Raw genomic sequence first — 42,816 nt, forward strand, 5'->3', positions numbered from 1 at the left:
AATGATCTTGTCCATGATCGGACGCGAGTACCGACTGCGGTTCTTGATCATCACGGTGTAGCGGCTCACGCGTTCGACAAGCGACGTCACATTGTAATGGCCGAGTTTGCGATCGAAGACCAGCAGATCGCCTTTCCAATACCCGAGCTGCGACCGATCATCAATAAAATCAGACCGTTGAGAGATTCGGTGTTCAAACGGGATCAAGCCGTCACGGGGCTTGCGGATCCGCGCGGCCGGCGTCTACGTCGCCGTTCGGGCAGGTGTTGTCGGTCTCCATGATTTGGAGATCATGATGACGGGTGCATCAATCGAGACGACGCTGGAACTGTGCTGCGTGACGTGAAGGCCCGCATGCGCAGATTGTTTACGCAGGAGCAATCGGTCCGTCGCATCCCATCCGCGCCCTATGCCGTCATGCAGCGTTAGCCATAATAATGCCAGGATAGCGTCGTCGATCTTGTCCTCATCGGTCTCCGCAATGATACATGCCAGCGACCCAATATCTTGCGGCCTTCGCGTATGTATACCGCTCGCAGCGTGAAGGTGCGACTGCTTGTGTCACTTTTGGCTTGACTGGAAAGGCCCCGTTGCCGAAGTCCTGACCCTAGTCAAGTCGCCCGCCAATTCAGTATTTCCCGCACCGGATAGGCAGTCTTATATTTTACCTGCTTAAGAGCAAAGCTCGAGCGGATGTTGGCAACACCGTCGATTTTCGATAGCCGCTGGACGATAAACTCCTGCAGCGCTCCCAGATCGGGCACTATGATCCGGAGGAGATAATCAGCTTCGCCGGTCATGAGGTAGCACTCCATTACCTCTGCAAAGCCAATCATCGCTTCTTCAAAGGCACCGAGTTCGCGGATGGCTTGACGCTCGAGACGAACCTGGATGAACACGCTCATCAGGCCTCCGAGCGACTCCGGATCGAGCAACGCGACGTAATGGGATATGAGCCCAATATCCTCGAGCGCACGAACGCGCGCGAGGCAGGGAGACGGCGAGAGCCCCACAAGCCTGGAAAGCTCAACGTTTGTCAGCTTTCCGTCGGCCTGTAGTGTTTCCAAAATCCGCACATCCAGTGCGTCGAGCTTTGGCATGAGAATCTACCTTCTCGACACTTATCGCGTCGCCACCGTTATCTGATGGGCCAATCGCTGACCGGCAGGCATTCAGGATAGTGCGCCTCCTCTTTGTATCCATGTGAGGTGGCGATCAGTACAACGCGTGCATCCGCCCCGATTTTCTTTTCTCTCATCAAATGATGCAAACCTGTCAGCGTAGCTACGCTTGAAAGTTCGAGGTAAAGACCCTCGCTACCAAGAATTGCCTGATCCGCCGCAACTTCGGTATCCTGGACCGCGACCGCGTAGCCTTCGGACATCTTGAGCGCCCGCAAGGTCTGCTGTGTAACGGTAGTGCCGCTTATTGAGCCCATGTTGGTCTCGGCAGAGAAATCACCGACCATACCGTGCCCAGACACCGCTGCGCCAATACGGGGATACGGCTCGACTGCATGGACCCTCGGTTTTGACTTGATGAGACCTGCCTCCCGAAGGTCCTCGTACCCTTTTGCGATACCCCACAGCAGGTCGCCCCGCGCGGTCGGAACAACGATATCAGTCGGTGCCGCTTCGCCAAAGTGTAAGTGGAGTTCGAAAGCGATGGCACGATAACCGTCGACTCCAAAGGAATTGCTCCCAACAGGAGGAATTGTATAGTTAGTGGCTGGGTACCAGTTGCCCTTTTTCACTTGGCTCGCGATCAGTAACCAGCGGTCATCATCGGTTTCGGTGGCGATAATGCGAGCGCCGTGCATTTCGATCGCGCGGCGCCAGTTGGCATTTATATGCGGCGTTGTTACAACGATGCATTCGAGCCCGTTACGCGCAGAATAGGCCGCCATTGACGCGCCCGCGTTTCCGCTTGAAGCGATTGCGACCGTCCTTATTCCAACATCAGCGGCTCTTTGAGCAATGAGAGACCCCATTCTGTCTTTGTGGGAGCCCGTTGGATTAGTGAACTCGTTTTTCGTATGTAAGCTGGTCAAGCCGAGAGACGCGGCCAAGCGTGGCAGACTTGACAACGACGTCTTGCCTTCGGCGAGGTCGGACACCGGATAGGAGAGCCAATCGCTTACCGTGTTACCGTCCAGTCTCGATGGCCATTCAGCGTAATGAGGCGCCACGCTAGCAGGTGTCCCGGCACTTAAACATGAGCGGCAGCCTTCAAAGTAGTCTTCGACCGGATAAATAGTCCCACACTGGACGCACTTCATACCAGCAATTCTTGGATTGATCCGACTTGGCACAGGATTATCCTTGCAGATGCGGAGGCGTCAAATCCTCCATGAGTTCGAACAAGCAATCCCCACGCGTCACCAAGATCGGAGAGCGCCTGCAGGCAACAAACCCGCTCCTGGCAAAGCGGATTTCTTCAGGCTCATCGTAAGGCCGGTCGATCGAGTGAAGCAGTGCAGCAACTTCCCCCTCCTTTACCTCATCTCCGAGGTTAACCAATGGTTCGTAGAGGCCGTCGGCGTCGGCATAGATAAACAGATCCGTGCCAGAGCCATTCATCAGGCGGACGGGGCCGGGAGCGGCGACGTCGTACGATGGCAAAATCCCGATATGTTTGAGGAGCCTTACTACGCCCTGTTCTGCGAGCTCCAAACCCTGACGGTTTAGGGCTGCGGCCCCACCCAATTCCGCAGTGATGACAAGTGCGTCGCTATTTTCGGCTGCTGCTGGAAGGGTAGTGTTTCCGCCGCCTCCGCTGCCGTCTGAGATAAAGCCAATCGGCGCTCCAAAGACGTCCAACAACTCAAGCAACTTTTCATGTTGCGTTGCTGTTCTTCCAGGCCGGATCAGCGCAGAGGGGAGATAGTCAAGTGAACGGCCACCCGCATGCAGGTCAACCACCAAATCGGTCATAGGAAGGAAAACTTCCGTCACGTAATGCGCAATCATTTCCGTTGCGGTCCCGTGCGCCCGACCCGGGTAGAGACGGTTAAGATTGCCCTCATCGATAGGCGAAACACGTCGTCCGGCTTTCACCGCTGGGAAATTGAGGGCTGGCAGTATTATGACGCGCCCTTTGATATCGCTTAGCTTCAACTTCCGGGAAAGTCGCATCAACGCGATTTGGCCCTCGTATTCATCGCCATGTGTGCCGGCAATCAATAGCGCAGTAGGTCCGTCTCCGTTCTTAAGGCAAACCGCCGGGATGGGTATCCAGCCATACGCGGATAAATCGGTTGAGATAGGAAGGCGCAGGCAATCGGTCTGTTTGCCGTCCTTATCGAAATCGATGGAAGACCAGATGCGTGTAGAATTTGACATTGTAGGCTCTTTTTGGAGAGTTGACTATCGGATTACCGGCACAGTCTCGGGCGAGAGTTCGCTGAGGAATTCAACCCCGCTGTCGGTGACGAAGACGACCTCCTCAAATTGGAAGACCGCACCGTCGCGCTCTAGCTTAGGTTCGAGATGAAAGATCATCCCCGGTTGGATGACAGTGAAATCGGTTTTGGAAATGGATGGCGGCTCTGTCAGATCCAGTCCGCCGCCGTGGCCAATCCGAGAGACGTGGCTGTACAGTTTCCCTAAGGCTGCTTCACTCCACATCATTTCAAAGATAGCGTAGACGTGCGCGCAAGTCATTCCCGCGCGGATCTGCTGCGCAAGCTCGATCGTGAGTGATCGCACCGCGGTGTACGTCTTAACCTCCCATTCGCATGGATCGCCGACTCGGGCGATGCGATTGCGGTCCGCCGGATAGCCGCCGTACGTTGCTCGGAAATCGGTCCAGACGTAGTGACCTTCTTCGAGCTCGCGTTCCTTTGCCGTTCGACCATAAGAAAAGTCGCCTTTTGAAAAGAGCATGGCAATCTGGTCTGTGCTCTCGGCGCCATTGAGATAGGTTTGCGCCTGCATCAGGCAGAAGAGTTCGTACTCCGTCATGCCGATGCGCGCGCGGGCGATGGTTTGATCAAAGGCCGTGTTGACAATCTCAAATGCTGTTCGTTTGAGGTCAGCCTCAAATCTGGATTTGATCAGACGAACCCTCCAAATTGCATCGGTAGCGGTCTGTACCTTTCCGCATGATGAGAACGAGTTCAGAGCGTCAAGCAGAGCCAATGAGCCACGGCCAAACATGTCCTGTCCGTAGTCTACCGCCGTGTGACGGACGCCGGTTGTATTTTCGCGGATCCAGTTGGAAATTGCGCCGACAGCCTCAGCCAGGTAGCCGTCGTAATAAAGGGGCTCGAAAATTCGAGGCGTCATGTCGATCGTCGGCGCCTCGCCGAGGCTTCCCACCACCATGAAATCCTGCGCAGTCACGATCGCAAACAGAGGGCGGGTTTTGCTGTCCCAGGATAGTTCTTGATAATCGGTGAAATAATCGACGTTCTTCTTGTCTGTCAGGACGATAACATCGATCTCGCAATTAGCCATTTCCCGTCGAATATTCTCCAGACGGTGGCGTAGCTCGTTTTCAGGGACAGCCGGGGCCGGCAGGCGGAAGATAGATGGGATTTGTAGAACAGATGAGTTCACTTTGGAGGCTCCCTAATAGTGCGCTTGAGATTTCCGGAAAGACTTACTGAGCAAGAGAGTCTATCGAACGGAGCTTGAACTACTCCGAAGAGAGTAATCCTCGGATCACTCGTTCGTATTTTATAGAGACGACGCAGCATTGGGTAACCGGTTGGTATCCCAAATATTTCCTCTACATTTCCGGAAGCGGGTGCCGCGTCGATAATCAGATCTGTATTGACGACATGAATATCATGGCGATCAAGGGCATCAGTCACGAATCTCTTGCCAAACTCGTCAATGACCTCGCCATCTACATCCGATGAGAGAAATGTGGCGTCGTAGAGGAAGGGCTCGTCATCGGCGAAGATGATCTTCCGCACACAAAGCATCGCCTCCTCGGGAGGGCTGAAGGTGCGCAGTGTAGGATCGGAGATTTTCTCGCGAGTAATGGAGATCAGCTGAAGGGCAGCCTCGTCTATTGACGACAGCCACACATCGAGTTCGCGTAGGACACGCCGGTGCTTTTTAACATATGTGCCTTTTCCCGCGACCGAAATCAACGCCCCGGCCGAGTGAAGATCTCGCAACGCTCGCTTCACCGTGATCGGACTGACGCCAAACTCCTCCGTCAGCATGGCCGCCGAAGGAATAGGCTCCTTTGGCCTATAGACGCCATTCCGTATGCGAGTGAGGATTTCCTCGCGCACAGTTTCATGCAGAGACAACGTGCTTCGTAAATGCGTTCTAACCACGGATGCGCTCCATTCCTATTGGGTCGAAAATTTTGTGCGGGATCATCCATAACGCTTAGTATTGCACTAGAAAACGAGCCAGACTTTTGATTTCTGTTGACATATCTGGTATACCTAGTATAGATCGACGGTGTCGTCAACCGTTGGGGAACGAAAATGAAAGGAAATCACATGTTGAGACGAGCAGTGTTGATCGGCGGCGCCGCGCTGGCGCTCCTGGGCACCGGCATCTCCGCCGCGAATTCGCAGTCGATCAAGGATCGGGTTTTTGGCGAAGGCAAGATTACGATCGGCATCGAAAATCAGGCGCCGTGGGGGTTCAAGGGAGAGGACGGCAGCGTCACCGGTGTGCATCCAGACATGCTCAAGGCCGTCCTTGAGCCTCTTGGCGTCAAGCAGGTCGACTACGTCGTCATGGAATGGGGCGCCCTTATTCCGAGCCTGATCTCAAGGCGGATCGACGTTGTTGCGGCCGGCATGGCGATTACGCCGATCCGGTGTGAGCAGGTCATTTTCAGCGATCCCGATCTCGCGATTGGCGATGGAGTGATGGTGCTGTCTGGTAACCCCAACAATATCCATAGCTACGAGGATATTGCCAAAAACCCGGATCTAATTATTGGCGGGGGTCGAGGCAGCGTTAACCCAGAAAACGCTATCAAAGCAGGTATTCCAAAAGAGCGCGTCCTACTTTTCGATACCGTGCAGGCTTCCGTTGCAGCACTTCTGGCCGGCCGAATTCAGGCAGATACAGAATCCAGCGCCACGGTCATCAATACCCTTAAGGATCCGGCGTTGAAAGGAAAGCTTGAGCGGGCAACGCCGTTTCAGGGGCTGGTGGAAAATGGCCGAGAGGTCAAGAATTACGCAGCGATTGTATTTCGGCCAGACGACGTCGAACTACGCAATCTCTATAATGAGAGCCTCGCAAAGCGAAAAGCTGAGGGAACCGTTAAAAAAATCTTTGCGAAGTACGGCTTTACCGACGCTGAGATTGCACCTGAGGATGTAACGGCGAAAAGTATCTGCCCCGATAATTTCCGGTGAGACAGGCATAAAAGAGGAGAGCAGAGCGAATGAGTTTTCTCGATATCATGGCGGGTATCTTCCAAGGGTTCGGTGTCACCGCCAAGGTCGCCATCTACGGACTGCTTTACGCGATACCATTCGCTCTGTTTGCCGGGGTTCTGCAGCACTTTTCGTCCGGTGTCGTCCGCTGGTGTGTCACCTCAGTTATTGAGTTCTGGCGAAGTTCACCGGTGATCGTGCTACTATACGCCTTCTATTACTCGTTGCCGGCGTTTGGCATTTATCTGTCAGCGGTTACCGTTGGTGCAATGGCACTCGGACTGAATGCCGGCGGTTATGCAAGTCAATCGGTTCGTGCAGCACTCCAAGCTCTCGATCGCGGGCAGTGTGAAGCTGGCTTAGCGTTGGGTTTAAGCCGCTTCACGGTGCTTAGGCTAATCGAGTTGCCTCAGGCGATCAGGGCCATGATTCCAACATTCATCAATGAGGGTATACAGCTGATCAAGGGCACAGCGCTCGTGTCGCTCATCACGCTCACGGATATGACCTTTCGAGCAAAGGAAATCGCACAGTTGAGCTACAATCCGGTAGGAATATATTCGGGACTTTTGCTGGCATATCTTATCGTGTGCTATCCCGTAACAATCCTTGGACGCTACTTGGAGGCCTCGAACGGAGGGCGTGTCAATGAGCTTTGATTTGGCCTTCGCTCTTGAGATCGTTCCAGCGATATTGGAGGGAGTCGGTAACACAATCTTAGTCGCAATCTTAAGCTTCGCTGGGGCTACGATGCTAGGTTTCTTTTGGGAGATGCTTAGGCGCTCTCACTGGCTGGTGCGTCCGATCGTTCAGTTTATTATCGATTCAATCCGTTCTACACCCTCTCTGGTGCAGATTTACTTCCTCTTTTTCGTGTTGCCCTATTACGGAATCGTGTTGCCCGCTATGTTTGTTGGCGTCTTTGGCATCAGCTTTTACTACTCGGGTTACATATCAGAGGTTTTTAAAGCCGGAATCGACGCTGTTCCGCGGGGGCAAAGCGAAGCTGCGCAAAGTCTCGGGCTCGGCTGGGCTGACACCGTTACCTTTGTCATAGCGCCACAGATGTTGCGCAACATCGCAGCGCCGCTCGGAGCGTATTCGATCGCCATTCTCAAGACCACGCCCTTGCTCGCGGTTATCGCAGTTCCCGAGATGCTGGGCAGCGCATTCGATGTCGCGTCGGAGACCTACCGTTACGCCGAACCGATGTTCGTGGTCGGTATTCTGTTTCTGATCCTGGCGCTGATCGCGGTCGCGCTGGTCACCCGTCTTGAGCGGCGCCTCGGTGTTGTCGCGCCGTCGCATTGAGCGGGCCTAAAAAGGTAGTCGTGGAGGAAGAAATGATATCTGTAATGGCGGAAAAAGGCACCTCAACGCATTCGCTCAGCGTCCTAAAGTCTCCTGCAGTGCAGATCGAGAATGTTTCGAAATGGTTTGGAGCGTTCCAGGTTTTGCATGATGTCAATCTCGACGTGGCAATCGGAGAGCGTGTGGTGGTGTGTGGCCCCTCAGGCTCGGGTAAATCCACCCTAATCCGGTGCATAAATCAGCTGGAAATACATCAGAAGGGGCGAATAATCGTAAATGGTACGGAATTGCTCCCTGGAATGAAGGGGCTCGCGGAGGTGCGACGTGAAGCCGGGATGGTCTTCCAGCAATTTAATCTCTTCCCACATCTCACGGTGCTAGAGAACTGTACCCTGGCTTTGATCCGCGCGAGAAAAATGACTCGAGCAACAGCGGAAGCTCTCGCGACGGAAAACCTCGAACGCGTTCGTATCGCCGAGCAGGCCAGAAAATACCCACGTCAGCTTTCCGGGGGGCAACAGCAGCGGGTGGCTATTGCCCGCGCCCTCTGCATGAAGCCGAAAATCATGTTGTTCGACGAGCCAACGTCAGCACTGGATCCGGAAATGGTCAAAGAGGTGCTTGATGTGATGACCGGTCTCGCAAACGACGGCATGACGATGATTTGCGTCACCCACGAGATGGGATTTGCGCGAGAAGTCGCGGACAGGATCGTGTTTATGGATGGCGGCGAAATTATTGAGCAGGCCAAACCCGCACAATTTTTCAGCCATGCAGAGCATGCTCGCACCAGGAAGTTCCTAAGTCAGATTTTGCATTAACAGAAGGACGGGCGCGCTCGAGCCTGGCTCGCACGCCATGGAGAGACGGAGCCAATGAAGAGTAGTGAACCGAAGAGTGGTGGCGTGCGGAAGAGTGATCTTGCACTCTTGAGTGCCATTGAACGCAAGGTGCTCTGGCTCTCGTGCTGGATGATCGATCAGGCAAACCGTCGGGAAAAGGTCGACGGAGTCAAGGTCGGCGGCCATCAAGCTTCGTCTGCTTCTATGGTGTCGATCATGACGGCGCTCTACTGTTCCGTCCTGCGACCGGAGGATCGCGTTGCGGTTAAGCCGCATGCCTCACCTGTTTTCCATGCTCTTCAATACTTGGCCGGTAATCAAACGCGCGAGAAATTGGAGAACTTTCGCGGATTCGGGGGGGCACAGTCTTATCCGAGCCGCACGAAGGATATCGACGACGTCGATTTTTCTACCGGTTCTGTCGGATTAGGGGTGGGGATAACGACATTTGCCTCAATCGTACAAGACTATGTGCATGCGAAGAGTTGGGCAGCAGCAAGCAGACCGCAAGGACGGATGGTGGCGCTCGTCGGTGATGCGGAGCTCGACGAGGGCAATGTCTACGAGTGCCTGCAAGAGGGATGGAAGCACGATCTGCGTAACACGTGGTGGGTCATCGACTACAACCGACAGAGTCTAGATGGGGTGGTGCGTGAAGGTCTCTACGACCGCATCGAGACTGTCTTCCGCGCTTTCGGCTGGGATGTCGTCACCCTGAAGTATGGTGCTCTCCAGCGTGCGGCCTTCAATGAGCCGGGCGGAGCCGCTCTGAAGAGGTGGATCGACGCATGTCCGAACCAGCTCTATTCAGCGCTGACATTCCAAGGTGGTGCAGCCTGGCGAAAGAAGCTGATGGACGAAATCGGCGATCAGGGCGGCGTGAGCTCGCTGCTGGAAAAGCGCAGCGATGGAGAACTATCCCATTTAATGGCGAATTTGGGCGGTCATTGTATTCGAACCCTCACGGAAACGTTTGCTGCAATCGACCATGACCGCCCCACCGTGTTTATTGCTTATACGGTCAAGGGATGGGGTACGCCGCTCGCTGGGCATAAAGACAACCATGCGGGCCTGATGACCGTGGCGCAGATGGATGCGTTTAAACAACAAATGAACATTCGTCCGGAACACGAATGGGATTTGGCTGAGGGGCTGGATCTAGATGACGAGGAAGTAAAGGGCTTTATCGCAGCAACTCCCTTTTTCGCCGCCGGGCGTCGACGTCACGCCGCCTCGTCTGTTGCAATTGCGTCTGAGGTATCGTTATCCCCCACGACGCCAGGTGACAAAATTTCGACGCAAGCTGCATTCGGCAAGATCATGGACACAATCGCCAAGTCCGACAGTGATCTCGCAAGCCGCATAGTCACGACATCGCCGGATGTTACTGTCTCGACCAATCTCGGGCCATGGGTCAACCGGCGCCAGTTGTTCGCGCGCACCATGTTGGCCGACACCTTCCGCAACGAACGGGTGCCGAGCGCGCAGAGATGGAGTTTCACGCCTGAGGGGCAGCACGTCGAGCTCGGCATCGCGGAGATGAACCTGTTCTTGCTCCTCGGTGCGTTCGGGTTGTCTCATTCATTATTTGCCGAGAGGCTGATCCCGATTGGCACGGTCTATGATCCGTTCATTTCGCGGGGACTCGATGCGCTCAATTATGCATGCTATCAGGATGCACGCTTCATGATCATCGGCACTCCGTCCGGCGTTACCCTTGCGCCGGAAGGCGGAGCGCACCAGTCCATCGCCGCGCCCTTGATCGGCATGAGCCAGGACGGCTTAGCGAGCTTCGAGCCTGCATTTGCAGACGAGTTGGCGATCATCATGGCGTGGGCATTCGACTACATGCAGCGAAACGGCGAGGGGAATCCGGACGAGAGAACATGGCTGCGCGACGAGACCGGCGGGGCGGTGTACCTTCGGCTGTCTACTCGCCAACTCGAACAGCCCTTCAGAGCACCCACCATTGCTTTCGAGCAAGGAGTTATAGACGGTGCGTATTGGCTGCGGGAGCCCGGACCAAGTTGCGAGATTGTCCTCGCCTATCAGGGAACGGTAGCAAGCGAAGCAATCGCTGCTGCAGGCATATTGGCAGATATGCGCCGCGACATCGGTGTACTGTCCATTACGTCGGCCGACCGGCTCAATGCCGGTTGGCAGGCGGCCACACGAGCGCGTGCTCGAGGCCATGCTAACGCCACAGGCCACATTGAGCGCCTGCTGTCGCCAGTTCCGCGCCACGCGTCGATTGTCACCGTTATCGACGGCCACCCCGCCACACTTTCATGGCTCGGTGGCGTCCTGGGTCACCGTACTCACAGCCTCGGCGTGGAGCATTTCGGACAGACCGGCACCATCACGGACATTTATCGGCACTTCGGTTTAGATGCCATGAACATTGCTCAAATTGCAGTGAATCTAACGCCGGGACAAAAATTCCCTCGAGTGGCCTAAAACGTTGTCGCCTCCTCCCAGGGCGAAGCCCGGCCGGTGGATCCTATTGTTTCAAATCCACCGGCCGGTGACGAGAGCCTTCAGATCGACGCAGCTGACGCCGTTCTCGCTCAAGAGCCATCTCATCACTCCCTTTTCTAAATGATGTTCGCGGTAGGTATCGATGGGGCTCATGCAAGATTCTATCCTATTCGAAGCGCTGGTTCTGCACAACGCGGTTAAAATGCACTTGCCTGACCTCACGCTCACTGACTAGACAAGAAGACAGCGCGGCCGACGTCCTTAGAGGACAGCGCCCCGCAGCTTTTCTGCTTCCAGCAATGCTCCCAATCGCCATGGCGAGTTCAAATATTCATCTTGACATACAAGGTATACCAGGTCTACCTTAAGCGTCTGTGAACGTTGCTCTTTCAGACTGCAGAAGGATGCCGTCTGTTGCGCTCGAGATGTAACCACAGAGGATAGGATGATTAGTTTCCGAACACGGTCTGAACATCGGCAGTGGTGCAACGCGGCGTATGACGTTGATGCTGGCGTTGGGAGGTCGAGCGCATCTCGGAATGGTCGTCTTCGACTGTGATCAGACGCTGTCGCACGAAGCCAGGGCGCTGTTGCACGACATTTGCAAGGAGGAATACCGCTAGGTTCGGGCAGCGCTGAGGCGACCCTTCTCCTGAAACAATCGGACTTGAGCGGTTTGTCACGACAGACCGCTCGAGCTCTAAGGCCATTGCGGTCGCAATGCCCAGAACACTATCACTTTCAGCCGGTTAGGAAGAACTAATGCCAAATGGAACGTCGACTCTCGAAGCTGATGGCGCCGCCGCATCTCTCTCCTTCGAGCACATACTTTTTCCCCGTAGTCCGATCCATGGCGATGCGGGTTTGCTCGCGCGTTTCCTCGCGGATCTCAGGTACGAGGATATTCCCACTGATGTGATTGAGACGGCCAAGCTAATCACGCTTGACACGCTTGGTTGCATTGTAGCGGGCACGGTTACTCCGCTCGGCGAGAAGGTTTTGGCGGCATACAGTGGTGGATCAGGTCCGAATGGCTGCTGCGTCCCAGGCGCACCGCTAAAGCTTGCGCCGTCTTTGGCTGCTAAGGTCAATGCATGGTTGGCAGATGTGCTCGATTACGAGGATGATGCATCTGGTCACCCAAGCGCGACAGTTGTACCGGCGACCTTAGCCATGGCAGAGCACGTTGGCGCAACACCGCAGAAGTTTTTAGCCGGCGTGGTGGCTGGCTACGAAGCAGGTTTGCGAGTGCACGACGCCACCCAGGCCAGTCCGGAGGTGTATAGGCGTTTTGCTGTTTATCACGCCTGGCACGGTATCGCGGCAGGTGCAGCTGCAATGACTGTTGCCGGGGGTACTGAAGAGCAGTTTCGTTCTGCGTTGGGGCATGCTGGGGCGAACACGAATGTTCCTCTTTGGTATGTCCAATATGGCCGACCAGCGCATGCACTGAAAGCGAATTATGGTCAGATGGCGTTGGGAGGACTCGATGCCGCAATTTGCGCTCGGCACAACATTGTCGGTCCTTTTGCGATGTTAAGCGATGCCGAGAGGGGCTTCGCGATGATCATCGGATCCGACAAGTTCCAGCCTAAACATCTGTCGGAGAACTTATCTACCGTGTGGCGGACTCGGGAATCGAGCCTCAAGGCATACCCGTGCTGCGCCTTTCTTCATACGACTATTGAAGCGGTTTCGAAGCTCGTCGCGGCTCACAACATCGATTGGGAAAACGTCGCTAAACTGAAAATCTGCACGTTCAAAAGAATTCCAGAATGGTTCTCAGACGCCGCTCCCGCTTCTGATATCGATGCCCAACTCTCAGTGCAGTACGTTTCAGCGATGGCGTTGCTTTCAATTGAGGTGGGAAGGGAGTGGTATTCGCCAGCAATGATGCGGGATCCAGTCGTTGCGGATTTGATGCAGAGAATCGAAATTGAGGTGGATCCGATCGCTGAAAAAGCCTTCTGGGATATTGGTCAGAATATTTCTTCGGCGACTATTGTCACGAAGAGCGACCAGTGCTTCAGTCTGACGGTTGATTGGCCAGACGGTGATTGGAAAAAGCCTCGTAAGCTATCCCAGAGCGAGAATAAGTTTCGGCGAAATGTACGGGGGACCCCGCTTGAGGGGCGGGGTGATGACATCATCGAGCTTGTAACGAATGTCGATAGGAAAGATTCTTTGGGCGCACTTTGGCGTTTATTGACATTCCCGGCGTAGGCCCGTTGACCGCCTTGGCGGTCGAAGCCTTTGCCTCTCCGATGGAGACCTTTCGCTGCGGTCGCGACTTCGCCGCGTGGCTTGGCCTTGTCCCACGCCAGTTCTCCGGCGGTAAAGAAAGGCTCGGCGGCGTTTCCAAGGCTGGGCAGTCTGACATCCGCAGACTGCTTATTATCGGCGCGATGTCGCGCCTGAACTGGCTTGGCAGCAAATCAATTCCGGAGGGTTTGTGGCTCGCGCGGATGGTAGTCCGAAAACCCCGTATGCTGGTCGCAATTGCACTCGCGAACAAGATGGCGCGGACGATTTTAAAAAGGAGATTATCGAATTCCGGCGCAGGTGGCAGCGGCATGATGCATGTGATGCAAAATCTGCCTGACGCCAACGAAGGGTGACAGAAGGCGACGACCCGAATGGGCAAAATGATCGAACAAATCTGGATCAGGAAAACCAGCATTATGACGCGAGCATTAAAGCTCGACAAAGAGATTTGGACCTGGCCCGCAGATCACCACACCGGCCAGCGGCTGCTGGAAAATGCCGCACCCAAAGGCCTTGCCGAAGACCGCACTCGATCACTCGCAATTTTAGATCAGAATCTTCTTGCACTCCGGGCGGCAACTACAGAAGTCATAATCTCTGCGGAACGCTACTAGTTGATGTCCGATTTCGCCTCGCTACGGATCCACGATCGCACCGCTGGCGCATTGAGCTTTCAGATAGGAGTGGCGTCGCCGGCCGAACGTAGTATTACCCCGCCGGCGACGGACGCACATTGAGTGTCGGGAATCGACACTTGCTGTCTGACTTGTCGGATCCTCCACGTGTTCAAATCATTCCGGCAAGCTTCTGATTGGGCAGAGCTTAGTCATTGAATATCATGCGGAATTGGTTTCCGGGTGGGCCTGCTACACAGTTGGCACGGCTCTTGCGGAGCCCTCAAGCACCGGCAGCGGCTTGCCCGCCACCTTGCCGAGCAGGAAGCGCCGATCGTTGTTCAACAGCGATTCCAACCGGCGTAAGCTAGGAGGTTCGCCATGCAGGTAACAGGAGGGCGCGGTGAGGCCATCGGACACCACGGAGAGCTTCTACAGGGTATTTTTGAGGATAAGGGTGCTCGGTTGCGCCGTGGCCTAGTTTCCTTGCCTTGTCCCCACCTCACCTCAAAGGCAGAGTTCCAGCCGACGAGTGAAGAGGGGGTGTCGGTTTTTCCACAATGTTGTGAAAAGGCCAAGCGTGCTGCGGAGCTCGCGCTCCAGAGGTTCGCACATGCTGGAATCGGTGGACATTTGACGGTTGACAGCAACATCCCTGTCGGACGCGGGATGGGATCATCTACCGCTGACGTCTTGGCCAGTATCTTAGCCGTTCTTGACTATCTGGGGAAACAGGCATCGCCTGATTGTATAATGCAACTTGCCGTGGCCGCCGAGACGGCATGTGATTCCACCCTGTTTTTTGGACCGGCAGTGCTCTTTGCACATCGAGAGGCGACGGTAATAGAGTCTTTTAAAAATTCACTTCCGCCCATCGATTTTGTCAGCATAGATACAAGGCCCGGCAAAACTGTCGACACACTCCAATTCGAACCGGCTCAGTATACCCGTGCGGAGATCGAATTATTTCGGCCGCTCCGGGCGCTCCTGCGCCATGCGATTAACGCTAACGATCTTAACTTGCTTGGCCGCGTCGCTACAGCAAGCGCTCGGATCAACGAGAGATTCCTGCAAAAGCCGCGTTTGCGCGATATCGAGGCCATTGGCGTTCGGCATAGTGCGTTGGGCGTGCAGGTTGCTCACAGTGGGACAGTAGTCGGGTTGATGTTCGATCCGGCGAGCGAAAGCGCTGCTGAGAAGTTGGAACTGGCTGCCTTCGACCTAAGAAATAAGGGCTTTGAGGCCTCTGTCGTGACTCAGTAAATTAATTGGAGAGTGGCAAGTGGCTAAGCTAATGCGCAAGCTTGAGGACTTCGAAAATCCTCGGATCGTTGAAATGAGGGATGGTCTATATGGCGCTAGTTTCTTCCTTATGAAGCTCCTACCTGCACGCTTCATGCTGGAACAGGCCGTGGAGCAAGGATTGCTAACTTCGGGTGCTACTATCTGCGAGACCTCATCCGGTACATTTGGCCTCGCATTGGCGATGCTTGCAGTACAGCATGGATACAAACTTGTACTGGTGAGTGACTGGTCGATTGACCGACATCTTCACAGGCGCCTTGTCGAGCTTGGCGCAAAGGTGGAGATTGTCGAGGAGGCCCACCCCAGCGGCGGATTCCAACAAGCGCGGTTAAATAGGCTTGCTGAATATTTAAAAGAGATACCTGACAGCTATTGGCCTTCACAATACTCAAACTCTGACAATCCGCTCGCTTACGCAAAATTTGCGGAACTGCTAATCGATAGAATGGGCCAGATCGACTGCTTGGTTGGTAGCGTTGGATCAGGGGGCTCCATGTGCGGCACCGCTAAATACCTACGGACACTGTTCCCGGATTTATATACGATCGGAGTCGATACACCGAATTCTGTTCTGTTTGGGCAGCCTAGCGGAACCTTGGTCGATCTTAGCGGTCTAGGTGGTGAGATCGTTCCTTCCAACATCGATCACAGACAATTCGATGAGGTTCACTGGCTGACGTCAGCCGAGGTATTTCGTGCAACTCACCAATTGCACCGGAATTATGGTATGTTTATGGGGCTCACGAGTGGCGCTGCTTTCAAAGTGGCGGACTGGTGGTCTCGCAAAAACTCAGGCAGCAAAGTCGTTACGATCTTTCCCGATGAGGGGCACCGCTACGTTGAAACTGTATATGACAAAGATTGGCTCTCATCAGTACCAGGATGGTCTGACCCGGTGCGCGAAGAGCCGTTGGTGGTCAAAGCGCCAACCAAGAAGTTGACAGGCTGGTCCTCATATGTCTGGGGCAGACGAACACTCGATGAAGTCCTTTCTAGCCTCATTGACGAGACGTCAAGCAATGTGACCACGTCTCCGCGGCAATCGTTGAGCTCACATTCAACCGGACCCAATTCGGAGAGGCAGCCCGAAGCCGTGAGTTTTGCTGATGGAACGTGCGGTGCGACCCTGGAGCCTCTGTCGCACATCGATATCGCTGCAGTCAAACATTTGCAAATTCGGCCCGAGCAAGGGCATTTTGTCGATCCGTTGTATGTGGTGTTCTCTGAGCTTCGAAATAGTTCACATCCGGAACATGAGCATCCGTTCGCGGTTGCGGTCGGAAACGAAATCGTCGGCTTTTTAGTCCTTCGAGAAAAAGAAGCGTTGCCAGAATGGGCACCGCCAGATGCTTTTACGCTGCACAATCTTCGTATCGGCGGAGCATATCAAGGTAATGGATACGGTAAGGCTGTGACCGGCCTGGCCGCTCGATGGATATCGACAAACCGAAGGCGTATCAACCGTCTCATGCTAGCCGTAAATGTACGCAATGTGCCAGCTAGACACGTGTATCTGAACTCCGGATTTCGGGAAACGGGTAGTATTTACTGCGGGTCAGCAGGACTACAAGACATACTTGAATATAGAATCGGATCCGGGGAGCACGTTTGACTGGATGATCAGGCGGAGGGTAGGTGGCGCGGTGGCAAATCCTTGCAGTGGCTTCAAGTCTGTAGAGTTCTTCGAGGGGTCGACGAAGTATTTCGAAGCAATTGTGGCAAGGAACATGAATTTAATTTAGCGTGTTTGCATTTAATTGGGCACGCGGAACGCTGGTCTGGTCCTCTCCACCGAGCGCACTCGCCTACGATCGGGATAGCTTTTTGGGAGTTTACTTATGTCCAGGACAGTTCGACGTGCGTTGCATGAAAAAATTCGACAAGAAATCATGCGGCGCGTAGCCGAAAACGAATACACGCCAGGGCAGCTTCTGCCATCCACCGCTGAATTTGCAGACGAGTTCAGCGTAAGCATAATAACTGTACAACGCGTACTTCGGGATCTGCAACCCATAGGAATCCTTCGCACCGTACCTGGCCTGGGAACTTTTGTACGAGAGACACGAAGATTTATTTGTGACCTCGATTTTACGTCTAGTTCCTCTGAAGGTGGCAACCAATCTGCAATTACAGCCCCCGTACAGGTGACTTCAGTGACAAGGGAAAGGATCTCTAACCCCGCCTTTGACGAGCTTGGCGCACCAACTGACACAATGCACTGTGTACGAAGCGTAATAACCGCAGATGGAATGCCAATCTCGCTTGACACCTCATACGTGCCGCTTTGTTTGGGTAGCGACGTTATTGAAGAACTAGAAGACAAGTCGGTAGGTGACTTACTTTGGGAACGAGGAATACGGTTCAACAAGATAAGTCTTCTCGTAGATGCCAGGCCAGCCTCTCAGGAGGTGCAGCATGTATTTGAGATTCCTAATGGCTTCCCAACGCTCCGGCGCGTCTATCAGTTAGCGACCGAAGATCCCTTCTTCTCAGTTTATGGAATTGCCGAGTCTCCATTTGACCGGCTGTCATATAGGGCGGAGTTAGCAATCTCTGATAACGAGCGCTTGGTGAATTCTCACCCAAGGGCTTGAGACGGTCGATCTTGGTGTTGGCGATCGTCATGAAGGCGACAGTGACACCATTCTCGGGGAGAAACTGCGGCTCGGAGACCTTCGCCGCGAAACTATCGGGATAGCATGCAACGGCGGTTTCGAGCCACCGCAAGGGCCACGTGGTTAACCCATATCCGGGATTCATGCATTGCGCAGCCTTCCCTCTGTGAGATCGAGCACCGCGCGGGCCGCATCGACGACATTCGTGCCAGGCCCGAACACAGCGGCGACCCCGTTCTCGTACAGGAACTCGTAGTCCTTGCGGGGGATCACACCGCCGCATACGACGATGATGTTGCCGGCACCCTTGGCCTTCAAGCGACCAACAAGCTCAGGCATGAGCGTCTTGTGGCCCGCGGCGAGCGACGAAACGCCGATGACATCGACCTTTTCACCCATGGCGAGATCCACCGCCTCGTCAGGGGTCTGAAAAAGTGGCCCGGCCACGACATCAAAACCGATGTCACCAAAAGCCGAGGCAATCACTTTAGCTCCTCGGTCATGGCCGTCTTGACCAAGCTTGGCGACGAGGATTTTCGGTGCCCGTCCCGACGTGCGGACCTGTTCTGAGAGTCTCCCTTTCAGGGTCTGATATTCCGGATCGTTCTCGCTTGCCGGACCATATATGTTACCGGCGACTTCAGGCACAGCCGAGTGGTCTCCAAAGGCTTCGCGCAGGGCATCAGAGATCTCGCCCACACTAGCCCGCGCGCGGGCTGCTTCGATGGTCGCTCCCAAAAGGTTGCCCTGACCCGCTCGCGCAACATTCTTCAGGGCTACAATCGCTTCAGCCCATTTCTGGGGATTCCGGAGCTGGCGTATCTTCGCGAGCCGCTTGACTTGGGCGTCACGAACCGCCTTGTTGTCGATGTCCAGAGTCTCGATCTGATCCTCTTCAGCCAACCGGTACTTGTTGACGCCGACAATTACCTCTTTACCCTGGTCGATCGCTGCTTGTCGGCGCGTGGCCGCTTCTTCGATCAAACGTTTCGGCAGACCGGCTTTGATTGCCTTCGTCATGCCGCCGAGTGCCTCGACCTCCTCGATCAGAGCCCATGCCTTGTCTGCGAGTTCACGCGTCAGGCTCTCGACATAATAGGAGCCGGCGAGTGGGTCGACGACCTTGGTGACACCTGTCTCATGGCTCAGGATGAGTTGCGTGTTGCGGGCGATGCGCGCGGAAAATTCCGTCGGCAACGCGATCGCCTCGTCGAAGGAATTGGTGTGCAGCGACTGCGTGCCACCCAGCACCGCCGACATCGCTTCGAAGGCAGTGCGGATGATATTGTTATAGGGATCCTGCTCCTGGAGCGACACGCCCGAGGTCTGGCAATGGGTGCGCAGCATCAATGAGGACGATTTCTTCGGCTCGAACTCCTCCATGATCCGCGCCCAGAGCAGCCGGGCCGCGCGCAGCTTCGCCGCCTCCATGAAGAAGTTCATGCCGATCCCAAAGAAGAAGGAAAGACGTCCGGCAAAGTCGTCCACATTGAGGCCCTTGGCGATCGCCGCCCTGACATATTCGCGACCGTCGGCAAGCGTGAAGGCCAATTCTTGGACCAGTGTCGCACCCGCCTCCTGCATGTGGTAGCCGGAGATCGAGATGGAATTGAACTTCGGCATCTCCTTCGCCGTATACTCAATGATGTCTGCGACGATCCGCATCGAAGGTTCAGGCGGATAAATATAGGTATTGCGGACCATGAACTCCTTGAGGATGTCGTTCTGTATGGTTCCGGAAAGCGCAGCACGCGGGACACCCTGCTCCTCGCCTGCAACGATGAATGAGGCAAGGATCGGGATGACGGCGCCGTTCATGGTCATTGACACCGACATCTCATTCAAAGGGATGCCGTCGAAGAGGATCTTCATGTCTTCGACGCTGTCAATCGCAACGCCCGCCTTGCCCACATCGCCTTCGACGCGTGGATGGTCGCTGTCATAGCCGCGATGAGTGGCGAGATCGAAGGCGACGGAGAGGCCCTTCTGGCCAGCGGCGAGGTTGCGACGGTAAAAGGCGTTGGATTCTTCCGCGGTCGAAAAGCCCGCATATTGTCGGATCGTCCAGGGCCGGCCTGCATACATGGTGGCTCGCGGGCCGCGCACGAATGGCTCGAAGCCGGGCAGGGAGCCTAGATGGTCCACCTTCGCCAGGTCGTTGCCGGTATAGATCGGCTTCACCGCTATTCCTTCTGGCGTTTTCCAGGTGAGTTTGTCGGGTGAGTCCTTCAGCTCCTTCTCGGCAAGGGCTTGCCAGTCCCTGATCGTCTCGTCGTTCATCACTCGAACTCCATGATCACTTCATCCACGGCGAACGACTGGCCCGGTGCGGCGTTCACCGTCTTAACCATGGCCCTGCGTTCGGCCTTCAGCACGTTCTCCATCTTCATCGCCTCCACCGTGGCCAGCGTCTGGCCAGCCTCGACGGCGTCGCCGGCCTTGACCAACACCTGTGTGATCATGCCGGGCATGGGGCAGAGGAGTTGCTTGGAGGTGTCGGCGACCTTCTTCACCGGCATGAACTGTGACAGTTCGAAGACGCGTGGCGTTATCACCTGATGAACGAGGTCGACTCCGCGGAAGCGCAGGCGCCAACCGACCAAGGCCTTGGCGAGTTTGACACCGAGCGATTGGCCGTCGACGAGGAAGCGCCCGTGCTGGTTGCCTGGCGTCCAGTCGGAGGCGACCTCGACCTTGACGTCGTCCTCGAAATCCACGGTAAGCCGGCTGTCCGAAAGCCTCGCTCCGATGGTCCAGGCACGTTTGCCGCCGGTGACGACGTGAGCGGAGCCGAACTTGCGGGCGTGGTTAGCGAGCGCGCCGGAGATTTGCGCCTTTCTTGTCTCGTCGGTGAGATGGGCGAAGGTGGCCACCGCGGCCAACATACGTGCCTGGTCCATGTTGGGTTCCACGCCCTGAAAGCCTCCCGGCCATTCCTCGGAGATGAAGGCGGTGGTGATGTTCCCGGAATAGAAGCGCGGATGCGCCATGACGGCGGAGAGGAAGGGCAGGTTGTGGCCGATGCCCTCGACTTCGAAATCATCGAGCGCCCCCGCCATGGCCTCGATCGCCTCCTTGCGCGTCGGCGCCCAGGTGCAGAGCTTGGCGATCATCGGATCGTAATACATCGAGATCTCGCCGCCCTCATAGACGCCCGTGTCGTTGCGGGTAATCGTGCCGTCGGGCAAGAAGCCCTCCCGCGGCGTTCGGAAGCGGGTCAGCCGCCCGATAGAGGGAAGGAAGCCTCGATAAGGGTCTTCGGCGTAGAGGCGGCTTTCGATCGCCCAGCCGTTAAGCTCGACGTCGCCCTGCGCGAAGCTCAGATGCTCGCCGTTCGCCACGCGGATCATCTCCTCGACAAGGTCGACGCCGGTGATGAGTTCGGTGACCGGATGCTCCACCTGCAGGCGGGTGTTCATTTCGAGGAAATAGAAGTTCCGCTTGCCGTCGACGATAAACTCCACCGTGCCCGCGGAGTGATAGCCCACGGCTTTCGCGAGTGCGACCGCCTGCTCGCCCATGGCCTTCCGCGTCGCTTCGTCGAGAAAAGAGGACGGCGCCTCTTCGACGACCTTCTGATTGCGACGCTGGATCGAGCATTCGCGCTCACCGAGGTAGATGACGTGTCCGTGCTTGTCGCCTAAAACCTGGATTTCGATATGGCGCGGCTGCTCGACGAATTTCTCGATGAAGATGCGGTCGTCGCCGAAGGAGTTCTTCGCTTCGTTCTTAGACGACTGGAAGCCCTCGCGCGTCTCGGCCTCGTTCCAGGCGATGCGCATGCCCTTGCCGCCGCCGCCGGCGGAGGCCTTGATCATCACCGGATAACCGATTTCGTTGGAAATCTTCACCGCCTCGTCGGCGTCAGCGATCAACCCCATATAGCCGGGCACGGTGGAAACGCCGGCTTCGGCGGCGATCTTTTTCGAGGTGATCTTGTCCCCCATCGCCTCAATCGCGCCCACCGGCGGGCCGATGAAGATCACACCCTCCTTCTCCAGCCGCTCGGCAAAGGCGCGGTTTTCGGAGAGGAAACCATAGCCGGGATGCACCGCTTCAGCTCCGGTCTCCTTGATCGCCTCGATGATCCTGTCGATCACCAGATAGGATTGGGCCGATGGCGAGGGACCGATATGCACCGATTCGTCGGCCTGTTTCACATGCATCGCATCGCGGTCGGCGTCTGAATAAACCGCCACGGTCGCGATCCCCAGCTTGCGGGCGGTGCGGATCACGCGGCAGGCGATTTCGCCGCGATTGGCGATCAGAATTTTTGTGATAGTCATCTCAAATCTCGGTTTCAGAGCGGCATCGTGTCGTGCTTGCGCCAATGGCTCTCCTGCTTCTTCGAGCGCAGCATGGCGAAGGCGCGCGCGATGCGCTTACGGGAGGAGTGCGGCATGATCACCTCGTCGATGAAGCCGCGCTCGGCAGCGACGAACGGGTTGGCGAAACGCTTCTCATACGCGCGAGTGCGCGCGGCGATCTTTTCGGGGTCGCCCAATTCTAAGCGGTATAGGATCTCGGTCGCGCCCTTGGCGCCCATGACGGCGATCTCGGCGGTCGGCCAAGCGTAGTTGACGTCGGCGCCGATATGCTTGGAGGCCATGACGTCATAGGCGCCGCCATAAGCCTTGCGGGTGATGAGCGTCACCATTGGCACGGTGGCCTGGGAATAGGCGAAGAGCAGCTTGGCTCCATGCTTGATGATGCCGTTATATTCCTGCGCGGTGCCGGGCAGGAAGCCGGGCACGTCGACCAGCGTCAGGATCGGGATGTTGAACGCATCGCAAAAGCGGACGAATTTCGCGCTCTTGCGCGAGGAGTCGATGTCGAGGCAGCCGGCTAAAACCATCGGCTGGTTGGCAACGACGCCTATCGTTTCACCCTCGATGCGGATGAAGCCGGTGAGTATGTTGCGGGCGAAGCTCTCCGAAATTTCGAAGCAATCACCCTCGTCTGCAATCGCGAGGATCAGCTCGCGCATGTCGTAGGGCTTGTTGGCGCTGTCCGGGATCAATGAGTCCAGGCGATTCTCGAGGCGATCCGGGCTGTCGTAGAATGGCCGGACCGGCGGCTTGGCACGGTTGTTGAGCGGTAGGAAATCGAAGAGATCGCGGACGCGGAGCAGCGCCTCGATGTCATTGTCGAAGGCGCCGTCGGCGACCGAGGATTTAGTCGTATGGGTCTTGGCGCCGCCGAGGTCTTCGGCTGAGACGATCTCGTTCGTTACCGTCTTCACGACGTCGGGGCCGGTAACGAACATGTAGGAGCTATCACGCACCATAAAGATGAAATCGGTCATGGCGGGCGAATAGACCGCGCCGCCGGCGCAGGGACCCATGATGATCGATATCTGCGGGATGACGCCCGAGACTTCGGCATTGCGGCGGAAGACCTCGGCATAGCCGGCAAGCGAGGCGACGCCTTCCTGGATTCGGGCGCCGCCCGAATCGTTGAGGCCGATGACAGGCGCGCCATTTCGAACCGCCATATCCATGACCTTGCAGATCTTCTGGGCGTGCGTCTCTGACAGCGAGCCGCCGAGCACGGTGAAGTCCTGGGAAAAGACATACGTCAGGCGGCCGTTGATGGTGCCCCATCCGGTCACCACGCCATCGCCCGGCACTTTGTTTTCGGCCATGCCGAAATCGGTGCAGCGATGGGTGACATACATGTCGTATTCTTCGAAGGAGCCTTCGTCGAGGAGGACATCGAAGCGCTCGCGCGCGGTCAGCTTGCCCTTCGAATGTTGGCTCGAAATGCGAGTTTCGCCACCGCCAAGCCGGGCAGCCCGCCGGCGAATTTCGAGTTGATCCAGTATTTCGCGCATCGTCCTCGCCTTTTCATTCTGTCGACTCCTTACACGCAGCTCTTGCCTTGCAAAACCACGGAAGGTGTGAACATGTGCAAACCACAAAATCCAATGTTGCTGTTTGTGAATTTGTGAAATGGCGGTAGGAAAGCTCTATATTGGCCGAAAGGTGCGCGATCTGCGCCTTTCCAACCAGGCAACGCAGGCCCAGTTTGCCGAGCGACTTGGTATTTCTGTCAGCTATCTTAACCAGATCGAGAGCAATCAAAGACCGGTATCCGCTGCGGTGCTGCTTTCACTCGCGGACAAGTTCAAGATCGACCTTTCCGATCTTTCGGGAGGAGAAGCCGATCGATTGCTATCGGCATTGGCTGAGACCCTTACAGATCCTTTGTTCGGCGCCTACCGCGCCAACCTGCAAGAACTAAAGATGGTAGTTCACAACGCGCCCGGTATCGCCCACGCACTTATTGCCGCACATCAAGCCTACCGGCACAATTCCGAGCGCTTGGCGGGCATTGACGATACCTTGGGCCGCGCATCGGCTGCTGTGGAGCAGACGCCATACGAGGAAGTGCGCGACTTCTTTCATTTCATGGACAATTACATCCATGAAATTGACGTAATGGCTGAAAAACTTGCTAACGAAATCGGAATTGGTGATCAGGACGCCTACTCAGTTCTGTCGTCTCACCTCGCAAATGCTTTTCAAGTTGGTATCATCCGAGCCGTTGACAACGAAGATCTTATGCGGAGATTTGACGAGGTAGGGCGAGCGTTGAAGCTCAGCCCGTATCTCACTCCGGCAACTCGCGATTTCCAGATTGCGTTGCAAATTGCGCAGCTTGCGGCAGGCGCGGTCATCGACCAGATATTGAGTAGCGCGGCGTTTCGAACCAGCGAAGCAACCGAAATCTGTCGCATCGGCCTTCACAATTACTTCGCAGGCGCGCTCATCCTGCCGTATCGCAAGTTCATGGAAGCGGCACGTGAAGTGCGCCACGATCTTGATTTGTTATCAGTGAGATTCGGCGCAAGTCTTGAGCAGGTCTGCCACAGACTATCAACATTGCAGCGGCCCGGTCAAAAAGGAACTCCAATCTTCTTTGCTCGCATTGATCGCGCGGGCAATATTACCAAACGGCACAGTGCGGCGAGATTGCAATTCGCCCGCTTCGGTGCCGCCTGCCCGCTCTGGAACGCACACCAAGCCTTTGAGGCACCAGGAAAGATCATCCGCCAGCTTGCTGAAACACCCGATGGGGTACGATATCTTTGTGTCGCGACCCAGATCACGAAGGGAGGTCGCGGGTTTCACGCTCCCCGCCAACACTATGCGCTCGCCCTTGGCTGTGAGGTTTCTTACGCAGATCAGTTCATCTATGCAGACGACCTGGAGCTTGGGAACCGAGCGGCGTTCGATCCTATCGGCATTTCCTGCCGGATTTGCGAGCGCACGGATTGCGCAAGCCGAGCCATTCCTCCGATTAAGAGCCAACTAATTGTTGATCACCACAGCCGTGGCCCCCTGCCATATAAGATTCGCTCGATCACGGATGAGCGCTTCGGCACCTGAGCCAATTCTATTTCGTTGAGAACACAGGCGGCCCAACATAAGGTATCTCAAGTTCCCAAGCGTAACAGGACCTACTTGTGTGACGACCAGCAGATGCTGCCGCAAACCATCGGCAACCTCCGCAGATAGTTCCGATCCATGTCTCGCAGGCAGTAGATACGGTATGAAGCACTTTTTCATGAGTGCTAAGTCTCAACGCACGACCAGTTTAGGAAGGGCGTTGAGAAATGAGTGGAAATGCAGCGAACCGCATCGCAGATGAAATCGAGACCGCTGAATGGTTAACATCGCTTGAGGCGGTGACGGCATATGCCGGCGAAGAAAGAGCGCGCGAACTCCTTGAAGCTCTTGAAAAGAGGGCGCGCGAGCTCGGGATCTATCCCCAGTCGCTGCCTTATGTGCCGTACCGCAATTCAATCGCGCTCTCCAAGCAGCCTCCATTTCCTGGCGATCTCGATCTAGAGGAGCGCATCACCTCCATGATTCGCTGGAATGCCCTGGCAATGGTCGTGCGCGCCAACAAGGCGTATGGCGAACTTGGTGGCCACGTCGCGAGCTATGCTTCCGCGGCGGAAATATTTGAGGTCGGCTTCAATCACTTCTTCAAGGGGGCGGGAGAAGGCGGTGGTGACCTTGTCTACTTCCAGCCCCATTCCGCCCCCGGCGTCTACGCGCGCGCCTTCCTGGAGGGCCGACTTACGGAAGATCATCTGAAGAACTACCGGCAGGAAATCGGTGGCGCCGGTCTGTGTTCCTACCCACATCCGTGGCTGATGCCGGACTTCTGGCAGTTGCCCACGGGATCGATGGGTATCGGTCCTATCAATGCGGTCTACCAGGCGCGCTTCATGCGCTATCTGCGCGACCGCGGACTTGCGAAAACCGACAATCAGCATGTTTGGGGCGTGTTCGGAGACGGCGAGATGGACGAGCCGGAATCGATCGCCGGTCTGTCGCTGGCAAGCCGTGAATCGCTCGACAACCTGACCTTCATCGTGAACTGTAATCTCCAGCGCCTCGACGGGCCGGTGCGCGGCAACGGCCAGATCATCCAGGAACTGGAAAACCTGTTCCTGGGCGCTGGCTGGAATGTCATCAAGGTGCTCTGGGGGTCGGAGTGGGACGCGATCTTCGCCGCCGACAAAAACCACGCCCTGCTGCGCCGGTTCGCGGCGACCGTGGATGGTAAATACCAGTCGCTCGGCGCCCATGACGGTGCGTATAACCTCGTGAACTTCTTCAATGAGGATCCGGAGGTCCGCAAGCTGGTTTCGCACATGTCGGAACGCGAAATTGATGCGCTCAGGCGCGGCGGGCATGACTTCCGCAAGCTTTATGCCGCGTTTAAGGCAGCAAAGGAAGCAAAGAGTCGCCCCACCGTCATCCTTGCAAAGACCAAGAAGGGCTATGGCATGGGCGGCGCGGGCGAATCCCGCATGACCGCGCACCAGGCGAAGAAGCTCGACGTCGATGCTCTGAAGGCATTTCGCGACAAGTTCTCGCTGCCGCTTTCGGACGACCAGGTTGAAAAGCTGGAATTCTATCGTCCGGCCGACGAGTCGCCCGAAATCGCCTATCTGCGCGCGCGCCGCAGCGAACTCGGCGGTTATGTCCCACAGCGTCGGCAGAAAGCCGAGCCGCTGACGGTGCCGCCGATCGACAGCTATGCCGCGTTCGCGCTTTCGAGCAACGGGCGCGAGAATTCGACGACGACCGCGGCTGTCCGTCTTTTCAGCAATTTGATCAAGGATCCTGGCATCGGTCAGCGCGTCGTGCCAATCGTCGCCGACGAGGCGCGGACCTTCGGCATGGCGAACCTCTTCCGGCAGGTCGGCATCTATTCGCCCGTCGGACAGCTCTACGAGCCGGAGGATGCCGGCTCGATGCTCTACTACAAGGAAGCCGTCAACGGACAGCTTCTCGAGGAAGGCATTACGGAGGCGGGAGCAATCTCGTCCTGGGTGGCGGCGGCAACGTCATACAGCGTGCATGGCGTGCCCATGCTGCCGTTCTACATCTACTACTCCATGTTCGGCTTTCAGCGTGTCGGCGACCTCATTTGGGCGGCCGCCGACCAGCGTGCGCGCGGCTTCCTGATCGGGGCGACGGCAGGACGCACGACGCTTGGCGGGGAAGGATTGCAGCATCAGGACGGCTCCAGTCACCTCGTTGCCTCGACCATCCCGAACTGCCGCGCCTACGATCCCGCTTATGCCTATGAAATGGCGGTGATCATCGACGAGGGTGCGCGGCGGATGCTGGAGCAGAACCGCGACGAATTCTTCTACATCACCGCGATGAACGAGAACTACGCGCAGCCGCCGATGCCAGAGGGCTCGCGCGACGGCATCCTCAAGGGGATGTATCGCCTCGGCTCCGCCGAGCAGCCGGATACTAAAGTCCGTCTCGTCGGTGCCGGCGCGATCCTGCCTGAAGTGGTCGCCGCAAGCGAGCTGCTGAAAAGCGACTGGAACATTGAAGCCTCAGTCTTCAGTGCGACGAGCTTCAGCGAGCTTGCCCGCGAAGCTGCTGAGATCGAGCGCGAAAATCGCCTTTCGCCGGAAAAGGAACCCCGCCGCAGCTACGTCGAAACCCTACTTGCGGGAGAGGCTCCGATTATCGTGGCGACGGACTATGTCCGCGCGTTACCGCAACTGATCAGCCCTTATGTGAAGGCACGCTTCGTCGCGCTCGGTACGGATGGGTTCGGGCGAAGTGATACCCGTGCGGCGTTGCGCAACTTCTTCGAGGTTGACAAGCACAGCATCGTTGTCTCGGCGCTCGCCGCCCTGGCGAGAGAAGGTGCCATCGACGCGAAAACCGTTGCAGCAGCAATCAGCACGTACGGCATCAACGCCGGTGCTCCTGCGCCCTGGACCGTCTGATCCTCCGAGTTCAAGTTTATAGAAAGGTAGCACAATGAGTGTCGTCCAGAAGATATATCTGCCCGACATCGGAGACTATAAGGATGTTCCGATCGTCGAAGTCACCGTGAAACCCGGCGACGTCATTGCGATAGAGGACCCGATCATCACGCTCGAGACCGACAAGGCGACGATGGAGGTTCCTTCCCCGTCCGCTGGCCGCATCGTTTCTGTTCTCGTGGAAATCGGCGCGAAGGTCTCGCAGGGAGCCCCCATTGCCGAGATCGAGGCCATCGGCGCTGAAACGCCGGCTGCGGCGAGCCAGCCTCCCGCGAGGGAGCAGCCGACAGTTGCTTCCACTGTCGGGCCCGAGATCAAGGCCGTCACGCCTCCGGTCATGCCGATGCAAAACAATGTCGCCGCGGTCGGGACATTGCTGCACGCTACACCGTCCGTCAGGGCCTACGCCCGCGAGTTGGGCGTCGATCTTGCCCGTGTGATGGCGAGCGGCCCCAAGGGACGGATATTGCGCGAGGATGTGCAAAGTTTCGTGAAGACGGAACTCAGCGGTACGCAGCCATCGGCCGCCGGCACAAGCACGGTGTTTGCCGGTCTGCCGCCATGGCCGCAGATCGATTTCGCGAAATTCGGCGAAATTGAGAAGAAGCCGCTCACCCGAATCCAGGAGATTTCCGGCGCGAGCCTCAGCCGGAATTATCTCACCATTCCGCATGTGACGAATTTCGACAATGCGGATGTCACGGATCTCGAAAGCTTCCGCACACAGCTCAACGGAGAAAAGCGCAAGCCACCCGTCAAATTGACGATGGTCGCCTTCCTGATGAAGGCCTCCGCCCTGGCCCTGAAAGCCTACCCGCAGTTCAATTCGTCGCTCGTCGGCAACGAATTGATCCTGAAGAAGTATGTGAACATCGGTTTTGCCGTCGACACGCCAAAGGGGCTGATGGTGCCGGTGATCAGGGATTGCGACAGGAAGGGGCTTGTCGACATCGGCCAGGAAATGTCCGTGCTGGCGGAGAAGGCGCGGGACGGTGCGCTGTCTCCGGCAGATATGCAGGGCGGCTGTTTTTCGGTTTCCTCACTTGGTGGCATCGGCGGTACGGGTTTCACGCCCATCATCAACGCCCCCGAGGTGGCCATTCTGGGTGCTGCGCGCTCGGCCATGCAGGCGGTCTGGGACGGCAAGGAATTCGAGCCGCGCCTCATCATGCCGATCAGCCTGTCCTGGGATCACCGAGTGGTGGACGGCGTCGCCGCGGCACGCTTCCTCGGCCACATCTCCTCGATCCTCGGCGACTTCCGTCGCGCAATCCTGTGAGGTGCGGACATGACAATTGTTGAAATCCGCGTCCCCCCGCTGGGTGACCTCAAGGAAGTGCCCGTTGTCGAGCTGTTCCTGAGCAAGGGCCTCTCCGTTCAGCCTGAGCAATCGATGATCACTGTCGAGAGCGACAAGGCGACGATGGATGTGCCTTCGCCGATCGCCGGTACGATCGTTGAGGTGCTTGTGGCCGTCGGCGACAAGGTGAGCGAGGGTACACTGCTGGCAGAGGCCGAAGTGTCGGACAACAAGGAGACGACCGCCTCTTCGACCCCGGCGACAAGGTCTGCGGCGCGACTGTCGGCCGAGCCGCCCGCAGATGCCGTGGATGTCGTTGTGATCGGCGGAGGACCTGGCGGCTATTCCGCAGCGTTCCGTGCCGCCGACCTCGGCTTGAAGACCATGATCGTTGAGCGCTACGAAACGCTGGGCGGCGTTTGCCTCAACGTCGGCTGCATTCCGTCGAAGGCTCTGCTGCATCTGGCGGCGGTGAAGGAGGAGGCCGAAACGCTTGCCGATCATGGCATTGCCTTCGGTGAGGCCAAGATTGATATCGCGAAGGTGCGCGACTACAAGTCCTCCGTGGTCAAGCGGCTGACGGATGGCCTTGCAGGCATGGCGCGCGCGCGCAAGGTAGATGTTGTGGTCGGCACCGCCACCTTTGCCGGCCCCAACACGCTGCGCGTTGCCGGCAACGAAAAGACGACGCAGATCACATTCCGCAACTGCATCATCGCAGCCGGTTCGTCGGCGGTGAAATTGCCGATGCTGCCGGACGATCCCAGGGTGGTGACGTCGACGGGGGCGCTCCAGCTGGAGGCCATACCGAAGCGGATGCTGGTGGTGGGTGGCGGCATCATCGGCTTGGAAATGGCGACGGTCTACGGTGCCCTAGGCACCCGCGTCGATGTCGTCGAACGTCTGGATGGTCTGCTTCCCGGCGTGGACCGGGATCTCGTTGCGATCTGGCTGAAACAGAACGGCCACCGCTTCGACCGAATCATGACCGAAACGACGGTCGATGTCGCAGTTGGCGGAAAGAACGGCATCGAGGTGGGCTTCACCGGCAAGACCAACGAGAAGTTCAGCTATGATCTGGTCCTCCAGGCGCCCGGACGCAGGCCGAATGGTGACCAGCTAAATCTTTCTGCTGCCGGACTTGCGGCGCAGAACGACTTCATTGCGGTTAACCAGGAAATGCGCACGTGCGTCAGCCATATCTTCGCCATCGGCGACATCGTTGGGCAGCCGATGCTTGCGCACAAGGCGGTGCATCAGGGGCATGTCGCCGCTGAAGTGGCGGCCGGCCACAAGGCAGTTTTCGACACCGACATCGTGCCGTCTGTTTGCTATACGAGTCCAGAGATCGCTTGGGTCGGCATGACGGAAGAGCGGGCGGAAAGGGACGGGCTGAGGGTGACGGTCGCCCAGTTCCCATGGGTCGCATCGGGCAGGGCTATCGCCAACGGTGCTGAATACGGCATGACGAAGCTGATCTTCTCGGAAGAAACGCGAAGGATCATCGGGGGCGCCATTATCGGTCCGAGCGCTGGCGACTTGATTGGGGAGCTATGTTTGGCCATAGAATTGGGCGCAGACGCGGTCGACATCGCGAGGACGATCCATCCGCATCCCACATTAGGCGAAACAATCGGCTTCACGGCCGAGGTGGCGTTGGGTGCATGCACCGATCTGCCGCCCCAGCGCCGCGCTAAAACCCGATGAGCTTGGGTGCGTGGACCTTTCGATGGAAAGCTCCGCCACCCCTACGCTCGAGCGTCATGCGTCGAAGGTGATCGGCCCAAAAGACCAGGTTTTAATGGACCATCAACGTTGAGGGGATCCGCGACATGGTGCTGACTCGCGAGGCTGCCAGCGAAGCGCTGGAGCAGGCGCGCCAGCAACTTCAGTCTTACTTATTGCCTCACGGCCGCGTCGATACCGGCCGCAAACCGTGAAGAACGTTGGCGTCCCTACGCTCAGGTAGAGAAATTGCTCTCCGAAAAGTTGATCGCGAATTCGAAGGTCATGGACATCATCAAATTCGGTCGATCAATACTCAAATTTATTCCTGCATCGTGAAACCTCAATAATCTGAAGCACGCTATGCTGCCGCTTTTTACACAGCGCTTCGCTGCGGTTAGCCAGTAGTCCATGAACCCTAATAACCGGCCTTGGCATACCGTGAATCTGTGCCAGCGTGTGATTCCGCGCTTTGGCTTCTGAAGGAGCGCCGAGCGCGGATCCTAAGCTGCTTACCGGTGCACGACTGCACTGGTCACCGCACGTCCGCCAACGGATTGGGCAATTGGTGTTCCACCCGGAATTCGCGATAGCATTTCAGGTGCAAACGCAAGACTGAGTGGCTCGGCCAAGGCTGTTCGAGAAAGGCCCGTCGCTCTTCAGCCCAGAAGGCGTCCGACAGCATGCGCGGGCGCAACGCCTCGAAAACTTTTTCGGTCTCTTCCCGCAGGATGCGCCACAGGCTGTCGCCCGCGACGGAATATTGATCGGTTAGACGGAGAGCGATCTCGTGGAGATGGCAGACGAAGCACGAGGTGATGACGAAAGAGCGCACGGGGCTGATGTCGTCATCGAAAATCGTCGGCAAAATGCCCTTGAGGCTGAGCCCCTGCAAATCGTAGCCGCGCTCTTTAAAGAGCGGGGGAAAACTGCGGACATCGCTGAGGTCGCGGATCAGCAGCTTCCGCGGCTGCCCGTGACTGTCGAACAGGATGATGCTGTTCTGCTGATGCGCCTCGAAAGCAATCCCATAGAGTAAGTATATGGTGAGTGCCGGGCGCACGACCGTGCGGGCATAGACACGGAAGAAGGCTTCGACGGTTCCCTGGCTCTCGGCGCCCTGTCTGGCGATGAGCTCGCAGATCAGCGGCCGGCCGTCCAGCGGACTTGCCGTCAGTAGCGCTGCGACGGTGACCGGTAGCAGGCCATCGCGGCGTGCCAGGGCATCGACGTTGCGATAGATGACCGACAAGAATTGACCAGTATGCTCGTCGGCCGTTTCGGGGTGATGCAAGATAGCGCCCAACTCTTCGGTGAAGATTTCCAATTCGTCTCGAAGATCATCCTCTTTGGACAGGATGTCGGAGACCAGCGTGCTGAGGCGCGGCCCCATGCGGACCGACTTTGCATCAAGGGTGCGCTGTGCGCTCGTCATCCAGATGGCGACCGGCAGTTTGACAAAGGGTCTCGGCTCCTCCGACTCCGGCAGCACCGTGCGGAACGACATGGAGGGTAGCGTCAATATCTCCGGGCCGTCCAGATCGAGAACACCGGCCTCGATCTCGGGCGCGAATTCGCGGCATACGAAATTTTCTAGGTGCCAGGCATGAATAGGCAGAGGCAACCAGTCCGCGGTCAACTTGCCGCGCGCCGTCATGCCATTCGCCCAGTCGCGCCAGAGATCGGGAAAGTTCCGGGCGAACCATTCCGAGTAGCCGCCCACATGCGGCATCTTTTCCACATAGGCCCAATCGCTGCAGAGCGCAGCGATGCGCAGGCGCACCCGAGCGCCGAACTCGGGCGATAGTCCAACAACGTCTTCGGGCGGCAAGCCGGGTTTGGCTTTCCATGTTGGATAGAATGGATGGCCTTCCAGCGCGCCCCATTGGTCGAGAATCATTGCCGCGCGGTGCGACGGCAGGTTCGTTTCAAGATAGGCAAGGAATCCGGGCGCACCGGCTTGAGCGATTTGGCCGTTAAGTGCAGAGCTCCACTGCTCACGATAGCGCCGCGCGAGGATGTCGTTGCGCACGCTGTTGTCGACGTCGCGAAGCAGATGCGCGAGTCCGTCGGGGGCTGGCGCAATCGCAAGAGACGCAGCCACCTCGCTTATCAGAGCGGCGGGATCGTTGATCCTTTGCCGACCACCCTTACCGTCAAGCACTTCGACCCGCCCGCGGTTTTGTAATGTTCCGGCAGGCCTGCGGCGCAGGTCAGTGAACCGCAGCACGCGCTGCGAAGTCCTCAGGGGGAACCAAGCCCTGCGGTTATCCTTCGCCCACTGCAATTCATCCGGGTCGAGCAGACGCTCAGCGAACAGGCAGCGAACCAGCCGATTAATTGCATTGCGCGATGAATTCGTCAAAAGCACGCAATCCTCGCCCTGGATGGGGGGTGCCGCGCAAGAGATTTTCTTATCCATTCGTGAGCCTCCGTTCGTTTCTGTAGCCACATCGTCCGGGAGTCGTCGGCCAGCTGTGGTCCTGGGGCTTAACTGCAAATGAGCGACTGCAGTTTTTTCGAAGTGAGACCAAAGTTTCTGGCATCGCCCGCATGAAAATCTCCGTACCGACAATGGTTTCAAGCCACTGTTGAAGAGTGAATAAACATCACTATCGGCGGACAGTTCCTTCCTGCTCGCAACGAGGAATCAGCAAAAATCGTGCCAACCGGCAGAAAAGCCATTAGAAGTCATCTTTGGCCTTTTGTTCGATGGCTTAAATGAGAGTGCAAGCAAAAAAGACACGGAGGCAACACCGTGTTCCAACCTCACAAAGCCGACAACCGGCGTTGGGTTAGACCGTTTCCCAGGAATGGCGGATAGGACTTTCTTGCGGCTAACGGCGTGACCCGTCATTCAATGGACGCTCAGCTGCGAATGCTGCTTTTTCGTTAGCGGCCGTGGCAAAGTCGATGCCTTCGCTAATAGTGTAAACCCCGTCTCAACGTCAACTATGAAGATACCACACTCGAGAGTTACCAATTTGGATTTTTTGGAGAATCTACGCCAAGTGCATCATTGCCGTTGTCAGGGTAGGGGCTCAGCCGCTTTCGCGCAAATGGGCGACGAAGACTTCGGCCGGTGTTTTGAAGCCGAGGCACTTGCGCGGCTGCGAATTCAACTGATGGGCGAGGTGAACGAGCTGCTGCTGGCTGACGAGTGACAGGTCCGTATCGCCAGGCATGAAGCGTCGGATTCGCTTGTTGGTGTTCTCGACGGTGCCTTTTGCCACGGCGAGTTGGGGTCGCAGAACCAACTCTTGGCGCCGAGCCCGTCTTCCAAAGCCCGAAAGCCGGCAAACTCGGTGCCGCGATCAAACGTAAAGCTGCGACGTGCAGAGGACGGCAAGGGCGAGAAGGCAGCAATGATCTTGTCCATGATCGGACGCGAGTGCCGACTGCGGTTCTTGATCATCACGGTGTAGCGGCTCACGCGTTCGACAAGCGACGTCACATTGTAATGGCCGAGTTTGCGATCGAAGATCAGCAGATCGCCTTCCCAATGCCCGAGCTGCGACCGATCATCAATAAAATCAGATCGTTGGGAGATCCGGTGTTCAAACGGGATCAAGCCGTCACGGGGCTTGCGGGATCCGCGCGGCCGGCGTCTGCGTCGCCGTTCGGGCAGGTGTTCGTAGAGGCCGAGCGGATAGTCTTGCTTGCAATAGATGAAGCGATAGATGGTCTCGGGGCAAACGCTGATGACGCTGACACCGTCGGCAGACAGACGGCCGGCGATCTGTTCCGGCGACCAATGCGCCTTCAACCGATCGATGACAAGCTGGCGCAGCGCTGGATGGCGTGTGAGCTTGCGCAGCCGTCGACGCCGCTCCTTGCTGATGTCGTCGGCAATGGTCCCGAAGAAGTAACCCTGTACTCGGGAAACTCGCGGTCGTGGAACGTGTTGCGCTTCAGTTCGCGGTAGATCGTCGAGCGGTGGCGCCCAAGCTGGCGAGCGATCTCACCAACCGGGAGTTTGCGTTCCTTCATCTGATAAAGACGTCGACGATCGGACAGGGTGAGCTGCAAATAGCAATGCGACATGCCAAAATCTCCAAAGTGAAGCCATTGAAATCATTGGCATGTCGCACTTGGAAATAGAATGTACCCCGGCTATGTGAGTTCATGGTGAACCGCGACCTGCGGGCTTTGAGAAGCTAACCGGTGCGCCGGATTTGCGCGAGGAGTTTCTGGCGGAAGACTTCGGCGGGCGTTCGATAGCCGAGGCATTTGCGCGGCGTTGCGTTGAGCTGGTCGCAAATGTCCTTCAGGTCGCGGTCGGTGATCGACAGTGGATCCACCTCTCTCGAAAGCCATTTCCTGACCCGGCCATTGGTGTTCTCGACCGTGCCTTTCTGCCAGGGCGACTGCGGGTCGCAGAACCATGTCTGCGTTCCGATGCCGGCCTGAAGATAGGGCCATTCGCTGAACTCAGTGCCTCGGTCGAAGGTGATGGAGCGTCGAGCGGCGTGGGGTAGGGGCTGAGCACCTCAATCAGCCCGTCCATGATCGGCTTCGATTGCCGGTCGTTGTTGCGCAGCTTGGCTCTGCGTTCACGTGCCATCTCGTTGGCGGTCACGCAATAGTAGCCGCTCAGATCCGGCATCTGCGAATCCTCAAACGCATTCCGCTTGAGCTCGCGGAAAATCGTCGAACGATGCCGTCCAAGCTTCTCGGCAATGACCGTGGCGCTCAGGCCGGCCGCTCGCCAGCGAGCGATCTTACGACGTTCATCCATATCGATCTGGGAGTAGGTGCGTCTCATGAGCGTTCCTTGCGCGTGATAACCCATTGGTATCTATCGCAAGTCGCACTTCATCCTTGAACCCACCCCCCTTACAATGAATGTCAAAGCATTTTATAGATGAGACATCGTCAGCAATATAGAAATGCAACAATGGCCAATTATGATTACTTGGAGGGTCGAAGGATATTCTTCTCGTAAAGCAGCAACGCCAGCCGCCGACCGGGCGCAGCGGGTACGGGTTGCGCAGCCCGGGCGGTGGCGGATAGGATCGTTGCGCGCAATACGTGAGCTTTGACACCTTGATCGCATCAGTCATTCCGCCGCCTTCATGCGCGCCAGTGCTTGCTCGCGACGGGCAATGACAGCGGGATCGTTCATATAATCCGTCCGTGGTTTGCGCCCGCGCTTCTGATAGCCATTGCTCTGGCTGCCGTCGGGAATGGCGAACATGTGGCTGGTCTGGCCCGTGCGGCGCGGTCCATGCTGGCTGCGCCCCAGCTCGCGCTCAGCCTGCCTGTCGGCAACAAAGGCAAGCACCTCGTCAAGGCGCTTGTTCTCGACAACTTCCGACCGCTGCACCGAGCGCAGTTTGTCGAAGGTCCGGTAGGGCAGGGTGATCCCGTCGTGCATGACCTCGAGACGGCCATCCGGGTAGTCGCAGACGATAACCTTCTGACCGGCCAGCCGCTTGGCCGCCGCCGTCGGCTCGAGGATGAACAGCACCTTGTCGTAGCGCAGCGTCAGTGTCTGCGACAGCTTGCGCATTTCCTTCCTGCACAGGGCGCCGTCGAGATTCTCGTGCGCGGCAAGCGGGCGGTGCATATTCTTGGCATTGCGCGGCTCCTTGCCAAAGCGCGCATTGAAATCACCCATGAACTGCGCTGCATAGGCGTTGGCTGCCTCGATCGTGCTGATATCATGCAGACGCAGTTCCTTGACCAGCCGGTCCTGCAGGGTCTGGTTGGCGCGCTCAACCCGGCCCTTGGCCTGCGGAGTGTTGGCGCAGATGATGTCGATGTTGAGCTCGTGCAGCGCACGGCCGAACTGCGTCAGGCCACTCGTTCGATCCAGGTTGGAGGGGTGGGTCGTGCGGAAGATGCCATGCTTGTCACTGTAAAAGGCCAGCGGCTTGCCCCAATCCTGCAGATAGGTCTTGGCGGCATGGAAATAGTCGAACGTGTTCTCCGACCGGGCAAAGCGTAAGTGAAGGAGCTTGCCGGTCGCATCATCGATGAAAACCAAAAGCGCGCATTTGGGACCGCGATCCTCGAACCACCAATGATGCGAGCCGTCGATCTGCACCAGTTCGCCGAAGCATTCGCGGCGATTGCGGGGCTGATGCAAACGCTTCCTGCGCTCCTGACGCGAGGTCCACAGACCGGCCTGCGTCATCCATTGCCGCAAGGTCTCCTTGCTGATCCCGATCCCGTGACGCTCGGCCAGCTTCTCGCAGGCAAGCGTCGGGCCGAAGTCATGATAGTGTTCACGCACGATATCCAGAACCGTATTGCGAAAGGCTTCCGGATAACGCCGGTTGCTCGGACGGCCGCGCTTCCTCGACACAAGCCCATCCTCACCGTCACGATCATAAGCCTGCAGCAGGCGGTGCATATGGCTGCGGCTGATCGACAGAAGCCTGGCAGCGTTGCTGACACTCAACCGATCGTCTTTGACTTTTTGAACCGCCTCCAGGCGGTGAAGCTCTTTCTGGGACATCGTAACAAGACAAGGCATGGCAGCTCCAAAATCGGATGGATGAAAACGCCAAACCTTCCTTTCCTGAAGTTCGTGTGGATCGGAGGGCAGAGGCGCTGTCGCACCTCTAATTTGCCCATATGTCTCATTACTAAATTGCTGCTACAATGAAAAAATGCATAAGCTTTATTATGGAACGTCAGAGCGGTTTCGTGGCTGTTGCTTTTTGCGCCCAAACCGCATTTTCCACGACTGTGGAAAACCGGGCATCCTGCGGTTTGCAGTGTTGCGTCGGCGCGAACCGATGGCATGGTTGCGTTCATTGAAGAACGCGAGTCACCATGCCGATCATCAATATAAGAGATGCAGAGCTGCGCGATCCGCAGCTTGCCGAGCTTGATGCAGGCGAAGTCGAAAGCGTTTGGGTCTCCGAGCAGCTCGGCCGACCTGTCATCAAGGCGTTCAACAATATCCTTTCGCATTCGCTGGCGGAACTCGGTCAACCAGAAGGGACGCCGGATCGCTTGGCCGTTGCGGTCGCCGGGGATGACGACGCAGCGAAGCAGCTTGTTATGGAGATTGTGAGCGAAGTCGGATTCGATCCGGTTGATGGCGGACCGCTTTCAGAGTCTTGGCGGCAGCAGCCCTCGACGCCAGGATACTGCTGCGACTACGACGCGCCCACCATGCGTAAGGCGCTCGATGCGGCGGTAAAAGGTGAACCGTCCAAGACGCGTGACCAGCTCATGAGCAAATTTGCAACGCTCGGGCCGAACCCCACCCACGATGATATCGTGGCAATGAATCTTTCGCTGAATCCTTTGCAATAAAAGCAACGGTGCCCCTCTCTCGATCTGCAACACAGGCCGTACGTGTTGCAGACCGATGCCTCCTCAAAAGCAACAAATGCGGTCTAAACGGCTGTGCAACACCTTGCTTTGGATCGAGCAGCACGGAAGCCTTGTAGGAGAGAGCCTTAGCTTCACTCACTCACCCAGCTTCAATGCCGAAACCGCACTCTTTGAAACCGGCAGCATTTGACCTGCGCTGCCGGCCATCCATTCTTGTTAAGCGGACACCTTGGCTAACGACCTATCGATGGCATCGGTGATGCGATCGATGTCGTCGGACGTGGCGATGAGAGCGGGCGACAGGCAAAGCGTATTGTTGAGTCCGCCATCCAAAGAGCGGTTCGTGGCACCGATGATAACTCCTTGAGTGAGGCAGTCGGCGACCACGCCCGTACGATTTGCAACACACGGATTGGACTTGGAGTTTGCAACGATTGTATCAAATAGTGCAGCCCGGTGGTCGCAAAGACATCTCTTTATTGGCAGATCGATATTCAGCGATCTACTCAAATCCCCCGCGTGAACGGGGATCGCGATGTTGGAAGGCCCGGCGCCAGACGCAATCGGGTTGCACGTCCACTTTGTGCAACGGTCGCAAAACTGCAGCTTCTCAAATGCCAAGTCTCGAATTCATCGCCTTACCATAGTCAGTCGGAAAATCCGAATGGAGCGTCAGTGCGACGATAGTGGTCGGGCAGAATCTGTCGGCCGATCGGCGGTTCCGACCGGTGTCTGCAATTGTCGCGATGGCAGAGGCGACAGGTGATCCCAATTGGCGTTGGCATGACGGGTTGTCGATAATAGACAAGTCGTTCGGCATGCCTGGCCTCACAAACCAATGCCACGGCCCGATCGACCCTCGGAAGTCCGTAGGTCCCGCCTCCGGAGCTTACGGTTCGTGCGATCGAGAAAAACTGCTGGCCGTCCGGCAACTCGAGCCACTGCGTTACGACCGTTCTCTGCGTGGAAAATACCTGATGCAACGTCCAAACCGGGCATCCGCCCCCGTGCCGGGCAAAAGGAAAGTTGGCGCTGTCGAGACGCTTCGACACATTTCCCGCAGCATCCACCCGAATGAAGAAGAACGGGATTCGCTCCTGCCCGGGCTTTTGTAGCGTTGTCAGCCGATGGGCGGTCTGTTCGAAACTGGTTCCAAATTGTCGTGCGATCGCCTCAACGTCGTAGCGACGCGCCTCAACCGCTTTGGCGAACGGCTTGTAAGGCATAACGACAGCAGCGGCGAAGTAACCTGCAAGCGCCCGGTGGGCCAGCCGCCGCGCGCTCTCTGTCGAGAAACTACCTTCCTGAACGACTTTGCCAATCTCGTCGTCGAACTCGACGTAGGCGAGTTGCTGTGCGAGCTGGAAATTCTGGCTTGCTGTGTCCAGACAGTCGTCGAGCAGAACCTCGCGTCGATGACGATCGAGCCGGCGCACCGAGCCTGACATGATCTCCGTCGGGATCCGTCTGACACGAAGGGCATGACGCTGCATAAAATAAGATGAAAGGCAGCCGCCGGCATCATTCACCGCACCTGCCAGTTTCTCAGCCGCCGCATCGAGGCCGGGAAAACAGTTTCGCCTGGCGGCCAGGAACCGCCGCACGTCCGCAACAGGATCTGACCCCTCGTCACTCCCTCGGTCGAGGGCTACCTGCCGCTGATCGGCAAGGGCGAACTGCTCCTCCTTGTACGCCGTGTATAGCCGGAGCATGGCTTGGGCAAAGCCCGGAAAGCTGCTCAAAACATCGGCTGCTTCGAGCGGCGAGATATCAATGTCTGCAAAGATCGGATCCTTGATGGTCGATTGCAGCCGATCGAGAAGTTCGGGCGTGCTGTCGTCCGCCAGCACCGACATATCGATCTTATAGGTTCTCGCAAGGCGCAGCAGCAGCTCGGCTGTCAAGGGGCGCTGATTGCCCTCCATCAGCGCTACGTATGACGGCGACACCTCGAGGTCCGACGCCATCATTGCCTGAGTCAGGCCAAGATCTTTTCGCAGCCGCCGAAGACGGGGGCCCAAGTAAACGCCATGCTTTTCCATGATGAGCATTACAACATTACAGCAGGAGCTTGTAAAGTTTGACAATATGACTCCGCTATGGCTTCAGCTTTTCGTCCAGGGAAGTTATTGCATTGCACACTTCAAACAGTGCTGGAGAAATCGATGTCGTATGTAGCCTATCTCGAAGACGCCAACCGGCTGATCGCGGGCAAAGCCGAATGGAACGGACTGACGGGTGAAGCTGTCGCTCGCATGTGTCTACAGAACCGATTCAAGACGGGCCTCGATGTCGCGCGCTACACGGCCGCGATCATGCGTCGCGACATGGCCGGCTATGACAAGGACCCGAGCAAATACACGCAGTCCCTCGGTTGCTGGCATGGCTTCATCGCTCAGCAGAAAGTAATCTCGCTGAAGAAGCATTTCGGGTCGACCGAGCGGCGATACCTCTATCTCTCTGGATGGATGGTTGCAGCGCTCCGGTCCGGATTCGGTCCCCTGCCCGACCAGTCCATGCACGAAAAGACCAGTGTGCCGGCGCTTGTGGAGGAACTCTACAGGTTCCTGCGCCAGGCAGACGCCCGCGAACTCGGCATGTTGTTCAGGGAAATCGACAAGGCTCGGGCGGACGGCGATCAAGCGCACGAACAGCAGCTGCTTCAGGCCGTCGACAATTACCAGACGCATGTCATCCCGATCATTGCCGATATCGACGCAGGATTCGGAAATGCCGAAGCAACCTACCTGCTGGCGAAAAGGATGATCGAAGCCGGCGCCTGCGCCCTGCAGATCGAAAACCAGGTTTCCGATGAAAAGCAGTGCGGCCATCAGGACGGAAAGGTGACCATCCCGCACGAGGAATTCGTCGCCAAGATCCGCGCATGCCGCTATGCCTTTCTCGAGCTCGGCATCGACGACGGCATCATCGTTGCCCGAACGGATTCTCTTGGTGCAGGCCTCACGAAACAGATCGCCTTCAGCGCCAGCGAAGGCGATATCGGCGACCAGTACAATGCCTTCCTGGATTGCGAAGAGATCACCGGTCAACAGCCCTCGAACGGCGATGTCCTGATCACGCGCGGCTCCAAGGTCCTGCGGCCGAAGCGGCTGCGGTCCAATCTCTTCCAGTTCCGTGAAGGCACCGGGGCCGACCGTTGCGTCCTCGACTGCATCAATGCGCTGAACAATGGCGCCGACCTGCTTTGGATCGAGACCGAAAAGCCTCATGTCGAGCAGATCGCGAGCATGATGGACCGCGTCCGCGAGGTCATTCCGAACGCAAAGCTGGTCTACAACAACTCGCCCTCGTTCAACTGGACGCTGAACTTCCGGCAGCAGGTCTTCGATGCCTGGGAAAAGGAAGGCATGGACGTCTCCGGGTTCGACCGCGCGAAGCTGATGAGCGAGCAATATGACGATACCGACCTGGCCCGCGAAGCCGATGAAAAGATCAGGACGTTCCAGCAGGATGCTTCCAAGCGCGCCGGCATCTTCCATCACCTGATCACGTTGCCGACCTATCACACGGCGGCGCTTTCGACCGACAATCTCGCCAAGGAGTATTTCGGCGAGCAGGGCATGCTCGGTTACGTCGCCAACGTCCAGCGCAAGGAAATCCGCCAGGGCATCGCCTGCGTGAAGCACCAGAACATGGCAGGCTCCGACATGGGCGACGATCACAAGGAATATTTCGCGGGCGAAGCCGCTCTCAAGGCCGGTGGCACTCACAATACCATGAACCAGTTCGCCGCCTGATTTGCGGGCGACCGGGCAAGGGGCGGCAACAAACGCTCCTTGCCTCACGGAGGAAAGATGATGTCGGAACAAATCGAAGAAGAAAAAATCGTCCAGCCTGAGCGGTCACGTGCCGTCTTTTCGCAACAGGATTTTGAGCTCATTCGGGTCGCCATCGCTTACTATCTGCAAGAGGTGAAGGACAAGCCGGAAGCCGTGAAGTATTCGAACCTGTACCATCGGCTAGGGCGCATATCGTAGAGCGCGACCGCAATGTCTCGTTGGACGACGGCGAGACAACCGGCGGGCGGAAGGTTATTTCTCGACCGCCTGCCTGTAGAACCGATCAGCATCTTGCGAAGGTTCGCTTTGTTTTCCGGATTTTTAGGGGAAGAAACATGCTTGCAAAAAACGCCTTTGTCGCGGTCGACGGTCAAAGCGCCGAACTGCAGCTTCGAACGGGGACGATTGGACCGCAGGTCGTCGACATTGGTTCACTCTACAAGCAGACGCAGATGTTCACCTACGACCCGGGCTTCACGTCGACGGCGTCGTGCGAATCCAAGATCACTTATATCGACGGTGACAAAGGGGTCCTCCTGCACCGCGGCTATCCGATCGAACAACTCGCCGAGCACGGTGACTTCCTCGAAGT

At 57.1% G+C, this 42,816-nt stretch carries 30 protein-coding genes and 7 pseudogenes (1 of these 37 cut by a window edge); 20 read left to right on the plus strand and 17 right to left on the minus strand.

Annotated elements, in window-relative coordinates; genetic code table 11:
- The 7 genes and pseudogenes from ACZ9DP_RS15075 to ACZ9DP_RS15105 form a co-directional block, all read right to left on the minus strand.
- Positions 1–269, minus strand: a pseudogene (locus ACZ9DP_RS15075) (IS30 family transposase) (its annotated part extends 102 nt beyond the left edge of the window); the annotation flags it as partial.
- A 109-nt stretch (positions 270–378) separates the two neighbouring features.
- Positions 379–483: pseudogene (locus ACZ9DP_RS15080) on the minus strand (DUF6429 family protein); the annotation flags it as partial.
- Positions 484–611: 128 nt separating this feature from the next.
- Positions 612–1,100 carry an Lrp/AsnC family transcriptional regulator gene (locus ACZ9DP_RS15085; RefSeq protein ID WP_476202721.1) on the minus strand — a complete coding sequence of 163 codons (489 nt, stop codon included), beginning with the start codon at positions 1,098–1,100 and terminating at the stop codon, positions 612–614.
- A gap of 38 nt (positions 1,101–1,138) precedes the next feature.
- A complete protein-coding gene (locus ACZ9DP_RS15090; protein ID WP_476202781.1) occupies positions 1,139–2,278 on the minus strand; it encodes a threonine synthase in 1,140 nt (379 codons plus the stop codon).
- A gap of 37 nt (positions 2,279–2,315) precedes the next feature.
- A complete protein-coding gene (locus ACZ9DP_RS15095; protein WP_476202723.1) occupies positions 2,316–3,341 on the minus strand; it encodes a succinylglutamate desuccinylase/aspartoacylase family protein in 1,026 nt (341 codons plus the stop codon).
- Between the two features lie 24 nt (positions 3,342–3,365).
- Entirely contained in the window at positions 3,366–4,559 is a 1,194-nt protein-coding gene (locus ACZ9DP_RS15100; RefSeq protein WP_476202724.1) for a M24 family metallopeptidase, read from the minus strand.
- Positions 4,556–5,266, minus strand: coding sequence for a GntR family transcriptional regulator (locus ACZ9DP_RS15105; protein WP_476202726.1), 711 nt, complete (start codon positions 5,264–5,266; stop codon positions 4,556–4,558). Before ACZ9DP_RS15105 ends, ACZ9DP_RS15100 begins: the two co-directional genes overlap by 4 nt.
- Before the next feature lie 198 nt (positions 5,267–5,464).
- On the opposite strand from ACZ9DP_RS15105, the gene ehuB reads away from it, so the two are divergent.
- Genes ehuB through ACZ9DP_RS15130 form a run of 5 tightly spaced genes read left to right on the plus strand, consistent with a single transcriptional unit; the run spans position 5,465 to position 10,971 of the window.
- A complete protein-coding gene (ehuB, locus tag ACZ9DP_RS15110) occupies positions 5,465–6,340 on the plus strand; it encodes an ectoine/hydroxyectoine ABC transporter substrate-binding protein EhuB (RefSeq protein ID WP_476202727.1) in 876 nt (291 codons plus the stop codon).
- 29 nt (positions 6,341–6,369) lie between these two features.
- Positions 6,370–7,020 carry an amino acid ABC transporter permease gene (locus ACZ9DP_RS15115; protein WP_476202728.1) on the plus strand — a complete coding sequence of 217 codons (651 nt, stop codon included), beginning with the start codon at positions 6,370–6,372 and terminating at the stop codon, positions 7,018–7,020.
- A complete protein-coding gene (ehuD, locus tag ACZ9DP_RS15120) occupies positions 7,010–7,672 on the plus strand; it encodes an ectoine/hydroxyectoine ABC transporter permease subunit EhuD (RefSeq protein WP_476202729.1) in 663 nt (220 codons plus the stop codon). Before ACZ9DP_RS15115 ends, ehuD begins: the two co-directional genes overlap by 11 nt.
- Before the next feature lie 44 nt (positions 7,673–7,716).
- Positions 7,717–8,493 (plus strand): amino acid ABC transporter ATP-binding protein, encoded by a 777-nt coding sequence (locus tag ACZ9DP_RS15125; protein WP_476202783.1) that lies wholly within the window; start codon positions 7,717–7,719, stop codon positions 8,491–8,493.
- A 54-nt stretch (positions 8,494–8,547) separates the two neighbouring features.
- A complete protein-coding gene (locus ACZ9DP_RS15130; RefSeq protein WP_476202730.1) occupies positions 8,548–10,971 on the plus strand; it encodes a transketolase-like TK C-terminal-containing protein in 2,424 nt (807 codons plus the stop codon).
- Between the two features lie 51 nt (positions 10,972–11,022).
- On the opposite strand, the gene ACZ9DP_RS15135 is transcribed toward ACZ9DP_RS15130, so the two are convergent.
- Positions 11,023–11,145, minus strand: coding sequence for a hypothetical protein (locus ACZ9DP_RS15135; protein WP_476202731.1), 123 nt, complete (start codon positions 11,143–11,145; stop codon positions 11,023–11,025).
- A gap of 609 nt (positions 11,146–11,754) precedes the next feature.
- Here ACZ9DP_RS15135 and ACZ9DP_RS15140 point away from each other — a divergent pair.
- The 6 genes and pseudogenes from ACZ9DP_RS15140 to ACZ9DP_RS15165 all read left to right on the plus strand — a co-directional run bounded on the left by ACZ9DP_RS15140 (position 11,755) and on the right by ACZ9DP_RS15165 (position 17,770).
- The gene (locus ACZ9DP_RS15140; protein WP_476202732.1) at positions 11,755–13,215 is read left to right on the plus strand and encodes an MmgE/PrpD family protein; all 1,461 of its coding nucleotides are present in this window, start codon (positions 11,755–11,757) and stop codon (positions 13,213–13,215) included.
- Positions 13,206–13,569 (plus strand): annotated as a pseudogene (locus ACZ9DP_RS15145) (transposase); the annotation flags it as partial. The gene ACZ9DP_RS15140 and the pseudogene ACZ9DP_RS15145, both read left to right, overlap by 10 nt.
- 59 nt (positions 13,570–13,628) lie before the next feature.
- On the plus strand, positions 13,629–13,871 hold the full coding sequence (locus tag ACZ9DP_RS15150; RefSeq protein ID WP_476202733.1) for a hypothetical protein: 243 nt from the start codon (positions 13,629–13,631) through the stop codon (positions 13,869–13,871).
- A 381-nt stretch (positions 13,872–14,252) separates the two neighbouring features.
- Entirely contained in the window at positions 14,253–15,134 is an 882-nt protein-coding gene (locus ACZ9DP_RS15155) for a GHMP family kinase ATP-binding protein (RefSeq protein ID WP_476202734.1), read from the plus strand.
- Positions 15,135–15,153: 19 nt separating this feature from the next.
- The gene (locus ACZ9DP_RS15160) at positions 15,154–16,788 is read left to right on the plus strand and encodes a pyridoxal-phosphate dependent enzyme (protein WP_476202736.1); all 1,635 of its coding nucleotides are present in this window, start codon (positions 15,154–15,156) and stop codon (positions 16,786–16,788) included.
- A gap of 226 nt (positions 16,789–17,014) precedes the next feature.
- On the plus strand, positions 17,015–17,770 hold the full coding sequence (locus ACZ9DP_RS15165) for a GntR family transcriptional regulator (protein ID WP_476202737.1): 756 nt from the start codon (positions 17,015–17,017) through the stop codon (positions 17,768–17,770).
- Between the two features lie 162 nt (positions 17,771–17,932).
- Here the strand turns inward: ACZ9DP_RS15165 and scpA are convergent, their stop codons facing one another.
- The 3 genes from scpA to ACZ9DP_RS15180 are packed head-to-tail and all read right to left on the minus strand — an operon-like array spanning position 17,933 to position 23,624.
- Positions 17,933–20,071 carry a methylmalonyl-CoA mutase gene (scpA, locus tag ACZ9DP_RS15170; RefSeq protein WP_476202739.1) on the minus strand — a complete coding sequence of 713 codons (2,139 nt, stop codon included), beginning with the start codon at positions 20,069–20,071 and terminating at the stop codon, positions 17,933–17,935.
- Positions 20,071–22,077 carry an acetyl-CoA carboxylase biotin carboxylase subunit gene (locus tag ACZ9DP_RS15175; RefSeq protein WP_476202741.1) on the minus strand — a complete coding sequence of 669 codons (2,007 nt, stop codon included), beginning with the start codon at positions 22,075–22,077 and terminating at the stop codon, positions 20,071–20,073. Before ACZ9DP_RS15175 ends, scpA begins: the two co-directional genes overlap by 1 nt.
- 14 nt (positions 22,078–22,091) lie before the next feature.
- Positions 22,092–23,624: an acyl-CoA carboxylase subunit beta gene (locus ACZ9DP_RS15180; protein WP_476202742.1), complete on the minus strand. Its 1,533-nt coding sequence runs from the start codon at positions 23,622–23,624 to the stop codon at positions 22,092–22,094.
- Positions 23,625–23,742: 118 nt separating this feature from the next.
- Here ACZ9DP_RS15180 and ACZ9DP_RS15185 point away from each other — a divergent pair, with 118 nt between their 5' ends.
- The 5 genes and pseudogenes from ACZ9DP_RS15185 to ACZ9DP_RS15205 all read left to right on the plus strand — a co-directional run.
- Complete coding sequence (locus tag ACZ9DP_RS15185) at positions 23,743–25,182, plus strand: helix-turn-helix domain-containing protein (RefSeq protein WP_476202743.1); 1,440 nt, start codon at positions 23,743–23,745, stop codon at positions 25,180–25,182.
- A 227-nt stretch (positions 25,183–25,409) separates the two neighbouring features.
- The gene (gene mdeB, locus ACZ9DP_RS15190) at positions 25,410–28,067 is read left to right on the plus strand and encodes an alpha-ketoglutarate dehydrogenase (RefSeq protein WP_476202744.1); all 2,658 of its coding nucleotides are present in this window, start codon (positions 25,410–25,412) and stop codon (positions 28,065–28,067) included.
- 34 nt (positions 28,068–28,101) lie between these two features.
- Positions 28,102–29,385 (plus strand): dihydrolipoyllysine-residue acetyltransferase, encoded by a 1,284-nt coding sequence (aceF, locus tag ACZ9DP_RS15195; RefSeq protein WP_476202745.1) that lies wholly within the window; start codon positions 28,102–28,104, stop codon positions 29,383–29,385.
- 9 nt (positions 29,386–29,394) lie between these two features.
- Entirely contained in the window at positions 29,395–31,113 is a 1,719-nt protein-coding gene (gene lpdA / locus ACZ9DP_RS15200) for a dihydrolipoyl dehydrogenase (protein ID WP_476202746.1), read from the plus strand.
- Positions 31,114–31,223: 110 nt separating this feature from the next.
- Positions 31,224–31,343 (plus strand): annotated as a pseudogene (locus ACZ9DP_RS15205) (IS110 family transposase); the annotation flags it as partial.
- Positions 31,344–31,666: 323 nt separating this feature from the next.
- Here ACZ9DP_RS15205 and ACZ9DP_RS15210 read toward each other — a convergent pair.
- The 5 genes and pseudogenes from ACZ9DP_RS15210 to ACZ9DP_RS15230 form a co-directional block, all read right to left on the minus strand.
- Positions 31,667–33,553, minus strand: coding sequence for an IucA/IucC family protein (locus ACZ9DP_RS15210; RefSeq protein WP_476202785.1), 1,887 nt, complete (start codon positions 33,551–33,553; stop codon positions 31,667–31,669).
- A 619-nt stretch (positions 33,554–34,172) separates the two neighbouring features.
- Positions 34,173–35,175, minus strand: a pseudogene (locus ACZ9DP_RS15215) (IS30 family transposase).
- Positions 35,176–35,288: 113 nt separating this feature from the next.
- Positions 35,289–35,671, minus strand: a pseudogene (locus tag ACZ9DP_RS15220) (IS30 family transposase); the annotation flags it as partial.
- Positions 35,672–35,809: 138 nt separating this feature from the next.
- Positions 35,810–35,923 (minus strand): annotated as a pseudogene (locus ACZ9DP_RS15225) (hypothetical protein); the annotation flags it as partial.
- 267 nt (positions 35,924–36,190) lie between these two features.
- Positions 36,191–37,612: an ISNCY family transposase gene (locus ACZ9DP_RS15230; protein ID WP_476202748.1), complete on the minus strand. Its 1,422-nt coding sequence runs from the start codon at positions 37,610–37,612 to the stop codon at positions 36,191–36,193.
- Positions 37,613–37,914: 302 nt separating this feature from the next.
- Between ACZ9DP_RS15230 and ACZ9DP_RS15235 the strand changes: the two genes are divergently transcribed.
- On the plus strand, positions 37,915–38,403 hold the full coding sequence (locus ACZ9DP_RS15235) for an NADPH-dependent F420 reductase (protein WP_476202749.1): 489 nt from the start codon (positions 37,915–37,917) through the stop codon (positions 38,401–38,403).
- 668 nt (positions 38,404–39,071) lie between these two features.
- On the opposite strand, the gene ACZ9DP_RS15240 is transcribed toward ACZ9DP_RS15235, so the two are convergent.
- Positions 39,072–40,466 (minus strand): helix-turn-helix domain-containing protein, encoded by a 1,395-nt coding sequence (locus ACZ9DP_RS15240; RefSeq protein ID WP_476202786.1) that lies wholly within the window; start codon positions 40,464–40,466, stop codon positions 39,072–39,074.
- 123 nt (positions 40,467–40,589) lie between these two features.
- Between ACZ9DP_RS15240 and ACZ9DP_RS15245 the strand changes: the two genes are divergently transcribed.
- From ACZ9DP_RS15245 to ACZ9DP_RS15255, 3 genes are all read left to right on the plus strand, one after another.
- Complete coding sequence (locus ACZ9DP_RS15245) at positions 40,590–42,182, plus strand: isocitrate lyase (protein WP_476202751.1); 1,593 nt, start codon at positions 40,590–40,592, stop codon at positions 42,180–42,182.
- Between the two features lie 60 nt (positions 42,183–42,242).
- Positions 42,243–42,422: a hypothetical protein gene (locus ACZ9DP_RS15250; RefSeq protein WP_476202752.1), complete on the plus strand. Its 180-nt coding sequence runs from the start codon at positions 42,243–42,245 to the stop codon at positions 42,420–42,422.
- A 137-nt stretch (positions 42,423–42,559) separates the two neighbouring features.
- On the plus strand, positions 42,560–42,816 hold a 257-nt coding region (locus ACZ9DP_RS15255), incomplete at its 3' end, for a citrate/2-methylcitrate synthase (RefSeq protein WP_476202754.1).

The sequence above is a fragment of the Rhizobium sp. USDA 4016 genome (assembly GCF_056279705.1).

Excerpts from the sequence above, each read along its gene's own strand:
- ACZ9DP_RS15085 (WP_476202721.1), bottom strand. The coding sequence starts at position 1,100 with ATGCCAAAGCTCGACGCACTGGATGTGCGGATTTTGGAAACACTACAG.
- ACZ9DP_RS15090 (WP_476202781.1), bottom strand. The coding sequence starts at position 2,278 with ATGAAGTGCGTCCAGTGTGGGACTATTTATCCGGTCGAAGACTACTTT.
- ACZ9DP_RS15095 (WP_476202723.1), bottom strand. The coding sequence starts at position 3,341 with ATGTCAAATTCTACACGCATCTGGTCTTCCATCGATTTCGATAAGGAC.
- ehuB (WP_476202727.1), top strand. The coding sequence starts at position 5,465 with ATGTTGAGACGAGCAGTGTTGATCGGCGGCGCCGCGCTGGCGCTCCTG.
- ACZ9DP_RS15115 (WP_476202728.1), top strand. The coding sequence starts at position 6,370 with ATGAGTTTTCTCGATATCATGGCGGGTATCTTCCAAGGGTTCGGTGTC.
- ehuD (WP_476202729.1), top strand. The coding sequence starts at position 7,010 with ATGAGCTTTGATTTGGCCTTCGCTCTTGAGATCGTTCCAGCGATATTG.
- ACZ9DP_RS15125 (WP_476202783.1), top strand. The coding sequence starts at position 7,717 with ATGGCGGAAAAAGGCACCTCAACGCATTCGCTCAGCGTCCTAAAGTCT.
- ACZ9DP_RS15130 (WP_476202730.1), top strand. The coding sequence starts at position 8,548 with ATGAAGAGTAGTGAACCGAAGAGTGGTGGCGTGCGGAAGAGTGATCTT.
- ACZ9DP_RS15135 (WP_476202731.1), bottom strand. The coding sequence starts at position 11,145 with ATGAGCCCCATCGATACCTACCGCGAACATCATTTAGAAAAGGGAGTG.
- ACZ9DP_RS15140 (WP_476202732.1), top strand. The coding sequence starts at position 11,755 with ATGCCAAATGGAACGTCGACTCTCGAAGCTGATGGCGCCGCCGCATCT.
- ACZ9DP_RS15150 (WP_476202733.1), top strand. The coding sequence starts at position 13,629 with ATGGGCAAAATGATCGAACAAATCTGGATCAGGAAAACCAGCATTATG.
- ACZ9DP_RS15155 (WP_476202734.1), top strand. The coding sequence starts at position 14,253 with ATGCAGGTAACAGGAGGGCGCGGTGAGGCCATCGGACACCACGGAGAG.
- ACZ9DP_RS15165 (WP_476202737.1), top strand. The coding sequence starts at position 17,015 with ATGTCCAGGACAGTTCGACGTGCGTTGCATGAAAAAATTCGACAAGAA.
- scpA (WP_476202739.1), bottom strand. The coding sequence starts at position 20,071 with ATGAACGACGAGACGATCAGGGACTGGCAAGCCCTTGCCGAGAAGGAG.
- ACZ9DP_RS15175 (WP_476202741.1), bottom strand. The coding sequence starts at position 22,077 with ATGACTATCACAAAAATTCTGATCGCCAATCGCGGCGAAATCGCCTGC.
- ACZ9DP_RS15180 (WP_476202742.1), bottom strand. The coding sequence starts at position 23,624 with ATGCGCGAAATACTGGATCAACTCGAAATTCGCCGGCGGGCTGCCCGG.
- ACZ9DP_RS15185 (WP_476202743.1), top strand. The coding sequence starts at position 23,743 with ATGGCGGTAGGAAAGCTCTATATTGGCCGAAAGGTGCGCGATCTGCGC.
- mdeB (WP_476202744.1), top strand. The coding sequence starts at position 25,410 with ATGAGTGGAAATGCAGCGAACCGCATCGCAGATGAAATCGAGACCGCT.
- aceF (WP_476202745.1), top strand. The coding sequence starts at position 28,102 with ATGAGTGTCGTCCAGAAGATATATCTGCCCGACATCGGAGACTATAAG.
- lpdA (WP_476202746.1), top strand. The coding sequence starts at position 29,395 with ATGACAATTGTTGAAATCCGCGTCCCCCCGCTGGGTGACCTCAAGGAA.
- ACZ9DP_RS15210 (WP_476202785.1), bottom strand. The coding sequence starts at position 33,553 with ATGGATAAGAAAATCTCTTGCGCGGCACCCCCCATCCAGGGCGAGGAT.
- ACZ9DP_RS15230 (WP_476202748.1), bottom strand. The coding sequence starts at position 37,612 with ATGCCTTGTCTTGTTACGATGTCCCAGAAAGAGCTTCACCGCCTGGAG.
- ACZ9DP_RS15235 (WP_476202749.1), top strand. The coding sequence starts at position 37,915 with ATGCCGATCATCAATATAAGAGATGCAGAGCTGCGCGATCCGCAGCTT.
- ACZ9DP_RS15240 (WP_476202786.1), bottom strand. The coding sequence starts at position 40,466 with ATGGAAAAGCATGGCGTTTACTTGGGCCCCCGTCTTCGGCGGCTGCGA.
- ACZ9DP_RS15245 (WP_476202751.1), top strand. The coding sequence starts at position 40,590 with ATGTCGTATGTAGCCTATCTCGAAGACGCCAACCGGCTGATCGCGGGC.
- ACZ9DP_RS15250 (WP_476202752.1), top strand. The coding sequence starts at position 42,243 with ATGTCGGAACAAATCGAAGAAGAAAAAATCGTCCAGCCTGAGCGGTCA.